46 protein-coding genes, 8 tRNA genes and 1 pseudogene (1 of these 55 running past the window's edge) are annotated in these 57,671 nt (G+C 29.0%); 3 read left to right on the top strand and 52 right to left on the bottom strand.

The features are described 5' to 3' along the window. Nucleotides 1-44 precede the first annotated feature (44 nt). The 22 genes and pseudogenes from B3603_RS22300 to B3603_RS22405 all read right to left on the bottom strand — a co-directional run bounded on the left by B3603_RS22300 (nucleotide 45) and on the right by B3603_RS22405 (nucleotide 30,733). Nucleotides 45-4,290, bottom strand: a pseudogene (locus tag B3603_RS22300) (acyl-CoA dehydratase activase-related protein). Between the two features lie 238 nt (nucleotides 4,291-4,528). Then, nucleotides 4,529-9,955: a diguanylate cyclase gene (locus B3603_RS22305; protein WP_291569053.1), complete on the bottom strand. Its 5,427-nt coding sequence runs from the start codon at nucleotides 9,953-9,955 to the stop codon at nucleotides 4,529-4,531. A gap of 338 nt (nucleotides 9,956-10,293) precedes the next feature. Then, nucleotides 10,294-11,160, bottom strand: a complete 867-nt coding sequence (locus tag B3603_RS22310; protein WP_291569054.1) for a methionyl aminopeptidase — start codon at nucleotides 11,158-11,160, stop codon at nucleotides 10,294-10,296. A 495-nt stretch (nucleotides 11,161-11,655) separates the two neighbouring features. Then, on the bottom strand, nucleotides 11,656-12,312 hold the full coding sequence (locus B3603_RS22315; RefSeq protein WP_291569055.1) for an amidase domain-containing protein: 657 nt from the start codon (nucleotides 12,310-12,312) through the stop codon (nucleotides 11,656-11,658). Between the two features lie 76 nt (nucleotides 12,313-12,388). Next, nucleotides 12,389-13,270: a DegV family protein gene (locus B3603_RS22320; protein WP_291569056.1), complete on the bottom strand. Its 882-nt coding sequence runs from the start codon at nucleotides 13,268-13,270 to the stop codon at nucleotides 12,389-12,391. Between the two features lie 690 nt (nucleotides 13,271-13,960). After that, nucleotides 13,961-14,911 (bottom strand): acetyl-CoA carboxylase carboxyltransferase subunit alpha, encoded by a 951-nt coding sequence (locus B3603_RS22325; RefSeq protein ID WP_291569057.1) that lies wholly within the window; start codon nucleotides 14,909-14,911, stop codon nucleotides 13,961-13,963. 30 nt (nucleotides 14,912-14,941) lie between these two features. Continuing rightward, nucleotides 14,942-15,826 carry an acetyl-CoA carboxylase, carboxyltransferase subunit beta gene (gene accD, locus B3603_RS22330; protein ID WP_291569058.1) on the bottom strand — a complete coding sequence of 295 codons (885 nt, stop codon included), beginning with the start codon at nucleotides 15,824-15,826 and terminating at the stop codon, nucleotides 14,942-14,944. Nucleotides 15,827-15,840: 14 nt separating this feature from the next. Then, nucleotides 15,841-17,190: an acetyl-CoA carboxylase biotin carboxylase subunit gene (locus B3603_RS22335; protein WP_291569059.1), complete on the bottom strand. Its 1,350-nt coding sequence runs from the start codon at nucleotides 17,188-17,190 to the stop codon at nucleotides 15,841-15,843. Between the two features lie 288 nt (nucleotides 17,191-17,478). Continuing rightward, nucleotides 17,479-17,916 carry a 3-hydroxyacyl-ACP dehydratase FabZ gene (fabZ, locus tag B3603_RS22340; protein WP_291569060.1) on the bottom strand — a complete coding sequence of 146 codons (438 nt, stop codon included), beginning with the start codon at nucleotides 17,914-17,916 and terminating at the stop codon, nucleotides 17,479-17,481. 37 nt (nucleotides 17,917-17,953) lie between these two features. Beyond that, a complete protein-coding gene (gene accB, locus B3603_RS22345) occupies nucleotides 17,954-18,448 on the bottom strand; it encodes an acetyl-CoA carboxylase biotin carboxyl carrier protein (protein WP_291569061.1) in 495 nt (164 codons plus the stop codon). A 2-nt stretch (nucleotides 18,449-18,450) separates the two neighbouring features. Next, nucleotides 18,451-19,692: a beta-ketoacyl-ACP synthase II gene (fabF, locus tag B3603_RS22350; protein WP_291569062.1), complete on the bottom strand. Its 1,242-nt coding sequence runs from the start codon at nucleotides 19,690-19,692 to the stop codon at nucleotides 18,451-18,453. A gap of 20 nt (nucleotides 19,693-19,712) precedes the next feature. Then, nucleotides 19,713-20,453, bottom strand: coding sequence for a 3-oxoacyl-[acyl-carrier-protein] reductase (fabG, locus tag B3603_RS22355; RefSeq protein ID WP_291569063.1), 741 nt, complete (start codon nucleotides 20,451-20,453; stop codon nucleotides 19,713-19,715). A gap of 14 nt (nucleotides 20,454-20,467) precedes the next feature. Next, entirely contained in the window at nucleotides 20,468-21,403 is a 936-nt protein-coding gene (gene fabD / locus B3603_RS22360; protein ID WP_291569064.1) for an ACP S-malonyltransferase, read from the bottom strand. A gap of 12 nt (nucleotides 21,404-21,415) precedes the next feature. Continuing rightward, nucleotides 21,416-22,351 carry an enoyl-[acyl-carrier-protein] reductase FabK gene (fabK, locus tag B3603_RS22365; protein ID WP_291569065.1) on the bottom strand — a complete coding sequence of 312 codons (936 nt, stop codon included), beginning with the start codon at nucleotides 22,349-22,351 and terminating at the stop codon, nucleotides 21,416-21,418. Nucleotides 22,352-22,468: 117 nt separating this feature from the next. After that, nucleotides 22,469-22,702 (bottom strand): acyl carrier protein, encoded by a 234-nt coding sequence (gene acpP, locus B3603_RS22370; RefSeq protein ID WP_291569066.1) that lies wholly within the window; start codon nucleotides 22,700-22,702, stop codon nucleotides 22,469-22,471. 23 nt (nucleotides 22,703-22,725) lie between these two features. Beyond that, on the bottom strand, nucleotides 22,726-23,712 hold the full coding sequence (locus tag B3603_RS22375; RefSeq protein WP_291569067.1) for a beta-ketoacyl-ACP synthase III: 987 nt from the start codon (nucleotides 23,710-23,712) through the stop codon (nucleotides 22,726-22,728). Nucleotides 23,713-23,734: 22 nt separating this feature from the next. Beyond that, the gene (locus tag B3603_RS22380; protein WP_291569068.1) at nucleotides 23,735-24,184 is read right to left on the bottom strand and encodes a MarR family winged helix-turn-helix transcriptional regulator; all 450 of its coding nucleotides are present in this window, start codon (nucleotides 24,182-24,184) and stop codon (nucleotides 23,735-23,737) included. A 444-nt stretch (nucleotides 24,185-24,628) separates the two neighbouring features. After that, nucleotides 24,629-25,828: an FprA family A-type flavoprotein gene (locus B3603_RS22385; protein ID WP_291569069.1), complete on the bottom strand. Its 1,200-nt coding sequence runs from the start codon at nucleotides 25,826-25,828 to the stop codon at nucleotides 24,629-24,631. Nucleotides 25,829-25,882: 54 nt separating this feature from the next. Next, nucleotides 25,883-27,790 (bottom strand): acyl-CoA dehydrogenase family protein, encoded by a 1,908-nt coding sequence (locus B3603_RS22390; RefSeq protein WP_291569070.1) that lies wholly within the window; start codon nucleotides 27,788-27,790, stop codon nucleotides 25,883-25,885. A 751-nt stretch (nucleotides 27,791-28,541) separates the two neighbouring features. Continuing rightward, nucleotides 28,542-29,198 (bottom strand): hypothetical protein, encoded by a 657-nt coding sequence (locus tag B3603_RS22395; RefSeq protein WP_291569071.1) that lies wholly within the window; start codon nucleotides 29,196-29,198, stop codon nucleotides 28,542-28,544. Nucleotides 29,199-29,278: 80 nt separating this feature from the next. Further along, nucleotides 29,279-29,497: a hypothetical protein gene (locus B3603_RS22400; protein ID WP_291569072.1), complete on the bottom strand. Its 219-nt coding sequence runs from the start codon at nucleotides 29,495-29,497 to the stop codon at nucleotides 29,279-29,281. A gap of 225 nt (nucleotides 29,498-29,722) precedes the next feature. Continuing rightward, nucleotides 29,723-30,733 carry a M23 family metallopeptidase gene (locus tag B3603_RS22405; protein WP_291569073.1) on the bottom strand — a complete coding sequence of 337 codons (1,011 nt, stop codon included), beginning with the start codon at nucleotides 30,731-30,733 and terminating at the stop codon, nucleotides 29,723-29,725. A 282-nt stretch (nucleotides 30,734-31,015) separates the two neighbouring features. Between B3603_RS22405 and B3603_RS22410 the strand changes: the two genes are divergently transcribed. Both B3603_RS22410 and B3603_RS22415 read left to right on the top strand, forming a co-directional pair. Continuing rightward, complete coding sequence (locus tag B3603_RS22410) at nucleotides 31,016-31,999, top strand: DnaD domain protein (protein WP_291569074.1); 984 nt, start codon at nucleotides 31,016-31,018, stop codon at nucleotides 31,997-31,999. Continuing rightward, complete coding sequence (locus B3603_RS22415) at nucleotides 31,992-32,978, top strand: ATP-binding protein (protein WP_291569075.1); 987 nt, start codon at nucleotides 31,992-31,994, stop codon at nucleotides 32,976-32,978. The genes B3603_RS22410 and B3603_RS22415 overlap by 8 nt, the downstream gene beginning before the upstream one ends. A 203-nt stretch (nucleotides 32,979-33,181) precedes the next feature. Here the strand turns inward: B3603_RS22415 and B3603_RS22420 are convergent, their stop codons facing one another. From B3603_RS22420 to B3603_RS22465, 10 genes are all read right to left on the bottom strand, one after another. Then, complete coding sequence (locus B3603_RS22420; RefSeq protein WP_291569076.1) at nucleotides 33,182-33,943, bottom strand: acyl-CoA dehydratase activase; 762 nt, start codon at nucleotides 33,941-33,943, stop codon at nucleotides 33,182-33,184. Nucleotides 33,944-33,958: 15 nt separating this feature from the next. Then, the gene (locus B3603_RS22425) at nucleotides 33,959-35,104 is read right to left on the bottom strand and encodes a double-cubane-cluster-containing anaerobic reductase (protein WP_291569077.1); all 1,146 of its coding nucleotides are present in this window, start codon (nucleotides 35,102-35,104) and stop codon (nucleotides 33,959-33,961) included. A gap of 760 nt (nucleotides 35,105-35,864) precedes the next feature. Further along, nucleotides 35,865-35,939, bottom strand: a tRNA-Thr gene (locus tag B3603_RS22430). Between the two features lie 5 nt (nucleotides 35,940-35,944). After that, a tRNA-Asp gene (locus tag B3603_RS22435) sits at nucleotides 35,945-36,021 on the bottom strand. Nucleotides 36,022-36,027: 6 nt separating this feature from the next. Next, nucleotides 36,028-36,103 (bottom strand) — tRNA-Val (locus B3603_RS22440). 4 nt (nucleotides 36,104-36,107) lie between these two features. Continuing rightward, a tRNA-Glu gene (locus B3603_RS22445) sits at nucleotides 36,108-36,182 on the bottom strand. Between the two features lie 28 nt (nucleotides 36,183-36,210). After that, nucleotides 36,211-36,285, bottom strand: a tRNA-Thr gene (locus tag B3603_RS22450). Nucleotides 36,286-36,290: 5 nt separating this feature from the next. Beyond that, nucleotides 36,291-36,367: transfer RNA gene (locus B3603_RS22455), tRNA-Asp, on the bottom strand. A 5-nt stretch (nucleotides 36,368-36,372) separates the two neighbouring features. Then, nucleotides 36,373-36,448, bottom strand: a tRNA-Val gene (locus tag B3603_RS22460). A 5-nt stretch (nucleotides 36,449-36,453) separates the two neighbouring features. Further along, nucleotides 36,454-36,528 (bottom strand) — tRNA-Glu (locus B3603_RS22465). Nucleotides 36,529-36,907: 379 nt separating this feature from the next. On the opposite strand from B3603_RS22465, the gene B3603_RS22470 reads away from it, so the two are divergent. Then, nucleotides 36,908-38,155 carry an NAD(P)/FAD-dependent oxidoreductase gene (locus B3603_RS22470; protein WP_291569078.1) on the top strand — a complete coding sequence of 416 codons (1,248 nt, stop codon included), beginning with the start codon at nucleotides 36,908-36,910 and terminating at the stop codon, nucleotides 38,153-38,155. A gap of 112 nt (nucleotides 38,156-38,267) precedes the next feature. On the opposite strand, the gene B3603_RS22475 is transcribed toward B3603_RS22470, so the two are convergent. From B3603_RS22475 to rpsF, 20 genes are all read right to left on the bottom strand, one after another. Beyond that, the gene (locus tag B3603_RS22475; RefSeq protein WP_039634503.1) at nucleotides 38,268-38,453 is read right to left on the bottom strand and encodes a DUF1858 domain-containing protein; all 186 of its coding nucleotides are present in this window, start codon (nucleotides 38,451-38,453) and stop codon (nucleotides 38,268-38,270) included. Nucleotides 38,454-38,687: 234 nt separating this feature from the next. Beyond that, on the bottom strand, nucleotides 38,688-39,467 hold the full coding sequence (locus tag B3603_RS22480) for an ABC transporter permease (RefSeq protein WP_291569079.1): 780 nt from the start codon (nucleotides 39,465-39,467) through the stop codon (nucleotides 38,688-38,690). A gap of 3 nt (nucleotides 39,468-39,470) precedes the next feature. Then, complete coding sequence (locus tag B3603_RS22485; RefSeq protein ID WP_291569080.1) at nucleotides 39,471-40,385, bottom strand: ABC transporter ATP-binding protein; 915 nt, start codon at nucleotides 40,383-40,385, stop codon at nucleotides 39,471-39,473. A gap of 273 nt (nucleotides 40,386-40,658) precedes the next feature. After that, a complete protein-coding gene (locus tag B3603_RS22490) occupies nucleotides 40,659-40,913 on the bottom strand; it encodes a hypothetical protein (protein ID WP_291569081.1) in 255 nt (84 codons plus the stop codon). A 14-nt stretch (nucleotides 40,914-40,927) separates the two neighbouring features. Further along, on the bottom strand, nucleotides 40,928-41,605 hold the full coding sequence (locus tag B3603_RS22495; RefSeq protein ID WP_291569082.1) for a hypothetical protein: 678 nt from the start codon (nucleotides 41,603-41,605) through the stop codon (nucleotides 40,928-40,930). Nucleotides 41,606-41,951: 346 nt separating this feature from the next. Next, entirely contained in the window at nucleotides 41,952-43,238 is a 1,287-nt protein-coding gene (locus B3603_RS22500; protein WP_291569083.1) for an adenylosuccinate synthase, read from the bottom strand. A 276-nt stretch (nucleotides 43,239-43,514) separates the two neighbouring features. Then, a complete protein-coding gene (locus B3603_RS22505) occupies nucleotides 43,515-44,510 on the bottom strand; it encodes a 3'-5' exoribonuclease YhaM family protein (protein WP_291569084.1) in 996 nt (331 codons plus the stop codon). A gap of 210 nt (nucleotides 44,511-44,720) precedes the next feature. Beyond that, nucleotides 44,721-45,824 (bottom strand): hypothetical protein, encoded by a 1,104-nt coding sequence (locus tag B3603_RS22510; protein ID WP_291569085.1) that lies wholly within the window; start codon nucleotides 45,822-45,824, stop codon nucleotides 44,721-44,723. A 16-nt stretch (nucleotides 45,825-45,840) separates the two neighbouring features. Next, entirely contained in the window at nucleotides 45,841-46,971 is a 1,131-nt protein-coding gene (locus B3603_RS22515) for an SPFH domain-containing protein (protein WP_291569086.1), read from the bottom strand. A 536-nt stretch (nucleotides 46,972-47,507) separates the two neighbouring features. Continuing rightward, on the bottom strand, nucleotides 47,508-47,840 hold the full coding sequence (locus B3603_RS22520) for a TM2 domain-containing protein (RefSeq protein ID WP_291569087.1): 333 nt from the start codon (nucleotides 47,838-47,840) through the stop codon (nucleotides 47,508-47,510). A 290-nt stretch (nucleotides 47,841-48,130) separates the two neighbouring features. Next, on the bottom strand, nucleotides 48,131-49,045 hold the full coding sequence (locus tag B3603_RS22525) for a CAP domain-containing protein (RefSeq protein WP_291569088.1): 915 nt from the start codon (nucleotides 49,043-49,045) through the stop codon (nucleotides 48,131-48,133). Between the two features lie 360 nt (nucleotides 49,046-49,405). Continuing rightward, the gene (locus tag B3603_RS22530; RefSeq protein ID WP_291569089.1) at nucleotides 49,406-50,737 is read right to left on the bottom strand and encodes a replicative DNA helicase; all 1,332 of its coding nucleotides are present in this window, start codon (nucleotides 50,735-50,737) and stop codon (nucleotides 49,406-49,408) included. 104 nt (nucleotides 50,738-50,841) lie between these two features. Next, on the bottom strand, nucleotides 50,842-52,698 hold the full coding sequence (gene lonC / locus B3603_RS22535) for a Lon family ATP-dependent protease (RefSeq protein ID WP_291569100.1): 1,857 nt from the start codon (nucleotides 52,696-52,698) through the stop codon (nucleotides 50,842-50,844). 113 nt (nucleotides 52,699-52,811) lie between these two features. Then, nucleotides 52,812-53,255: a 50S ribosomal protein L9 gene (gene rplI / locus B3603_RS22540; protein WP_291569090.1), complete on the bottom strand. Its 444-nt coding sequence runs from the start codon at nucleotides 53,253-53,255 to the stop codon at nucleotides 52,812-52,814. After that, the gene (locus B3603_RS22545) at nucleotides 53,255-55,255 is read right to left on the bottom strand and encodes a DHH family phosphoesterase (protein ID WP_291569091.1); all 2,001 of its coding nucleotides are present in this window, start codon (nucleotides 55,253-55,255) and stop codon (nucleotides 53,255-53,257) included. The genes rplI and B3603_RS22545 overlap by 1 nt, the downstream gene beginning before the upstream one ends. 11 nt (nucleotides 55,256-55,266) lie before the next feature. Continuing rightward, the gene (locus tag B3603_RS22550) at nucleotides 55,267-56,265 is read right to left on the bottom strand and encodes a DUF2232 domain-containing protein (RefSeq protein WP_291569092.1); all 999 of its coding nucleotides are present in this window, start codon (nucleotides 56,263-56,265) and stop codon (nucleotides 55,267-55,269) included. 11 nt (nucleotides 56,266-56,276) lie between these two features. Then, nucleotides 56,277-56,594, bottom strand: coding sequence for a MazG-like family protein (locus B3603_RS22555; protein ID WP_291569093.1), 318 nt, complete (start codon nucleotides 56,592-56,594; stop codon nucleotides 56,277-56,279). Between the two features lie 276 nt (nucleotides 56,595-56,870). Further along, nucleotides 56,871-57,116, bottom strand: a complete 246-nt coding sequence (gene rpsR, locus B3603_RS22560; RefSeq protein ID WP_291569094.1) for a 30S ribosomal protein S18 — start codon at nucleotides 57,114-57,116, stop codon at nucleotides 56,871-56,873. 20 nt (nucleotides 57,117-57,136) lie between these two features. Next, complete coding sequence (locus B3603_RS22565) at nucleotides 57,137-57,571, bottom strand: single-stranded DNA-binding protein (RefSeq protein ID WP_291569095.1); 435 nt, start codon at nucleotides 57,569-57,571, stop codon at nucleotides 57,137-57,139. A gap of 14 nt (nucleotides 57,572-57,585) precedes the next feature. Then, on the bottom strand, nucleotides 57,586-57,671 hold the 3' portion of the coding sequence (gene rpsF, locus B3603_RS22570) for a 30S ribosomal protein S6 (protein ID WP_291569101.1). 202 nt of this gene lie beyond the right edge of the window; only the last 86 of its 288 coding nucleotides appear in the window; its start codon lies beyond the right edge, outside the window — the gene reads right to left on this strand; it ends in the stop codon at nucleotides 57,586-57,588.

The raw sequence follows: 57,671 nt of genomic DNA on the forward strand, positions 1-57,671 counted from the left end.
TAAAGAAGTCATTAAAATTTAAAATTAATTCACTTAATAATATATTAATTTTTTATCTCTGTTTTACTTTTTTCTAATTTTTCTAGATTTTTAGTTGCAGTAGAAAGCATAAGCTTCATTCTATTTAATTGATTTACTTCACTAGCACCAGGATCATAATCTATTAGTGTAATATTTAAATAAGGGTATCTTCTCTTAATTTCTCTAATCATACCTTTTCCTATTACATGATTTGGTAAACAGGCAAAGGGCTGTATACAAACCATATTATTAATTCCAGCTTCTAATAATTTAACAATTTCTGCTGTTAATAACCATCCTTCTCCAGCTTGATTGCCAAGAGATAAAATATCGCCTGTTCCTTTTGCTAATTTTTCAATTGTCTCTGGTGGTGTAAATCTTCTACTGCTGCTAAGAGCTTTTTTCATTTCACTTATATAAAATTCTATATATTTAATAGCTAATTTCCCACCTAATAAGTCTTTTAAACTTCCACCTAACTTCTCATATTTAAACTTCTGATTATAAGCACAATATAATAGAAAATACATTAAATCCGGTATTATTACTTCTGCTCCTTCTTTTTCTAATATTTCTATAATATTATTATTTGCTAAGCTATGATACTTTAAGAAAATTTCCCCAACTACTGCTACCTCTGGCTTAATTGTATTATTAATTTCCAAACTATCAAATTCATTTACCATTTGGCTTATAATATTTTTAAATTCTTTAAAACTTCCACTAATTATGTTGTTTTTACATATGCCTAACCATTTTAAATAAAGTAAGTTGGTTGAATTTTTTATCTTCTCATAAGGCTTTACTCTATTTATCATTTTCATAAACAGATCACCATAGGTTACTGCCATCAAACCTTTATTAACCATTGGTACAGTTATCTTAAATCCTGGGTTATTCTCTATTCCTTGAACACTTAAAGATATAACTGGTACTTTTTCATACCCTGAATCTCTTAGAGCCTTTCTTATAAGACCAATATAGTTAGATGCTCTACAAGTACCTCCTGTTTGAGAANNTGCTATTTAAGTCATAATCTCCAGACTTAAGCGCACTTATAATTTGACCTATTATTACAATAGCAGGATAACAAGTATCATTATTTACATACTTTAATCCTTCTTCTATAGTATGTCTATTAACTGTTGGTAGCACTTTTAAATTGTATCCTGAACTTTTAAAAGCAACTTCCAATAGCTCAAAATGTATTGGAGAAAATTGTGGACAAAGTATTGTATGTCTTTCTCTCATCTCTTTTGTAAATACAGTTTTATCATATGTGTTTATAACTTTTAACTTAGAAATTTGTAATTTATTTCTATTATCTATAGCAGCCTTAAGAGAGCGTATTCTAATCCTAGCTGCACCTAAATTATTGACTTCGTCTATTTTTAGTAATGTATATATTTTCCCAAAACTTTCTAATATCTCTTGTACTTGATCTGTAGCAATTGCATCTAATCCACATCCAAAAGAGTTTAATTGGATTAACTCTAGATTTTCTCTATTACCTACAAAATTTGCAGCCCTATATGCTCTTGAATGGTAAGTCCATTGATCAAGTACTCTTAATGGTCTTGAAGTTTTAGCTAAATCAGCTACAGAATCCTCTGTAAAAACTGCCAACCCTTCTTCTGATATCATATTGGCTATACCATGATTTATTTCTAAATCTAAATGATATGGTCTACCACTTAATACAATGCCCTTTCCACCACTTTTATCTAAGTCTTCTAGAATTTCTAATGCTTTATTTTTTAAATCTTCTTTAACCTTTTTAGCTTCTTCATAAGCTTTATCAATTGCAAGGTTTATTTCTTTTTGGCTTATATCAAAGGCTCTTAATTCGTCATATAAATTTTTCTTCATTGACTTTTTATCATTAAAATTTAAGAATGGACTTTTATATATAATATCTCCACTTCTCAAAAATTCAATATTGTTTTTAATAACTTCTGGATAAGAAATTACTATAGCGCAATTATAGTGATTGTCTGCGGCCTCATCTTCTAGTTTCTCATAAGGAATACATGGATAAAATATAAATTTTAAACCCTTTTTTATAAGATTTACTATATGACCATGAGCAATTTTCGCAGGATAACAAAGAGACTCTGAAGGTATTGTATCAATACCTTCATTATAAATTTTCTTTGTAGAATTTGGAGATAATACTACTCTAAAACCTAGTTCCGTAAAGAAAGTGTACCAAAATGGATAGTTTTCATACATATTTAAAACTCTTGGTATTCCTACTTCTCCTCTTTTTGCCTTCTCTATGGTAAGAGGCTTATATCCAAAAATCCTTTTATATTTATAATCAAATAAATTTGCCGCTTTCTTTTTATTTTTAGCAACTCCTACACACCGCTCACATCTATTACCAGAAATAAATTTTCTACCATCGGAAAATTTATTTATAGTAAGCAAGCAGTTGTTACTACATAATCCACAATGATTAAATTCATTTACTACTTTAAATTTCTCAAGGTCAGATTCTGCTAAAATACTCGAAACTTCATTTTTATTATAATTTTCTTTTGCAATAAGAGCAGCACCAAATGCTCCCATAAGCCCTGCAATATCAGGTCTTATAGCTTCTTTGCCAGAAACTTTCTCAAAGGCTCTTAAAACAGCCTCATTATAAAAAGTTCCTCCTTGAACTATAATTTTTTCTCCAAGTTCCTCAGGATTTTTTATTTTTATAACTTTATAAAGAGCATTTTTAATTACAGAATAAGATAATCCAGCAGATATATCTCCAATATTTGCTCCTTCTTTTTGAACCTGCTTAACTTTAGAGTTCATGAACACGGTGCATCTTGATCCTAAGTCTACTGGACTTTGCGATAATAAACCTTCACTAGAAAACTCTTCAATACTCATATTTAAAGATTGTGAAAACATATCAAGAAAAGAACCACATCCTGATGAGCAAGCTTCGTTTAATTGAATAGAATTTATCACTCCATCCTTTATTTTAATGCACTTCATATCTTGACCTCCTATGTCAAGGATAAAGTCCACACCTTTTAAAAAGTGCTCCGATGCTTTATAATGTGCAATGGTTTCAACTTCTCCAATATCAATATTTAAAGCTGACTTTATAAGGGCTTCTCCATATCCAGTAACAGTGGCTTTAACAATTTTTATTTTCTCATCCATCTTACTATATATATCTCTTAATATGTTTATAGTACTTTCTAAAGGGTTCCCCTTATTACCATCATAAAAAGAATATAATATGGTACCTTCATTATCTATTAATATAGCTTTAGTAGTTGTAGAGCCCGCATCTATTCCTAGGAAAGCTTCACCTTCATATGTAGTTATATCTCTTCTTTTAGCCTTACAGTTATAATGCCTTTCTCTAAAGCTTTGTAATTCTTGTTCATCTTTAAATAATGGCTCTAATGTATATGAAGTAGATACATTGTTATTATCTAAATTTTCAACAGATTTTAATAATTGTTCAAAGGTTATAGCCTTCTCTTTTTTAGATTCAATAGCTGTACCAATAGCTACAAATAGTTGAGAGTTTTGTGGAAATAATATTTCTTTCTGTTTTAATTTTAAAGTCTCAATGAATCTTTTTCTAAGCTCTGATAAAAAGTATAAAGGTCCTCCTAAAAATGCTACATTTCCCTTTATTGGCTTTCCACAAGCAAGACCACTTATGGTTTGATTTACAACAGCTTGAAATATAGATGCAGCTATATCTTCCTTTGTAGCTCCTTCATTTATAAGAGATTGTATATCAGTTTTTGCAAAAACTCCACATCTTGCAGCAATTGGATAAATAATCTTATAATTTTTAGCTAACTCATTTAATCCTTGAGCATCAGTTTCAAGTAATGTAGCCATCTGATCTATAAAAGCTCCTGTACCACCAGCACAAACTCCATTCATACGTTGCTCTAAACAGCCTTCAAAGTATGTTATTTTTGCATCTTCTCCACCTAATTCTATCGCTACATCAGCAGTATCTATAAAAGCTTCAATTGCTTTTGTGCAAGCAATAACCTCTTGAATAAAAGATAATTCTAAAAGCTTTGAAAGTGATAATCCACTAGATCCTGTCATCATTGCTGTAATATTATAATCTTTATATTTATTAAAAGCTTCTTTTATAAGTAAAGCTGTAGTTTCTTTTATATTAGAGTAGTGTCGTTCATATTTACTATAAATAATATTATCTTTCATATCTAATAATACAAGCTTAATAGTAGTTGATCCTACATCCACTCCTAAATGTAATATTTCTTTCATAAACTTCTCGCTCCAGTACTATCATTATTAAGGCATCTTCAAAAAAATAATAGACCATATGTTAGCCTATTTTCCTTCAGATGCCTAATGTCACCTACATCATGAATAATATCCATAATATATGAGCATCATTTTATGATTTTACCCTTTTTCATATATAATATACTTATTTTTTATTCTATATATGAAAATTATAGAGCAGGAATAAAGCCATTTGTTTTACACAAATGGCTTTATTTTATAATTTTGAAAGTAAAGTTTTTCCTAGTATAGTTACAAAATTTACATCATCTAAAGCAAATTCCTTTTTTCTGGCTGAAACAGATAAATATAAAATTGCTCTAACTTTGTCATTTTTCATAATAGGTGAAACAATCACTGATTTCCAATTTGGCATAGAACTTAAAGAATCATATTCATTGATATTATCCCAATCTATAGTACAAATATTATTCTTATTAACTATAACATCTCTTACTAAGCTTTCATTATATTTTTCAGAATTTATCCATTCTTTATCAAATGCTCTTCTTCCATAGATATCTCTTATTTCACTATCACTTAATAGGAATATGATTCCATTATCTGATTCTGTTGATTCTATAATTCTTCCTAATGCATTATAGAGCATTTCTTCTCTTTCTTTACTGGCTCCAACAATTTCAATAAGCTCAATCATGGTGGAAACATTTCTAAAATCTTGATTTATATTACCAGAAATAATTCCTGTAAGCTTGTTTGTTGGATTCAATTTGCCTCTATATTTTTCACTCCAAACTACTGATCTATTCCTACCTGTATTTTTAGCAATATACAGAGCTTGATCTACCTTTTCTATTAATTCTTCATACTGAGTAGCATGTTCTGGAAAAGTAGCTACTCCTAAGCTTATAGTCACATCTCGTTTACCCTTTAATATATTTCTCTTATGGATTTTATCACGAATTTTTTCTGCAACTGTATAAGCTCCATACATATCCGTTTCTGGAAGAATTACTATAAATTCTTCTCCTCCATATCTTCCACATATATCTGTTTCTCTTATATTATCTAGTATAATATCACAAATTTCTTTTAATACTAAATCTCCTGTTCTATGACCAAACCTATCATTTATATCTTTAAATAAATCTATATCAATCATAAGAATAGAAAAATTAGAATTGTATTCATTGCAATATTCTAATTGATTATTAATTGCTTTTTCTAAATACTTTCTAGTAAGAGTAGAAGTTAATTTATCTGTAGTAGAGCTGATTTGAGTATTATACTTATCGAGTATAATGCCTAATATCTTAGTAATTTTTAAACATTCTTTTAAACTATCTTCATTAATATTGTTTAATATTCTCTCAGACTCTAAATAAATATATCCTATAGTATTATCTATATAATATATATCAGAATTCCTTTTTAAAATTTTAATTCCTTTATCACCTTTACCATCCATTATTATTGGAATACACATACTTGATTTAATAGATGAACTAGTTATTTTACAAGATGTAAGAGTAACCCTTTCTATAAAATCATCTTTAATAATAAGTGGTTTTCTCATATCTCTCACTCTATTAAGTATAGTTAAATCTCTAGGTAATTGTTTATTGCTATTACTACTTGCTAAAATTTCAAATTTTCTGTCATTTTCAACTACTACTATTGCTCTACTGGATATAGTTAAATAACATAAGTATTGAACTATTATTTCCATATTCTTTATACTATTTGTTGTTAAATGTTCAAAAACATCTGTTATATTCGTTATTTTTGTAGATAGTGATAAAGAACTTAGTTCTCTTAAAGAATCCATAAAGAAATTATTCTTTATAAATTCATTATAATTTAATAAATTAAATAAATCTTCTACATCATTCTCTGTATTAACTTCAATTTTATTCTTATTAGAATCTATAGTATTTTTTCCATATTTATAGCAATCAACTATACACTTAAATCTTTCAAATGGTAATACCATATTATTGCAAGTAATAAAACCTACTCTAAAATCCTTAGGTACTTGTAATGTTAAATCTATAATTACTCCACAAGCTTCAAAATAATAGATTGCAGCATAAGAATATTCTTTTTTATTATAAAAATAATTTGCTATAGTTAAATAAACTATCCATAGTAAATAACTTTGTTCTTCTTCCTTACAACTGTTCAAAACATCAACTAGGCTTTCTAAATTAACATTATCATATAATACTGTCTTAAGAAAAATCACTCTTGTAATGTTTCTATAGGATTTAACTTCATTTCCTATTGGTTCAATTAAATTTAACAATCTTTTAGCTAATTTAATACTATTGTTTAAATAAAAATTTGTCGCTGAAATACATATTATTGAAGCCGCAGTATCTTTATTAGTAAAATTATTAAATTTTTCTTCTAATTCTTTAAACAATTCTTCTATATCTTCATATTTATTTTGTTCAAGTTTAAAAATTAAGTTTAAAAGCTCAATTTCAAATCTAAATATTACATCAGATTTCTTGTAAGAATCTAAAGCTTTTTTCATATAATTTTCTGCTATACATATCTCTCCACAAATATAATGAATTCTATATCCTAAAAGATAAAATTGTCCTGCATCCCTTTCTGTTACATTGTATTCATCAATATATCTCTTACTCAGTAAATAATATTTATAAGTTTCACTATATCTTCCAAATTTATATAGTATATTTCCTAAATAAGTATTACAATAAAACTCTATAGAAGGATAATCATATTTTTTAGCTTTTTCTGATGCTAAAATATAATTATCATAGGCATCATTATGTTGATTCAAGCTATAATGAACAAAAGCTATATTTATTAATGCTATTATCTCGTCATATACTAAATTCTTTTCCTTACTTAAATTATATACTGTATTAAAGTATTCAAAAGCTTTATCTGTGTCCTCATAATAATCACTATATATAACTCCTATATTATTCAGTATCCTTATTTTTTCTCTATAATTTTCATCATTACACAATGCTAAACATTCAGTAAGCATTTGTAATGCTTCTTTTATTTCATTTGTATATATAAATATGCTGCATATTATACTATAAAATTTAAATTTATATTCTGAGTTTTTTTCATCACATTTTTTTAAGGTCTCTATACAAATATTATAGGATTCTTCATATTTTCTTTCTGCTAAATACATAGAAGCCAATATAAAATTATATGCTATTAAGCCATCTTCATAATTTATTTTACTTAAGACTTCTTTTGCTTTTTCTTCATATACCTTAGCTTCTTTTATATAATTTCTTTCAACATATATCTCTAATATATTAATTAGAGCGTCCACTACTTCCTCATAACAATTCTCTTTTTCCCCTAGTGTCACTGCATCTTTAAAATATTCTAAAGCAGTGCTTTGTTCATCTTCTTGAACATATAAATTTCCTATATTTAGCATCACATTTAATATATACTTACTATTGCTTCCACTACTTTTTAAATGATGTAATATTTTAAGAAAATTACTTATGGCATCTTTTTTATTATTTAGCATTAACATTGTCTCTGCATTTTTATTATAATAGTTTATTAATTTTATTTTGTCTTCTGCTCCTTCTAAATGATAAATAAGCTCCTCTAAATATTCATTTCCTCCTTCTAAATAATATTTTTCTAGCATTTCTGCTGCTAATTTATGTTTACTCTTTTTTTCATATTTATCTATTCTCTCGTTAATATATATTTTTAAAAACTTATTATAGAAATCAAAGACAAAACCTCTATCTTCAATTTTCTTACATAATACTCCTTTAGATATTAAATCATCTATAGATTTTTCAAGTTTATTAATGTCTATATCTACAAATATACTTATCATTTCTAAAGAAGTTGCTTTATCAAATATAGAAATTACTGAAAGGATCTCATAAGTTATTTTATCAAACTCATTTATTTGGCTTTCTAGCGCTTCATGCATATTTTTAGGAAATTGAAGATTTTCAAAATTATATTTTTTATACCATTTTCCACTACTATCATTTATATATATATATTTTCTAAAGAAAATATCTTTTAATAATTCCTCTACAAATAGGGGATTCCCACTGGTATTTTTATAAATTAATTCAGTAAAATTTCCCGGTATATGCTGCATACATAATATATCCTTAATCATAATACCTACTTCATCAATATTAAGTTCTTTAAGTATAATTTCCAGTCTTATATCTTCTTTTACTTTATATATAAATTCCATAAACTTTTTATTTTTTAGGCACTCACCATCACAATAAGTAAATATCAGCATCAATTTATTATTCTTATTACATTTACTAAAATTATAAAGAATAAATTCCAATGTAAAATCATCTGCACAGTGTAAATTATCAATTAATACTATTATAGGCTTATCCCAAAATACCTCTTCAATAAAATTACTGATATTATTTATAACTCTAAATTTTTCTTTAGCTCCTATTAAAGTTTCTATCGGTGTTATCTCTATATTATCAACTATTTCAGGAACAAATTTTACAATATCATATGCATATTTATTTATAGTTTCTTGTTTTGCCTTTGAAACAACTTGTCGTATAAATTCACTAAAAACTTTCTCACTGCTTTTACAATCTATTTTTTTATCTAAGGTACTATAAACATTTGTGTTCTTTAACCTTAATAAATACTCTAAATGCTTTAAAAATTTAGTTTTTCCTATGCCTGTTTCTCCATGTATAGCAACTATTTTGTTTAACATTTCATATTTAATTAAAGAATTATAAATATTTATTATAGATTTTATTTCTTCTTCACGACCTACTAATTTATTATTAAAATTTAATTTTTCAAGTACTTCTTTTTTATATGGCTTATAGTTTGTATTAAATTTATTATTGATATCTATTATAATATCTGTTACACTATCATATCTTTCTTTAGGGTCAAACTTTATCATCTTTTCAATAATACTATAAAACTTTTTATCAAATTTATTTATAACTTCACAATCTTCATAAAGATAATTGTTTATGCTTTTAATAACATCACTAATACTTTTATTGCTTAAGTTGTAGTCATTACTTTGTAAATACAATATTAGTAAAAACACACCTAAAGAATAAATTTGAGATTTTATTGTATATTCTTGTTTATTTAAATTTTCTGGAGCCTTAAATAGATTTTCCTTTGCAAGCTCTTCTGTAAATTCATATTTTGTTAATTCAACAGTAATTAAATCTCTTAATTTTATAATATTATTTTCACTATCATAATAAACACTATCTCCATTTAAATGCTCATAAATATATCCTTGTATATTTAGATAGTTTAAGAGCTGACATAACATAGCAAAAATATCAATTATTTTTTCTTTGGTGTTCCATTGTAAATCAATAAGCTTATCTTCTTTATCCATTAATTCAATAGTATAATAGTACATTTTATTATAAACTTGTTTATTATCGATCATGTCTACTAATCCAAACTCAAATATAGACAGCAATCCTACCTTATTAATACTACCTAAACTTGAACAATTATCTATACAAAAATTAATAAAATTTTTTGGAATGTATTTTGAATTAAGAATGTTAAGTTGTACTATTTTCGAATTATTTAATATATCTACTGCCTTATAAGAAGAATATAGTCTGCTTTGCTTTTTATGTTCAATTACCCTATATCTATTATTTAAAATTTCCACCCTTAATTACACCCCTTTTTCAATGACCCTCACTAAATCATTTACCATAATTATATCAAAATAAAACATTTTTTTAAATATTTACCATTTATATCTAAATAAATTGCTTAAAAATAGAGTAGATACTCTAATATAGATATTATGTTGTAAAATAATCATGATCTACTATACTTCTTCTTAAAACTACTAAATTAAAAAATGAGGAATTTGTAAAATAAGTTTTCAATAAATTCTTCCTTATTCATATCTCTTTTTAATCGTACTAATTAGTAGTGCCTTCATTTAGAAATCAGCATTATTTTAAAACATAATGAAAATATAAGTATCTACTCAAACTTTTATGTTAAGATTTCATATCCATTTTCAGTAACTCTTATAGTATGCTCCCACTGAGAAGATAATGAGTTATCTTCTGTAACTGCAGTCCAATTATCTTCAAGTATCACAATCTCAGGCTTTCCTATATTAATCATAGGTTCAATAGTTAAAGTCATATTTGGGAGTAATATCATACCTTCTCCTGGTCTTCCTATATGGGCTACAAAAGGTTCTTCATGAAACTCTAATCCTACTCCATGACCACCAAAATCGTATACTACAGAATAGCCATGGCTTTCAGCATGCTTTTGAATAGCGTGCCCTATATCTCCAATAGTTTTATAAGGCTTAACTTGCTCTATTCCTATTTCTAAACATTCTTTTGCAACTTTTACAAGGTTTTTAGCTTCTTCTGATGCTTCTCCAATGATATACATTCTACTTGCATCTCCATAATACCCATCTAAAATAGACGTAACATCTACATTAACAATGTCCCCATCTTTTAATATAGTTTTTTCATCTGGAATACCATGGCATACTACATTATTTATAGAAATACAAGTGCTTTTAGGATACCCGTGATATCCTAATGTAGCAGGATATCCACCATGTGAAATTGTGTATTCATGTATCCATGTATTGATCTCTTCTGTACTAATATCTGATTTTATTTTTTCACCTACCATATCTAATACATCCCTAGTAAGCTTACATGCCTTTCTAATTCCCTCTATTTGTTCTTCAGTTTTCATGATATCTCTAGGTATTGTATATCCTACTTCAAGCTCTAATTTTCCTAAAAATTCATCTTGATTCATATGACATTTTTTATATTTTTTCCCACTTCCACACCAACAAATATCATTCCTATTAAATTTGTTCATCTTTTTTTCCTCCTAATTATAGAAAACAAGGTAACTTAACCTTATTATTATAAATCTTATCCATGTTAAATATATTTAAATACAATATAAATATTTGAATTTATAATACATAAATTATATTATAGTTTTAATATTTTATTACTCAACTATACCTAAGTAAGTTATAGGTATATTGTTCCCAAATATTATAATAAATGTAATATAACTTTTTAAACAAAAATTAGTTATTACTATAATAACTTGAAATTTATTTTTTACTTACATGTAAACTTGAAATTAATAAAAAATCAAAATAAATATATTACGATACTTACTAATCTTGAAGTCTAAATAAAGCTAAGGAAATTCCTTAGCCCTACTTTAGATATCATTTTAAAAATAACTAATCAATATACTAAACCAGCATACCACTAATGTAACTACTTATTAGTAAAATCTATTAATCTATATGACACAAAATATTCGTCATATCTTTGACTAATCATTTTATAATATTTACTCAATATGATAGATATATATATACCTAATTTCTTTATTTTGTAATAACTTTAAATAATCGTATAAGGACACATCTTTTCTGTTTACACTATGTTGCGCCATAAATAAATCATTTTGACCAAGAACTAAATTATATTCTTTGGCATGTATAACTTGAGAGTGATAAGGATGATTATAATTTTGAGGATCTCCATATTGAACTATATCCCCTATTTCAAGAAAATCATATAATGAATTAAAGTCATTCAGTGCTTCTAATACTGTCATTTTTTTAAATACCTTAGCAGCATTTTGACCAAATCCATTTTCATTACCCCAGTATCGCTTAAAATATCTTGCACTTCTCCAACTCAAAGAGATTTTTTTTAATTGTTTCTCATCCTTTGTATAACAAAACCAACTTTGATAGCTACCATAATCTTGTCCTCTCATTTCCATACCACCAGCAAATAAAACCTGAGATATAAAATTCGTACAGTCATCCCCCTTAAATAAAGGATATTTATTAGCATTAGGAATTTCTGCATGCATCTCAGCATAAGCTTTTGCAGCCTCTCTATTATACTTTCCAGCTCTCTTGTTGCTTTTTTCATCGTTAAGTAGAGGGTTAATTATGTTTTTCTTAATTTTACGTGCCATATTTCTAAAACTCAAATTACCACCTACTTATTATTCCTATTATTAATTATATACGCAACTATATATAATTTGTTAACTAATATTTTCCTTACTAAATTTTTTCTCTTAATTTTCCCATGAAAAATAATCCAACCATATCTGGTCCTGTATGACTAGTAATTATAGTTCCTTCTTCATTAGTTATTATTTTTTCTACATTATCAAATTTTCTTATTGCTTCTTCTAAAAGCTTTCCATCTTCATAATTATCCCCATAACTTATAGCCACAGTTATTTTTTCATCAGGATTTATATTATCTTTAAATTTTTCAACTAATGTTGCTATTGCCTTTTTCGTTCCTCTTGTCTTTGAATAGCTTACTATTCGTCCCTCATGATTTATATACAGTATAGGCTTAACATTTAAAAGACTTCCTACCACCGCTGCTGAACTTGATATTCTTCCTCCTCTTTTTAAATGTGATAAATCATTTACTGTAAAGAACGCATGAGTTCTTGTTTTTGCTTCTTCTAGAAAATCTACAATTTCATCTTTAGTTTTTCCTTGCTTCATCATTTCATAAGCATAGTATCCTAACAATCCCTCTCCTAAACTAGCAGACATTGAATCTATAACAGATATGTCTACATTAGCATATTCTTCTTTTATATTTTCTACAGCCATTCTAGCACTATCAACAGTACCTGATAACGCTCCACCTAAAGATATGTATATTATAGATTTGCCTTCCTTAACTAAAGGTTTAAAAACTTCCTCAAATCTAAAGCTATTTATTTGAGATGTTGTAGGCATTTCCCCTGATTTTAATGCTTTATAAAATTCCTTACGATTAAATTCTTCGCCAAAGTCATCTATTACATCTTTGCCTTTGTAACTACAATTAATTCCTATACCTATAACATTTTCTTGTTTTATAAAGTCAAGAGTTACAGTACTTGCAGAGTCTATTATTAAAACTATATTTTTATTCATCTTATCATCCCTTCCATAAAGCCTAGCAGCTTTCAATGATTACTATTTAGAAATTTTAGGTGCCTAAAATAAAATAGTTGATTAAAAACTCAACGAATATTTTATATGAGGCAAATTACAACTTCTTTTGAAGTAGTATGGTACAAAATAAATTGTCATACTAATGAATTATTTTTTGAAGATGTCTTATTATAATTTTATCAAAATTTATTAGTTTATTATAATGTAAATTAATAATTATAATCTAAAATTAATAATTATAATCTAAAATTAATAATAATTATTTTTCTAGTTATAATTATTGTTATCATTTGCTATTTTATTATTACAAGCTAGATAGAGTGTCTGGAATAAAACAACTATTCAAAAATAATACAGTACAAAATATACTATCTAGTTATTCTCTTAAGCATATTTAAGTTAAATATAGTAATATGTTATACCTATAATTAGATATTTAACCTAAAAATTCCTCTAAAAATAATAGAAAGCATAAAAATATCTTAAATTTTAAGATATTTTTATGCTTTTAGGGCTCTTAAGAAATAATGAAGCAAGAATATTAGTGTATTTTATATCAAATAAAGCCATAACTTGTTCTCCTATGGTGCTATGCAGGCCTTCTCTAAACGTAGCATAATGTACAATAAATTACTGTGTTAGCTTATTATTTTTAATATGTGTTAGTATTTATTCAATAACTTTTCCTATTTTTCTAAACTTATAATATCTTTGTGTTAATAATGCTTCTATTGGTTCTTTTTTTAATCTAAATATTGTCTCTTCTAAATGTCTATATATGTTACTAGACATTTCTTCTATATCTTTATGTGCACCACCTATTGGCTCTTTAATTATTCTATCTATAATTCCAAAGTTTAATAAATGTTCTGATGTTATTTTCATATCTTCAGCAGCTTCCTTTGCTTTTGAAGCATCCTTATAAAGAATACTTGCAAATCCTTCTGGAGATAGTATTGAATATATAGCATGTTCTAGCATCCACACTTCATCTGCTACTGCCATAGCCAATGCTCCGCCACTTCCACCTTCTCCTATAACTATTGATATTATAGGTACTTTTAGGCTGGACATCTCCATAAGATTTCTCGCAATGGCCTCTCCTTGGCCTCTTTCTTCTGCACCTACACCACAAAAAGCACCAGGTGTATCTATAAAACATATAACAGGTCTTTTAAACTTTTCCGCTTGTTTCATAAGTCTTAATGCTTTCCTGTATCCTTCAGCATTAGGCATTCCAAAGTTTCTCATTATGTTCTCTTTAGTATTTTTTCCTTTTTGAATTCCTATTATTGTAACAGGCGTTCCTTTAAAATCAGCAATTCCACCTACAATAGCAGGATCATCTCCAAAATATCTATCTCCATGAAGCTCTATAAAATCTTTAAATACTCTCTCTATATAATCAAGAGCAGTAGGTCTTTCTACCAATCTTGCTATACTAACCTTATCCCAAGAAGTAAGGTTTTTATAAGCTTCTTTTTGCATTTTATAAAGCTTAATTTCTAATTCTTGTATATCATTATCTAAATTCATATCATTTTCAGCAGCTTGTTTTTTTAATTCCATTATATTATTTTTAAGTTCATATAATCTTTTTTCAAACTCTAATGGTGCCATAAAATTCACTCCTGTTTTATCACTAATTAATTATAAATTGTGATATTTTAAAAGCTTTGATAATGTTTCTTTTAATTCGTTTCTTTTTACTACCTTATCAATAAAACCTTTTTTTAATAAAAATTCAGCTCTTTGAAAATCATCAGGCAATTTTTCTTTAATAGTTTGCTCAATTACCCTTCTTCCTGCAAAACCAATTAATGCATTAGGTTCAGATAGTATTATATCGCCAAGCATGGCAAAACTAGCAGTTACTCCTCCTGTTGTTGGATCTGTAAGTACAGTAATATATAGGTTGCCATCTTCGTTATGTTTTGCTATAGCTGCTGAGGTTTTCGCCATCTGCAAGAGGGAATATATTCCCTCTTGCATTCTAGCACCACCTGAAGCTGTAAATATTATTATAGGCTTTTTAAATTTTGTAGCATTTTCAATAGCTCTTGCAATTTTTTCTCCTACTACAGATCCCATACTTCCCATCATAAATCTGCTATCCATAACTCCAATTACAATATCAATATCATTAATCTTTCCTTCTCCTGTAATTACAGCTTCTTCGATGTTGGTAGACTCTCTAAGTGAACTAATTTTATCTTCATATCCTTTAAAATTAAGAGGATTTGAAGATGTCATATATTTATCATATTCTATGAAAGTGCCATTATCTATAATTTGACAAATTCTCTCTCTTGCACCTATTCTAAAATGATAACCACAACTATCACAAACCATGTGGTTATTTTTTAGATCTCCTTTATAAAGTGCCTTGCCACAATTATTGCACTTTATCCATAAGCCATTAGGTATATTAGGTTTACTTTGATTATCTTCATATTTAGATGAATTGCCATCAATATTATCCATCTTTAATTGAATATATTTATTCTTCTTAAAAAATTTATTAAGCTCAAACATTGAGTTACCCCCTCTTAAGAGTTATAACCTAGTTCACTAGTAACAAAGCTAGTATCAAAGTCTCCACTTAAAAACTTAGGGTTACTTAAAATTTCTAATTGAAATCCTATATTAGTAGTAACTCCATCAATTATAACTTCTCCTAATGCTCTTTCCATCCTGCTTATTGCTTCCTCTCTTGTTCTTCCATGTACAATAAGCTTCGCAATCATAGAATCGTAAGTAGGCGGTATAATATATCCTTGATATACTGAACTATCTATCCTTACCCCTAATCCTCCTGGCAAATGAAGATAATCTATTTGTCCAGGACATGGCATAAAGTTTTTACTTGGATTTTCTGCATTTATTCTACATTCAATAGCATGCCCATTTAACTTTATATCTTCTTGAGTAAATGCTAAACTCTCTCCATAAGCTATTTTTATTTGTTCCTTTATTAAATCTATTCCCGTAATCATTTCTGTTATAGGATGTTCCACCTGTATTCTAGTATTCATCTCCATAAAATAATAATTTCCATGCTTATCTAATAGGAATTCAATAGTACCAGCATTTTTATAACCAATACTTTTAGCTGCTTTTACTGCTACTTCTCCCATTGACATTCTCAATTCCTCAGAAATAGTAGGACCTGGAGCTTCTTCCATAACTTTTTGATTTCTTCTTTGTATTGAACAATCTCTTTCTCCAAGATAGATAGTATTTCCATAATTATCTGCAAGTATCTGTATTTCTATATGCCTTGGTTCCTCAATAAATTTTTCAATATACATAGAATCATCTCCAAAAGCAGTCTTTGCCTCTGCTTTAGCAGTTTCAAAAGAAGATATGAATTCTTCTTCATTTCTTATAATCCTTATTCCTCTTCCTCCACCACCTGCTGATGCCTTTATCATAACAGGGTATCCTATTTTTCTTGATACTTCTAAAGCACTTTGAGGATTTTCTACTATTCCATCAGAACCAGGTACTATAGGAACATTAGCATTAATCATCATTTCTCTAGCCCTTGCTTTGTTTCCCATATTTTCTATATTTTCAAAACTTGGTCCTATAAATGTTATATTACATTCCTCACACATCTTTGCAAATTTACTATTTTCCGATAAAAATCCAAATCCGGGATGAATAGCTTCTGCTCCTGTTAATACTGTAGCACTTAATATATTTTCTTCATTTAAATAACTATCTTTAGATTTAGCAGGTCCTATACAAATTGCTTCATCTGCCAATTGAGTATGAAGTGCATTAACATCTATTTCAGAATAAACTGCTACAGTCTTTATGCCCATTTCTCTGCAAGCTCTAATAATTCTAACAGCTATTTCACCTCTATTTGCTATCAATATTTTTTTAAACATAACTGTACCTTCCCTAGTTTAGGCATGTGAAAAAGCATGCCTAAATAATATTTAAAATTTAACTTTTTATAAAATTAAAATATAAGTTCGATTCATAGTCTATAGATCATAATTTATTATGTTAAATTTAGGCATCTGAAAGAAAATAATATATCAAAGATGTTAGCATATTTTTTATCAGACAAGGCGTCAGGTTCCATTCATAGCGACGCTATGAGAGGGTTCTGACAACGCAGTATGATAGAAGATAGGCTAACCATACTGGTTTATTATTTTTTTGAAGATGCCTTAATCACCTACTGCAAAAGTTAACTCTGCTTCACAAGCTACTTCTTCATTTACTGTTGCTATTGCTTTACCTATACCCATAGGTCCCCTCATTTTTATTATTTCTACCTTTAGCTTTAAGGTATCTCCTGGAACTACTTTCTTTCTAAATCTAGCATTTTTAATTCCGCCAAAATAAGCAGTTTTACCTCTAAAATCATCAGTGTCAAGTAATGCAACTGCACCTACTTGTGCCAATGCTTCAATAATTATCACTCCTGGAAGTACAGGCTCCTTAGGAAAATGTCCTTGAAAAAAGTACTCATTCATAGTTATATTTTTTATTCCTATAGCACTTTTACCTGGAATAACTTCTTCAATTTTATCTATGAATAAAAAGGGATATCTATGAGGTATTATTTCTTGTATTTGTCTTATATCATAACTTTTCTTTTCCAAACTTTTCTCTCCCATATAATAATTTTTTTATTAAATTCTAATCCTTCTTTATCTTAAATAGACATTGGCCATATTCGACCATATCTTCATTTTCTACTAATATCTCTGTAATAATGCCATCTACATCACTTTCAATTTCATTCATAAGCTTCATAGCTTCTATTATACAAAGCACATCTCCCTTTTTAACCTTACTTCCCACCTCTACAAAAACTTTAGAATCAGGACTAGATGATGAGTAAAAGGTCCCTACTATAGGTGAATTTATAGTGCATAGATCTTCACTACAATAAGCCTCTGCTTCAACTCTCTCCGGCGATTTTTCCATAGTTTTTTTACTATTATTTTCTAAATTCAATTGAGTATCTACTGATGTTTCATGCATAACAGAAGATGAATTCTTCTCTAGAATATTAACAACTTCAATTTCTTTTTTCATTTTTATTTTTAGGCCATCTTGCTCTACCTCAAAGGATGTAAGATTTGATTCACTAACAGCTTTTATAAGCTGCTGTAAGCTTTTAAAATCCATAATTACTCCTCCCATTTTTTAAGTAAAATACTAGCATTATGTCCACCAAATCCTAAAGAGTTAGATAGTGCATATTTTAATTTTCTACTTCTTCCCACATTAGGAACATAATCTAAATCACAATCTTCATCTTGAATTTTAAGTCCTATAGTAGGAGGTATAAATCCTTCTTCTAAAGATTTAATACATACTATAGCCTCTACTGCTCCAGCTGCTCCAAGTAAATGTCCTATCATAGACTTAGTTGAACTTATTGGTATTTTATATGCTTCTTCTCCAAATACCGATTTTATCGCTAAGGTTTCAAATTTATCATTATATGGAGTACTGGTTCCATGAGCATTTATATAAGAAACATCACTTGCTTCTATTTGAGCTTCTTCTATAGCCATTTTCATAGCCCTTGCTGCTCCTTCGCCATCTGGTGATGGTTGAGTTATATGAAAAGCATCACCAGTGGCACCATATCCTAACATTTCTCCATATATCCTCGCTTCTCTTGACTTTGCATGATCAAGGGATTCAAGAATAACAATTCCTGCTCCTTCTCCCATAACAAATCCATTACGTTCTTTATCAAAAGGAATTGATGCCCTTAAAGGATCTTCACTTTTTGTCAGTGCTGTTAATGAAGAAAATCCTGCCATTGCTATATCAACTATAGGTGCTTCACATCCTCCTGCAATAATTACATNNTCTGCTCTACCAGATTTTATCATTTCAAAAGCTTCTCCTATTGCATTTGTACCTGTTGCACAAGCAGTAACCACAGTAGAACAAATTCCTTTTGCACCGTATTTTATAGCTACATTTCCAGCTGCTATATTTCCTATTATCATAGGTATCATAAATGGTGAAACTCTATTAGGTCCCTTTTCCATTAATTTTTTATACTCAACTGTTATAGTTTCAAGTCCACCTATGCCTGACCCAATAATTACTCCAAATTTTTCTTTATTTAAAGACTCAATATCCAAATTTGAATTTTTAATAGCTTCTTCAGCAGCTACCATGGCATATTGGCAATACTTATCCATTCTTTTTGCTTCTTTTTTATCCATATAATCTTCTATATTAAAGTCTTTAAGTTCTCCTGCAACTTTTGCTTTGAAATTTGAAACATCAAAAGTTTTTATAAAATCTATTCCACACTTTCCATCTTTAATACCATTCCAAAAAGTTTCTAAATTATTTCCTAGTGGAGTCAATGCTCCCATACCTGTTATAACAACTCTTCTATCCATAAATGCATCCTCCTATAATTCTACATCACCATTCCGCCATCTACATTTATTACTTGACCAGTTATATACTTAGATTGTTCAGAGGCTAAGAAAGCTACTAAATTTGCAATATCCTCACTACTACCTAACTTCTTTAATGGAATGTTATTAAGTAAATTTTCTTTAATATTGTCCTTTAAAACCTCTGTCATATCTGTTTCTATAAATCCTGGTGCTATGGCATTTACATTTATTCCTCTACTACCAAGCTCTTTAGCTACTGACTTAGTAAGTCCTATAACCCCTGCTTTAGAAGCACTATAGTTTGCTTGCCCTGCATTTCCTACTACACCTACCACTGAACTTATATTTATAATCTTTCCACTTCTTTGTTTCATCATAATAGGAGTTGCATGCTTTATGGTGTTAAACGTACCTTTTAAATTTGTATCTATAACCGTATCAAAGTCTTCCTCTTTCATTCTCATAACCAAATTGTCTTTAGTTACTCCAGCATTGTTTACTAGCACATCTACAGACCCAAAAATTTCTTTACAAATCCTAATTAATTCTTCTGCATCTTTTAGTTTAGCAATATCACCTTGAACTGCCTTAGCCTTTACACCTAAAGCTTCTATTTCTTTTACAAGCTCATCAGCTTTATTAATACTATTTTTAAAATTAAAGACTATATTAGCACCTAAAGAAGCTAATTTTAATGCTATTGCTCTACCTATACCTCTACTTGCACCTGTTATTACAACATTCTTTCCCTGTAACATATTCCTCACTCCTATTAGCTCTTTATTTTTTTTACTGTATTTTCTAAAGAAGATATATCTTCCACATTTAGTATCTTTAATTTTCTATCTATTTTCTTAACAAATCCATTTAAAGTCTTACCTGGTCCAATTTCAATAAAAGTATCAACACCATCTCTTATCATAGCTCGTATGGTATCCTCCCACCTAACTGAACTCATAACTTGTAACTTTAAAATATTTTTGATGTTTTCATTTTCATTTATATAATCTCCAGTCACATTAGTTATTACAGGAATCTTCATTGAATTAAATTCTATTTTATCAAGTTCTAGTGATAATTTTTCCGCTGCTGTTTTTAGCATTGATGTATGAAAAGGTGCACTAAGTGGTAATTGTACCACTTTCTTAGCTCCCTTTTCTTTGCATAACTGTGATGCTTTTTCTAAAGCTTTTATCTCTCCTGCTATAACAATTTGACCTGGACAATTTAAGTTGGCAAGTTCTACAATACCTTCATTACTTACTTCATTACAAATTTCTTTTATAATATTTTCTTTTAAACCTAACACAGCTGACATTCCACCAAATCCTACTGGTACTGCTTCTTGCATAAACCTTCCTCTTTTTTTAACTAATCCAACTGCATCTTCAAATTTTATAACATCGCTATAAATAAGTGCTGAATACTCTCCAAGACTTAATCCTGCTGCTATATCAGATTTTATTCCATAATGTTCTAGTGCTTTAAGACAAGCTATGCTCATAGTTAATATAGCTGGCTGAGTATTTTCTGTAATGCTAAGTTCCTCTATAGGTCCTTCAAAACAAAGTTTACTTATTTCAAACCCTAATTTTTCGTTAGCTGTATTAAATATATCCCTACATATCTCTATATTTTCATAAAGTTCTTTTCCCATTCCTACATACTGAGAACCTTGCCCAGGAAATATAAAAGCTATTTTACCCATAGTTTCCTCCTATTAATAATGGCTAAAGTTAAGCATCACCTTATATGTTTCTTCAAAAATTTCCTTTATTATTTCTTCACAGCTTTGTTCTTTGCTTACAAGTCCTGCTATTTGTCCTGCCATTACAGAACCCATATCAATATCTCCCTCTATAACAGCTTTTGGCAATGCACCTCTTCCTAATTGATCTAATTGTTCTGGAGATACATTTTCTTTTTCAAGCCTTTGAAATTCTCTAGCCAATTTATTTTTTAGCACTCTAACAGGATGCCCTGTACTTCTACCTGTTACTGTTGAATCTATATCTTTTGCAGATATAACTTTTTCTTTGTAATTTTTATGTGCGTTACATTCATGTGCAACTAGAAATCTAGTACCTAATTGTACTCCTTTAGCTCCTAACATGAATGCAGCTGCTACACCTCTACCATCACCTATACCACCAGCGGCTATAACAGGTATATTTACTCCATCTGCAACCTGTGGAATTAATGCCATAGTTGTAAGCTCTCCTATGTGTCCACCAGCTTCACATCCTTCTGCTACTACAGCGTCTGCTCCATAACGTTCCATTCTCTTTGCTAATCCAACAGAAGGTACTACTGGTATAATTTTTATGCCATGAGCTTTCCACATTGCAATATATTTACCAGGATTTCCGGCACCAGTTGTAACTACTTTTACTCTTTCTTCACAAACTAATTTAGCTATATCTTCTGCATGAGGACTAAGCATCATAACATTTACCCCGAAAGGCTTATCTGTTAGCTGTTTTGCCTTTCTTATTTCTTCTCTTACATGCTCTGCTGGAGCATTTCCTGCCGCTATAACCCCAAGACCTCCAGCATTTGAAACTGCTGCTGCTAGTGAACTATCCGCAATCCAAGCCATCGCTCCTTGAATTATAGGATATTTTATATTTAGCATTTCACAAATTGTAGAACTCATATCTATTCCTCCTATAAAAATAAAATTGTGGTTTTGCCACAATTTTTAATGCACAATTTACAGTTTAAAATGTACAATTGTGGAAGCTTCTCAGTTATGACTGAGAAGCTATACATATTAATTATTTATCTTTTTTTCAATATAATCAACAATACCTTTAACATCTTTTATGTCTTCTATTTCTTCATTAGGAATTTCTATATTAAATTCTTCCTCTAATGAAATAATTACTTCAAATAGTTCTAATGAATCTACTCCTAAATCATCACTAAAAGTTGAATTTAATGTCACCTCAGCCTCTTCTAGTCCTAATTGATCTGCTATTATTTTTTTAACTTTTTCAAATACCATTTTCATTCCTCCATATAATCTTTTTATTTAGATACCTTATTCCAATTTATTAATGCACTACCATAGGTAAGGCCTCCACCAAATCCTATGATAATAATTTTACTTCCTTTTTTAAGTAAATTTTTTTTATTTAATTCATCAAGTGCTAATATAATACTTGCACTTGAAGTATTGCCATACTTACTTAAATTCATATAAAATTTATTAATATCATAATTTTTTCTTTTAGATACTGCTTCAATTATCCTAAAATTAGCTTGATGAGGTACAATATAGTCTATATCATCAATATTAAGATTGTTTTCTACTAAAATTCTTTCTATGGATTTTTCTAATACAGCTACAGCAAACTTAAATATATCTTTGCCATTCATTACAACTTTATCGTGAAAATCTTTAGTGCCAGCATTATATATATTCTTTAAATCTACAGCAGAACAAGTTAGTGATTCTCCTTTGCTACCATCAGCCTTACATTGAACAGAAGTTATGCCAACTTCATCACCTATAGCAATTACTGCTGCGCCAGCACCATCTCCAAAAAGCACACAAGTACTTCTATCATTCCAATCAATTATTTTTGATAATACTTCTGCACCTATAACTAAAGCTTTTTTGTAAGTACCATTTTTTATAAATTGACTTGCAATATCTATACCATATATAAAACCACTACAAGCTGAAGATATATCAAATGCCATAGCATTCTTAGCACCTATTGCCGCTTGAACATTACAAGCTGTTGATGGTGTTAATGTATCTTGTGTTATTGTAGCAACTATAATTAACTCTATTTCCTCTGCTGTTGTATTGCTATCTTGTAAAGCCAATTTAGCTGCATTTATAGCAAGCTCTGTTGTAGTTTCATCTTTAGATATATATCTAGTTTTAATTCCAGTTCTACTAACTATCCATTCATCACTAGTTTCTACATATTGAGACAACATATCATTAGTTACTATATTGCTAGGTACATAGCTTCCTGTACCTAAAATTTGAACGTTTTTCATTATTAACCCCCGTTCATAAAGTTTAATATTTAGACTTGAAAAATTCATTAAGCTTTTCTAGGGATCTAATTAAAACATCTTCTTCTTCCTGTGAAAGTCCTTCAACGGTAGCTTTTATCATCTCATGATGAAATTTTTCATGTATTCTATAAGCAAGCTTACCTTTTCTAGTTAGTTTTATCTTTACAGATCTTCTATCTTCTTCACATCTATTTCTTTCAACATATCCCTTTTTTACAAGCTTATTTATTGCTGTAGTTAAAGTTCCTACAGTGATTTTTAAACTTTGTGCAACTTCACTCATAGTTTTAACTTCATACATACCTATAGCTTCAATGGTATGTGTTTCAGTTATAGATAAATCCTTTAAAACACTTTCTGCTAATGCTTTTTGTTCTATTTTCAAAATGTCATTAAAAGTTTGAACTAATAATTCATTTAATACTTGGTTCTTTAAAGAAGATTGTTTCATATTTTTCTACTTCCTTTATTTTGATATTCAAATATTTTGATAATCAAAGTATAAACTTATAATTATTCTATGTCAATATTTTTTTAATATAACGATTATGTAATATGTAATATATATTTAAATATTTACAAATTAAGTATAAAATATACATTGCAGATTTATAACCTTCTTTATGAAAGTAGAAATTAAACATCTTTGCTACTTCAGAATTTAAGAAATCTGTATAATTATTGAAAAATAGCTTTTATATTAAGCAAGGATAACACTTTTACAACGCTCTATCAAAATAATAATTGTTTTTTAGATAGTTCTATCCTGTAAATTTTATAAACTCTTTTAAATTTTTTAAGAGTTATAATAATTAATCTTATAATTATGATGATATAAAAAGATCAACTCATGAATTTTGTTCATAAGTTGATCCTAAATTTATATTTTTAAAAATTATTTCATTGATTCAATAATGCTATCAACAATGGCATCCATTGAATCTCCGTCATCTTCTTTCATACTAGAATTTACTGTCATATCGCTGTCTAAAATAGTCATTTCTTTCATCTCATCTAAAAGTTCACGCATTAACTTTCCAGATTGAGGTGCCCATGAACCATTTTCAATAAGAGCAAATGTACGTTTTTGAAGATTTAATGCCTTCATGTCCATTATATAATTTAGCATTGGTGGATAAATATTTAAATTATAAGTTACTGAAGCAAGGACTACGTGACTATATTTAAATGTTTCAGAAATCAAATAAGAAACATGAGTTTTTGAAACATCATACATAACTACATTAGTTATTCCTTTTTTCACTAATCTTGTTGCTAAGTCATTAGCAGCTGCCTCTGTATTTCCGTACATTGTTCCGTAAACAATCATTACACCCTTTTCCTCAGGTTCATAACGACTCCATTTATCATATTTACCTAGTAAATATTCAAAATCATTACGCCATACTGGTCCATGTAATGGACATATAATTTTTATATCTATAGTACTTGCTTTCTTTAAAAGAGCTTGAACATGAGGACCGTATTTACCTACGATATTTGTATAATATCTTCTTGCATCATCAATCCAATCACGATCAAAGTTTACTTCATCATTAAATAATTTGCCATCTAATGCTCCAAAAGAACCAAAAGCATCAGCTGAGAATAATACGCCGTTAGTAGTATCATATGTTACCATAGCCTCTGGCCAGTGTATCATTGGAGCAGACACAAATACAACATTATGTTTTCCAAATGACATAGTATCTCCTTCTTTGACTTCTATCAATTTTCCATCAACTTGGAAACCAAATTGACGCATAAATAAAGAAGCTTTTTCAGTACATACAATTTGTACATTTGGATAACGAAGAATAATTTCTTCAATGCAAGCAGCATGATCTGGCTCCATATGATTTATTACCATATAATCTAAAGTTCTCTCCCCAAGAAGCCCTTTAACATTTTCAAGTAATTGACGGCAAATTGACCAGTCAACTGTATCAAATAGCACTGTTTTCTCATCTAAAAGTAAATAAGAGTTATATGAAACCCCTTTTTGAATAGGGTGAATATTTTCGAAAAGAGCAAGACGACGGTCATTGCCTCCAACCCAATAAAGATCCTCAGTTATATTTCTAACACAATACATAGATTAAATCCTCCTTACCTAGAAACCTTTTATTATGCTTAATTATTATAGAAACTAAACTTCTATAAACATATCTTTCTCTTCACCACAAGCAGGGCAGGTCCATTCTTCAGGTAATTTCTCGAAAAGTGTACCTGGATTTATTTCTCCTTCAGAATCACCTACAGCTGGATCGTATTCATAACCACACCCGTTACATACATGATATTTCCAGCTTGGAGCAACTTTCTTTGGAACAGCTCTCTTAATTTTCTTCATTGGTGGAGCTTCTTTCTTCGGTTCTCCATTATCTAAAGCTTCAGCAAGTATTGGTAGTATCTCCATTAAATCCCCAACAATACCATAGTCTGCGTTTTTAAATATTTTAGCATTTGTATCAATATTTATAGCAACAATAGTAGAAGCATCTTTTATACCCTTTAAGTGTTGACCTGCACCTGAAATACCGCAAGCAATATAAAGATTTCCTTTGAATTTTTGACCTGACATACCAACATAACGATTTATTGGTACATATTTAAGTGTTTCAGCTACTGGACGTGATGAACCTATAGCTGCACCAACTTGAACTGCCAAGTCTTCTATAAGTTTCATATTTTTTCTTTCACCTATACCTTGACCTACACTTACCACTCTTTCAGCTTTAGCTATAGGAGTGTCTATAGGAATTCCTACTGTAAAGTCGTATCCATCTGCTTTAAGTGCTTCCACAAGTGCATCAACTTTTTCTTTAGGAGTTCCATCTTTGAAGATAACTTTCTTACGATAACCTGTAGCAGGTCCCCTTTTAGTAGTTTTGCCTGCACTTTCTGTCTTTGGCATTTTACCAATTATGTTAGCAGCAATAACTATACGTTGAATTTCATTAGTTCCTTCATATATTGTACAAATTTTAGCATCTCTATAAGCACGTTCAACTTCCATACCTTTTAGATATCCACTTCCACCAAAGATTTGAAGTGCATCATTTACAATCTCAAGACAAACGTCAGAAGCGTATTGTTTAGCCATAGCAGCTTCCATACCATAATGTTCATGATTTTCTTTTAATTCTGCTGCACTATAAATAAGTAATCTAGCTGCTCTAAGCTTTGTTGCCATATCAGCTAATTTAAAAGAAATAGCTTGTTGTTGGCATATAGGTTTACCAAATTGAATTCTTTCTTTTGAATATTCTAACGCATTTTCATAAGCACCTTGCGCTATACCAAGAGCCTGTGCTGCTATACCAATACGTCCGCCATCTAAGGTTGACATAGCAATTTTAAAACCTTCGCCATCTTTACCTAATAAATTTTCCTTAGGAACTTTCACATTATTGAAAACAAGTTCTGCAGTTGCGGAAGAACGAATACCCATTTTGTTGTAATGTTGTCCAAAAGTAAATCCTTCCCATCCTTTTTCCACAATAAATGCACTAATACCACGAGTACCTATATCTGGTGTAGTAACTGCAAAAACAATATAAATATCAGCCTCACCACCATTAGTAATGAAGATTTTTTCACCATTTAAAATATAATAATCGCCTTCTAGTACAGCAGTAGTCTCAGTACCACCGGCGTCACTTCCAGCATTCTCCTCAGTTAAACCAAATGCTCCAATTTTTTCTCCTTTTGCTAATGGAACTAAATATTTTTGTTTTTGTTCTTCTGTTCCATAACCAGCAATTGGATATGCGCCTAAAGATGTATGAGCAGAAAGAATTACACCTGTACCACCATCCACTCTTGATAATTCTTCAACAGCGATTGCATAGCTTATTACATCTAATCCTGCTCCACCATATTCTTTTGGATATGGAATCCCCATCATACCCATATCAGCTAGTTCTTTAATTTCTTCTGAAGGAAACTTATTTTCCTCATCCAACATAAATGCAATAGGCTTAATTTTCTCTTCAGCAAACTTTCTGATTCTCATTCTTAAATTTTCATGATCTTCTGTAGTTTTAAAAAACATAACTGCACCTCCCCTTTAATTAACACGGTTCATAACTATCATTCTGTATTGATTTTATCGACTTATCCAGTTATCTTTTATTTGTGAAAATTATCTATTTAAATGTACTACTTAAAAGTATACTTAAACCGTATAACTTTATTGTATACCTAAAAAGTATACATTTCAATCCTAATTTTAACTTTTTTATAAATCCCCCCCATAAAACCCTATTATTTATTCTAAGGTTATAAGATTTTTGTCCACATACTCTATGTATATATAATCCTATTACTAAATATTACAATTAAAACTAAGCCCATAGTTATATAGATATACCAGCTCTAAAATTAATATATATGTCAAAATAATTGGTGTTTCTTAGTATTATAATTGAAACTATTGAATTCACAATTCGCAATTGTGGATATTTCTCAGCAAAAGCTAAGAAATTTAGAATTGATTACCCGTAGCGGCGAACAGTGTTCGCCATATATTATTGAATAAATATTAAACTATAAGACGTATTAAAAAGAAGTGATGAACACTGTTCGCCGCTACAATAAAACACTAGCAATTATATTGCTAGTTAAAAAATCCATTAAAAAATTCTTTTAATCAAAAATAATTTCCACCTTAATTCTTCATTTTTCATTCATTATGAAAAATTTCTCTTATGGAAATTAAAATATCGTATAAATTAAATTTTCATTGTGGAATCCTATATTTATAAAAAAACTAAACACATTAATAAAATAGTAAAAGTTATGGATTAACCCATAACTTTTACTATTTTATATATAACTTTGTTTACATCATTCTCATATTCAAATTTATATGCACTATTTACATATTTTACAAATGAAGCTAACCAATGAAATCTTAGTCTATAAAATACTTCCACATTTCCACCTATCTTATCATAATTGCTTTTATGAATACATCTTGAATTATACCACTCAACAATATCATCTTCTTTAGTTACAACGGATTGTACCCTATCACAAGGCATACCTTCTAATAAATAGTTATTCATAGCATCAAATATATCTATTACATTATTAGGATGTTCTTTTTCCTTTGACATAAGTCCACATTTAACCCCATTGTCTCTATAAAACTTAGCTGCTATGTCCTCAACCTCTTCTCCATAAATTTCTTTAAGCTTAGTTATTATGAAAGCTTGGCGGGTTTCCGCATTAACTATTTTATTTTGAAGCCATCCATGAATATTGGTTAAATCTATAATCTCCTCTAATTGTTTGTCTGTATCTATCATTTCACCATAAACTTTAGATTCATTTATTATAGTTTCTGCTTTTTCACCATACTTTTCTATATAAGCTTTAATAAAAGCTTTTTCTATATCCTCAAATAAAACAATTTTATTAAATAACCATGTATGTATTGGAGCCAAAAATGCACTCATACTTATTCCTCCTGTATTACCAAATTTGTTTATATATTACCACGTTATCATAAAAATAACCGTAACATAGGTTACGGAGATTATTTTATAGGTAAAACTTCAAATATTAATGTGGCTATACATAGTATGCTGACCAATACCCATAATATTAAAAACATTATACAGATATATTCTGCTAACGTTCTTAACAGTTTAAAAGGTAACGCTATACAAATTAATGATGTACATATAGCTACTATGCTTCCATATAATATAATATTGAAAATCTCTCCTATTAAAATTATTAAGCTATAATTCATATTATAAAACCTCACTCTATAAATATAGCTAAAATAGCTTTATATAATATATAGTAGAGTAAAATTTTATATGTGTTCTTAATAACTAGTCAATATGCTAGTCTATTTGAGTTATACTCCCCGTTATAACTTGCTTAAGTGCAACTATCATTAGAATCTTTGCCTTGATATAACACAAAATATTCATGGCATTTTGACTAGTTATTTTATTCCAGATATCTGAAATTATTTTTCCATTATATATTTTAATGGATCTACAGCTTCTCCATTTACCCTTATCTCAAAATGAAGATGAGGCCCTGTACTGTTTCCTGTATTTCCTACATCCGCTATATGTTGTCCCTTGGAAATACTCTCCCCCTCATTTGCATAAAGCTTATTGCAATGTGCATACAAGGTTTCTACATTATTATCATGTAATAAAATAATTACATTACCATAGCCATTTAAAACTCCTGAAAATGTCACCTTTCCATTAAAAGCAGCTTTTATTGGAGTATTTTCATTTGCAGCAATATCTAATCCCTTATGTATAGTACCCCATCGTTCTCCAAAATATGAGGTAATAACCCCATTGGCAGGCACATAAAGCTGTTTTTCTAAAAATGCAACTGAGGAATCTTCATAATCTAAATTAATAACTGGTTTTGCTTTTTCTATTTTAGTTATGGTAAAAGTTATTAGTTTTTCCTCGTTATTATTATGGTATATAATATTATTTGCTATCTGTTCACTATTCATTACTGAACTTAAATTACATTTTACTTTTTCATAAGAAATATTATTATTTGTATCTATATTTTCTATATCTTCAAGCTTTGCTGTATCTATATATTTGTCTTTTACCTTTTTTAAAGCATCTTCTCCTACCTTATCACTTTCTACAAATCCAATCAGTTTTTCATCGGATTTCATTGCATAGGCATCAACAATTATGTAGTTTGAAAGCATATTTTTTAATTGTTCTTCTGTAAAAAATTTGTCTATATTAATTTTACCTTTTTCAAATCTAAAGTACTCTTCTAATTGAATTTCCTTAAAAGCTGCTTTTTCTTTTAAACTATTATAAGCATCATTTATGCAAAATTTATCTTTTACATAAGCCACAGCTTTATCTTCACTATATACCACATACCCATTGTAATCTAAACTATTAAGAAGTAACATATAGCTTACAGCAATTATAGTGACTGCAACTACTATAATCTCCTTAATATGTTTTTTAATTTTTTTCAAGCTATACCTCCTTTCTATTAGGATAATATTCCCCTATAGATAATTTTTAAACATAATATAATATAAGTATTTAGGTAATTTTCATAATTTAAATTTAACTATGTGGTATACTAAGTATGAGAAAAAAATATATGTTGTTTTAAAATAATATTAAAATCTGCATAATTGACAATCGTTCTCTATCAATTGTCAATTGATTAAGCCGATAATAAAATGAATAATATTTTAAAACAATGCAAATAATTATGTTGGTATTTTTATACTAAAAGTGAGGGATGGTACATGAGTACTTTCATGTTTAAGAATAAAGATTTTGGATACACGCCTGTAAGCAATATCTTTATAGATAAATATATGGCTACAGCTAGAGGAGAATATGTAAAAGTATATCTACTAGGACTTAAATATTGTATAAGTGGAGAGCTAGGCGCTAACTCTGCAGTAATTGCAAATACTTTATCTCTGTTAGAAACTGACGTATTAAATGCGTGGAATTATTGGAGTGAAGTAGGAGTTATAAAGATGGCTGCTATAGATAATATGAGTAACTATACTATAGAATTTTTAGATTTAACTAATAACCTTGAAGCTAGCAATAAAAAAATTGATATTCTTAAGGAATTAAATAACAATTCAATTAAGGATATGCTTCAAGATATAGAAAAACTTATAGGAAGAACCTTATCACCTAAAGAGATTGAAATATATTTAGGATGGCAAAAGGATTTTAACTTTTCACCTGAATTGATACTTCTTTTAATACAATACTGCGTATCTAAAGGTAAGGTTGATTATAGATACTTTGAAAAAATTGCTATGGCATGGCATGATGATAAAATTCAGACTGTTGAAGATGCCCAAAGTTTCATCACAAAGCATGAAGATAAATGGATTAATATAAGAAAAATTTTAAAATATTTAGGTATTAATACACCAGATATTATGAAGCCTCAAGAAGAAATACTTACTAAATGGCTAACAGTCTATAAATTTCCTCTAGATGTTATATATAAATCCTGTGATATCTGTTTTGAAAGACTTAATAGAGCAGACTTTAAATATATAGATGGAATATTAAACAGTTGGTTTAGAGATGGAATTTCAACTTTGGAAGATATCGAAAAGAAGGATAGAAAAAAACTGACTCATAAGCCTATAGTTAACAATAATTTATCAAATAAAGGCACCTTCAACAATTATGAACAAAGATCCTATAACTTTGAAGAATTAGAGAAACAATTACTAGGATGGGATAATAATGATTAAACAACATCATTCTGAAATAATGAAAATTTATGAAGATATTCGCAAATCTGAAGAAGATGCTTTAAAGTTAAGAAAAGAAGAAATTGAGCAAAAACTACCTATGGTTATAGAAATAGAGGACGAAATTAAAAAACTTTCTTTAAAATTATCCTTAGCAGCAATCAAATCTATGGATAACAAAGAAACCTTCATAGACTCTATAAAAGAAAAAATTATAGATCTTAGAATGAAAAAAGGTGAACTATTGGCTTCTAATGGATATGACGTTAATTACTTAACTTTAAAGTATAGATGTAATAAATGTAAGGACACAGGATATATCTATATAGAAAAGTGTAATTGCTATAAACAATATTTAGTTCAACTTTATTACAATAACTCAGATTTAAAGCATTTACTTAATAAAAATAACTTTAATAACTTTAACATAAATTATTTTACTAATAAGCTAAATAATAATGAAAAGGTAAGTTCTAGAATAAATATGGAACGTAACTATGAAAGAGCTCTAGAATTTATAAAAAGCTTTAACGATGTTGAAGATAATTTGCTTTTCTACGGTAATTCAGGAACCGGGAAAACTTTTTTATCTCATTGTATTGCTAAAGAGCTTATTGAAAATGGATATTTTGTAGTTTACAAAACCTCTGATGATTTAATTTCTGCTTTAAAAGAAGTTAAATTTAATAACAACAGTAATATGGAAGATTGTCTTATAAATTGTGATCTGCTTATAATTGATGACTTAGGCACAGAACAAATCTCAGACTTCTCTAAAAAAGAACTTTTTAATTTACTTAATACAAAGCTTTTAAAGCAAAAGAAAATGCTTATTTCCACCAATTATGCATTAAGCGAACTATCAGATGTTTATTCTGAAAGATTTACTTCGAGATTATTCGGTAATTTTAGTCTTTTTAAATTTTATGGAAATGACATTAGAATACTAAAAAAATCTAAAGTAAAGAAGGTAACATAAATTTTTATGTTACCTTTTCTCTATTCTACAAGATTTTCTTCATCTCTTCTTAATTCATTAATTATTATAGTAGTACAAGAAGCTATTAATATTCCATCTATTGTATCCATACTTCATTTTTTAGTATAACTTTTATATATGTTTTAAATAATACTATACCAATAAAAATAGTTAAGAGGTTGCCTAAAGTGGCAACCTCTTAACTATTTTTTTATTTTTTTAGCTAATATTGCTGCACCAATTGCGCCAGCATATCTAGCTAGTTTATCTGATTTTACTTCACTATTTAATTTACTACCAAGACTTTCTATAATATAGTCACATTCACATAGACCACCAGTTAAAAAATATTTTTCTCCTTCATCATGTTTTTTACACAATGAAGATACCTTTGTAACTACTGAGTCAATAATTGCAAATGCTATATCCTCTCTTTTTTTCCCACTTCCTATAAGACTTATGACTTCTGACTCTGCAAAAACAGTACACATTGAACTTATTGTAGTATTTCCTCCCTTGGAAGCTAAATTACATAATTCTTCTATATCTACTGATAATATATTAGACATAATTTCAATAAATCTTCCTGTACCTGCAGAACATTTATCATTCATTATAAAGTTTGTAACCATATCATCTTTAACAGTTATGATTTTAGTATCTTGTCCACCTATATCAATTACAGTACAATCTTCCCCTAAAAGATATGAAGCTCCCTTACCATGACAGGTTATTTCCGTTACTGATTTATGTGCATAAGGGACAGAAACTCTTCCATATCCAGTTGCTACTACTTTTCTATTTTCTTCATATATACACATAGACTTTAATTTTTCGTCTATAGTTTTTGAAGTTTCAATACTGCTCCATCCTGTAGGCATAACAAAAGTGTCTTTTAAACTATCATCTTCAAATATAGCTACTTTAGCAGCAGTAGATCCTATGTCTATTCCTATATAGTACACACCTATCTTCTCCTTTTAAAGCATTTCTATAAATGCAGCCATACGAGTTTTAAGTTGTCCAATATCTGATGTAGAATAATCTGTTTCTATACTCATGTATGGTATTTTCTTTTCTTCATTTACAAATTTCTTAATTCTATGGGTCTCAACATTATAAGTATGACAAGCTTGTAATGTTATATCTATAACACCATCAACTGAGAACTCGTCAACTAATTGGCTAATTAAATCTAATCTACCATCATTTGGTGCCATAACTGAGCATGGAATACTTAAATATTTTTCTGCTAATGCATCAATTGGATCTTTTGTTTCATCAACTAATCTAATTTTTTCTTTAATTCCAGAACAGTTCTCAAAACAAACTGCTACTCCACCACTTTCTTCAATGGCAGTTAAAACTTTGTCTGCTACTCCACCTATCGGACAACCAGTAATTAATATTCTTGGTCCATTTTTATAAGTATCCTTTTTTGCATCATAATTAGCTTTTATATCTTCTATTGTTTCTTTTAACATTCTATTTTGTTCTTTTTTATCAAAAGTATAGTGAGTTGCATCTATTATTTTATGAAGTTGTAATCCACTTATTGGTGCTGGATTTAATTTTCCCAATGAATAAAGCTCTTTTAACACAGTTCTTTCTTCATTACGAGTTTTAATTGCTTCTTTAAGTGCTTCTTCTGTTACTTTAACATTAAATTGGTTTTCAAGCTTTTCTATAAAATATTTGATTTCTTCTTTCCATACTTTAAGAGCATGTTCTCTATTAGTATTTTGAGGTAATTGCATAACATGTAGTGGTTTTATTTCTTCTAGATATTCATACATTTTCTTTTTTCCATCACAAGTAGTTTCTCCCACTATTAAATCTGAAAAATATGTATATGGACACTTGTCTGTTAATGCAAATCCATAGCTTGCTTTTATAAGTGGACATAAGTTTTTAGGTAAATGTTTTTCTGCATCTGGAATAGTTTCTTCACTAACAGCGCAAAGGCTTATTGGATATGCACCTGCCGCATATATAGCCTCTACTGGTGCAAAAGTACAAAATGTACCTACTACCTTTTGTCCTTTATCCTTTAACTCTTTAACTTTAATAAATCCGTTTCTTCTTGTTTCATTAAACTCTTCAAAGTTTTTTGGTAAATTATTCATTACAAACCCTCCAAATATATAATATGTGAGTAAAATATTATCTAGCCTTTATAAACACTTGAACTTTAATATCTTTTAGTTTTAATAATTCTATTCTTCAAAATACTTTAATTAAATCTTTCAAGCAGTCAATTCATTATCTTGTCCAATTTTATTGCTTTTTTATAAAATAAAATTATTAATATTAGATCTTTTACCAGTTGTTTTTGATTACAGTTTAAAAGCTCAACTATATGTAGTTGAGCTTTTAAATACAAAAGGAAAATTTTAATTAAAGGATAAACGACTATAACCAACTTCGTCTTGAGTTAATGTTAACATATATTTTGACAATTGTGAATTTTTGTTTTTCAATGATTATGTACCTATCTATAGATATATTAAATATAGGGTTCCCTAATGAAAATTTAACTTATGGATGATTTTAATTTCCATAACAAAAATTCTTTTCTATGAATGAAAAATTAAGAATGAAAGATACGAATTATGGTTAAAACTTCACGGTTAAGACCTTTGAAGTTTTTTGAGAATAAATTTTTTTAAGAAATTTACTAAGTGTGAATTTCATCCTAAATTTTTCATTCTTAATTATTAATCCTTAATTTTTAAGGGATTAAACTGTTTTTATAGAAAGCTTACTTTCCAGAGTATATATTAAGTTTTCAGATTGTATCCCTATACTCTTAGGATTATAAATAATTATTTTTATAGTATTTCTTCATAACGAAAAAAACTTGAATGTTTCCATTCAAGTTTTTCATGGAGCTGGCAATAGGAATTGAACCTACAACCTGCTGATTACAAGTCAGCTGCTCTACCGTTGAGCCATGCCAGCAATTATGGCGACCCAGAAGGGACTCGAACCCTCGACCTCCGGCGTGACAGGCCGGCACTCTAACCAACTGAGCCACTGGGCCATATTATGGTGGTCGCAACAGGGATCGAACCTGTGACCCTCTGCTTGTAAGGCAGATGCTCTCCCAGCTGAGCTATGCGACCATAATGGTGACTCCTAGGGGAATCGAACCCCTGTTACCACCGTGAAAGGGTGGTGTCTTAACCGCTTGACCAAGGAGCCAATGACGACTTTTTTATTTTTTATAAAATGGAGCTGGCAATAGGAATCGAACCTACAACCTGCTGATTACAAGTCAGCTGCTCTACCGTTGAGCCATGCCAGCTTATGTGGCGACCCAGAAGGGACTCGAACCCTCGACCTCCGGCGTGACAGGCCGGCACTCTAACCAACTGAGCCACTGGGCCATATGTGGTGGTCGCAACAGGGATCGAACCTGTGACCCTCTGCTTGTAAGGCAGATGCTCTCCCAGCTGAGCTATGCGACCACTAATGGTGACTCCTAGGGGAATCGAACCCCTGTTACCACCGTGAAAGGGTGGTGTCTTAACCGCTTGACCAAGGAGCCATATGTCATTTTACTTTTGTTAGGTCGGCGCTTTCCGCACACCCGACAAGTAATATAATACCTAAAATTCTTAACAATGTCAACAATTTTTCAAAAAAAATTTCACTTTTTATCATAAAAGCTCATTTCATATTATAAACCTAGATAAATCAACAACTTTACTGGCACTTTTCTATAAGAAAAAAGTCATAATTTGAAACTTATTATAAAATTTTAAAATAAACTTATATATTTCCTCACGATATATATTCTATTCTGAATTAAATAATTTATGACTAATATGTGATAAATTATTTATTGATGATTACTTGATGGTTTTATTAGTAATACTTATAATAAGTTTAACATTATTTTTTCTTTTTAGAAAGGAGATTTTATTTTGAAACATGACCTTATTATAGTTGGTGGCGGTGCTTCAGGAATTATGGCTGCTATTATGGCAAAAGACCTAGGCATAGATGTAGCTATACTAGAAAGTAATGATAGGATAGGTAAGAAAATTCTTACCACAGGAAATGGAAGGTGTAATATAACCAATAAAAATATAAATATTTTAAGGTACCATAGTGAAAATAAAACTTTTTTTAATAAGGTCTTTGAAAACTTTACATTAAAAAATACCGTAGAATTTTTTAATTCAATTGGTTTATATTTAGTTACCTTAGATAGTGACAAAATGTATCCTATGTCCTTACAATCTTCTTCTGTACTGGATGTTTTTAGATTTGCTCTAGAGGAAAGGGAAGTTCCTATTTATTTAAATCATAAAGTAAAAGAAATAAATTATAAGAACAAATTCATTATAGATTGTAATAATGAAAAAAACTTTATTTGCAACAAGCTTTTACTTTGTGCAGGAGGAAAAAGTGCACCTAAAACCGGTTCTGATGGTTCTGGTTTCACCTTGGCTAAAAAGCTAGGACATAATATAATAAATCCTATTCCAGCTCTTGTGCAGCTTAAATTAAATCATAATAAGTTAAAAGCACTATCTGGTGTTAAATTTGATGGAAATGCACATATATATGTAAATGATAAATTAAGAAGAAGTGAATTTGGAGAGGTATTGTTTACAGATTACGGTATTTCTGGTCCTCCTATTCTTCAACTTAGTAGAATTGCTTCTTATAATTTATCTAAAGGAAAAGATGTATCTTTAAAAATTGATATGATGAGTAATTTTTCAAAAGATGAATTAAAGAGATTTTTAGAAAATCATTTTGGAACATATTCATATAGATCTGTACATGATGCTCTTATAGGTATACTTAATAAGAAAATTATTCCTATAATACTTAAAGAAGCTAATATTGATAATATACATAAGCCTTGTTGGTCATTAGAGTGGGAAGAAAAAGAAATGTTATTATCCTTATTAAAAGAATGGACCTTTAAAGTAAATGGTACTAACTCCTTTGATAATGCGCAAGTTACAGCTGGTGGTATAGACACAAAAGAAGTAGATGAGAACACCTTACAATCAAAATTAGTTCCTAATCTATATTTTGCTGGGGAGATATTGGATGTAGATGGAGACTGTGGCGGTTTTAATCTTCAATGGGCATGGAGTTCTGCTTCAGTGGCAATCAAAAGCCTCAAGATGTTAGAACATCATAATAATAAATAGTAATCATTGTACCAAATTAAAGATTAATAATTAGTACTATAAAAAATAATAGTATTATTAAAAATAAATTTTAAAGTAAAAAAGCTAGTCTTATAGACTAGCTTATTTATATTTACTTGTTTAAAGCTTCTAATAATTTTTCTAGATCTAATCCATGAACTGTAGCTGCTTCTTCTAAAGTTTCTGCTTGTGCTGATGGACATCCTACACAACCCATTCCAAAGCTCATTAATACATCTACAGAATTTGCATGTTGTCTTACAACCTCACCTATTGTCATATCTTTAGTAATTTTCATAAATAACACCTCTTCCATTAATTATATATTAGGCATCTTTAACTAGTTATTTTAGATACCTTATTATTATCTTCTTATATGTTTTTTTTATCCTTATTGATTAACTTTATTATACAACACAACTTCAAAAAAAAGTGTAACTTTTGTTACACTTTTGTATTTTAAATAAAAATTTATATACCTACTAATTTTTATGATAAAATAACATCCTATTTTAGGATGCTATTCTACTATTTAAATAACGTCTTTTTTTATAAAGATTAAATTACTTATAATTAATAATGCTGCTACATATGCAATTATTATAGCTAATGAAAAACCTAAAGTTGAACCTTCAACAGGAGGAAGTCCAGCACCACTTATTAACGTATTTGAGTCATAAGCCGCAAGATTTAAATGACCAAATATAATGTATTTAGACCACCAATAGTTTTTAGTCAACATCATTATTGGCACACCTATTGAACTTGCTATAATTGATGTACTTAGAGCTATTCCAATCCCTTTAAAGATTGTAGCTAAACTAAAGGCTAAAGTTATATAAAATATATCTTTTGGTATTGAATATAGTACTGTCTTTATCAATATAGGCAAAGTATATCCACCTGCTGCTTTTGTCCCAAAGAAAGCTATACCTACTATTGATGATGAAATAAATATAACAACATAACTAATTAATAAGAATAATATTACAGTTACATATTTTGAAAATAATATAGCAGTTCTATTCCATGGACGTATTAAAAGTTGCTTTATAGTTCCGTCCTTCCATTCATCGGTAAATATTTGTGCTCCTAATATCATCGCAAACATACCTATAACAGAACTACCCCACATAATTGAGATTTGTATAAAACTTATATAGTCCATATTTATGCCCTTACTAGGACTTATAAATTTAATTACAATTGCTGATGCTATAACTATGACACTCATAAATATATAAAAATATGGTGCTGTTCGTTTTGTGTTTACCTTCATAATTTCATTTCTAATAAGTTGAATAAAACCCATAGTCTATTTCCCCTCCTTAGTCATACTTAAGAATACTTCTTCTAAGGATTGAGTAATTTGTTTCACTTCGTAAATTTTCAATCCACCATCAATTAATCTATTTATAATTAATGGAATTTCATCTCTTCTTAAATTAATTACAATTCTATTTTTTTCTACTTTTACAACACCAACAGAATTTATTAATTTTTTAGCTAAATCTATATTATCAACTTCAATTTCTACATCTAATTTTTCTTCTAAACTATTATTTTCATTTTTAATAGTACGTTCTCCTATTAATTTACCTTCTTGAATAACTATTATATTATCGCAAATAAGTTCTACTTCTGATAATAAATGACTTGAAATTATTATAGATATATTTTCTTTTTTAGCTAAGTATCTTAAATATTCACGAAGCTCATGTATTCCTTCAGGGTCAAGTCCATTAGTTGGTTCATCTAATATAAGAATTGATGGTTTATGTAAAAGTGCCTGTGCTACTCCTAATCTTTGCTTCATTCCTAGAGAATAAGTTTTTACTTTTTTATTTATTGCATCTTCTAACTTAACAAGTTTAACAATTTCGTTTATTCTCTCTTGGGATACTGGAGTTTTACTCATTCTTGCAAAGTGAATCAAGTTTTGCATTCCACTCATATATTTATATAATTCAGGGTTTTCAATAATTGCACCTACATGCTCTAAGGCTTTAATTTTATCTTTTCTAACATCATATCCTTCAATAAAAATATCACCTTTATCTATCCCTATAAGTCCAACCATCATACGGATTGTTGTTGTTTTTCCTGAGCCATTAGGTCCTAAAAATCCATAAATTTCGCCTCTATCAACAGAAAAGGAAAGGTCTTTAATTATTTTTTTCTTTCCAAAAGACTTATAGACATTTTTAACCTCAACTACCTTATCTGACATATTGTCTCACATCCATTTCTTTGTTTTGTAAAAAACTATTTGTCTTAAAATTTATAACTAGATGTCTAAAATAAAATAAGCTAGAATACTAGCTAGTTATTTTCTAAGACACCCTACGCTTTAAGTCTATATTTATTCTATAACTTTTATTTAATACATACCATTAATATAAAATTACAATATTATTAAATTATTTTAATATAAGTCTATATGCTATAAAAACAATTCACACAAATAAAAATAGTTCCTAACCTAAGTTAAGAACTACCTTTTTTATATATTAACAAGTTTAAATAAACTTATTCCAACAAATAAAATTCCCAGAATAAATAAAATTATTAAAAACCAATCTTTATTTTTAACTGCTAATAATGCTAATACTATTAAAGAAATCACAAGAATAATGTGACTCGGTATTGATAACTTAAGACTTCCTAATTGTATAGAGTCTAAAATAATTTTACTAAAAAAAATTAAACATAAGATTTTAAACAGTGAAATTATTATATTTTTATAGTTCGACTTCATATTTGTTCCTCCATTTAGAAAGGCTTACTACCAAACCACCATGAACCTTGAGAAAGAAGTTGAACATTCATATATTTGTTCATAACTTCACCAATAGCTCTAATATCCTCATATCTATATGCAATTTGATTACTACCATATCCAGTACTTACTGGCTCTTTTGTTTTATATAAATCATATTGTAAATAGCCATCAAATAAGAAACCAGCCGCTAATGAACCAAGACCTACTACAGATGCCCAGTTTGCAATTTTTGTTGCGATAACAGAACTTGCAATTGAAACTCCAACTAACGCCGCAGCGGCAATTAACCCACCTATAATTGTACAAATAGCACCAATTGTTGTTACCGTTCTGCTTACATTTAATTTGTTGGTAGCTACATAAATAGGGTCATATGAACTTAAACTTCGAATAGTTGGCTCTGCTAAGTTTTCATTAAACGTTTCAATTTTTTCTATTGGTATCTCTTCTCCGTTCATAACCATGTAATCATCATTTTTGTTGTATGTTAATCTATAACTTTCTCCCTCACTGGTTGTAGTTATAACTTCAACATTATCTTCGTCTATTTTTGTAATACTCATATCTATGGTTAAGCCTTGTTCTTTCGCTACTAAAGTAAATGAAGTATCATTTTCACTATACTCAATATTCGTAGCTATAATCCCTTGATTTTCATTTATAGCCATAGCCTGTTAAGTCGGTGATACGAGTACGCTAAAAGTAAATACACTTACTATATACATAGCGATTTTTTTTAATTTAGATTTCATTATTTATTCCCCCTTAAACTTTGATATACCAAAATCATACTATATTATCATTTAAATGTAAATAAAGTAATAATATGTTTATATGATGCAATTATCATATTATAAATAATGTTTATATAAAATGTTATATTTTGCATAAACATTTTATGTAAAACTACTATGTAGACTATATGTTTTCCTACTTCACGGAGTTATCCACAGATTTGACTTTATTATAATTTCCTATAAATAAAAAAAGCACATGAAAATCATGTGCTTTTTATTATAATCCATTTACAACCATTGTTTGATCTCTTCTTGGTCCTACAGATACTATTGATGTTCTAACACCAGTAAATTCTTCTACTCTCTTTAAATATACTTTTGCATTCTCTGGTAATTCTTGATAAGTCCTAGCATCTGCAATACTATCATCCCAGCCATCAAACTCTTCGTATATTGGCTCACACTTAGCGAGATCTTCTAAGCTTGCTGGGAAATAGTCTATAATTTTATCCTCAAATTTATATCCAACACAAATCTTTAATTTTTCAAGTCCTGCTAATGTGTCTATTTTAGTTACTGCAAAGCTTGTAAGTCCTGACACTCTTGCTGCTGTTTTTAATATTACAAGGTCTAACCAACCACATCTTCTGCTTCTTCCTGTTGTTGTTCCATACTCATGACCTTTTTCTCTTATCCAATCGCCAACTTTATCATTTAATTCTGTTGGAAATGGTCCTTTGCCAACTCTTGTAGTATATGCCTTAACTACACCAACTGCACTATTTATCATTGTTGGTCCAATTCCTGTACCAACACATACCCCTCCAGCAGTAGTATTCGATGAAGTTACATATGGATATGAACCAAAATCTATATCAAGTAATGTACCTTGAGCTCCTTCAAATAAAACTTTTTTATTCTCTTTTATAGCATCAAATATTCTAACTGATGTATCTTGCACATAGGGTTTTAACCTTTTACCATAATCTAAATATTTAGCATAAACTTCTTCTAATTTTAAAGCTTCTCCACCATAAAGCTTAGTTATAGCTTTATTCTTATTCGGTAAATATTCTTCTAATTTAGTTTTTAAAACTTCAGGCTTTACAAGATCACAAACTCTTATTCCATTCCTATCAACTTTATCACTATAGCAAGGTCCTATTCCCTTACGAGTAGTCCCTATATCATTTTTACCCCTAGCTTCTTCTTTTAATTTATCTAATACCTTATGATATGGCATTATAACTTGTGCTCTATCACTTACTATTAATTTATTTGGAGTTATGTTCTCTCCTAGTCCTTCTAAGTATTCTATCTCTTTAAATAATGCTTCAGGATCTACAACTACTCCATTACCAATTATATTTAATTTTTCTTTATATAATATTCCTGAAGGAATTAAATGAAGTTTATATTGCTTATCTCCTACCTCAACAGTATGACCTGCGTTGTTTCCTCCTTGGAATCTAACAACTACATCTGCTTTTTCTGCAAGGTAGTCTGTGATTTTACCTTTACCTTCATCTCCCCATTGGGCTCCTAAAACTACAAATGATGACATTCTAATTCCTCTCTTTCGTAAATTTATTTTTTATCATAATTTCCATTGATATATTTAAAAATACTCCTTTTCACTCTAGTTGGTGTATTATATTAAAAGGCTAAATGTCAATCTTTAGTAGGCCCAACTATAAAATATTATCTAAATTCTCCGTACTATTTATCTATGATTTATATTGTCAAAATGATAAGATACGGCTAATATAATTGTGAATATTTCCTTTATATTTTAAATTAATTTTCCTAATATATTAGTAAAAATTACTTACATTGAAACCTATTGTTGCGAATTACTTATAAAACTTTTATATATATTAAGATTATCTAAACTCCATATTCGCTCAGAAAAACTACCTACTTCAGTATCTTTTAATGCTTTATTCATGTCATACATTCTAGCATCGATTATATCTAAATGATGTAAAAGTTCAGCCTCTGGTATCATAGGCTTTTTAGGACTTCCATATTCAGGTTCATAGTGATGTGTTAAAATCATATGTTGTAAAAGCATTACTACCTCTTTATCAGCCTTTACTTCTATACCAGCTTTTTCTACTAAATTGATACCCAGTATAATATGCCCTAAAAGCTGTCCTTCTATTGTATACTGAGACACTATTCCTAAATTACTAGCACTCATTTCATGGATCTTAGCAATATCATGAAGTATTACGCCTGCATATAATAAATCCTTATTCAAGTGAGTATATATTTCTAATAATTTTTCACCTGCTTTTAACATTGTAGTAATGTGATATAAAAGTCCACCTTTTACTGCATGATGATTAGATTTTGCAGCAGGATAATGAAATAACTTATCGCCGCAATCATCTATAATTTTCTCTGTTATATTTCTGAGATCTTTATTTTCTATTTTACAAATATAATCTAAAACAATTTCATACATGTCTTCAGATTTATGTGGTGCAGTAGGAACAAATTCCTCTATATTAATATCATCACTATCATTTATTGTTCTTATCTTATCTATTTTTAACTGAAGCTTACCTCTATATTCATTTACTATACCTCTAACCTTCACTAACATATTTTCACTAAATAATGTTTCAATCTCAGGTGAAACTTCCCAAAGCTTTGCATTTATTTCCCCTGTGCTGTCAGTTAAATTAACATCTAAGTATTTATTTGTGGTGCTATTATTAGTTAGTTTACATTCTACGGATTTTATTAAATAATAATTCTCTATTTTATCGCTCTTTTCAAATTCGCTTATTTTCTTAATCATAAAGTCTCCATTTCTTTTACATTCCATACTGTATCTCCTTAAAATTAATCAATAATAATTATTTACTTCTATCATTAATATTATAATATATTATATAGCCTTCTACATAAAAATATATTATAATGAACTATTTTAAATTCTTTATTCTACTTATCTAAATTAAATCACAATTTCACATACTTAAAAAGACATTTTATTTTTAGATGTTTCTTCTAAAAAATAAAATGCCTAGATTAATTATTTTATAAACTGATATATTATAAATATTATTGCTACTATTGATGCCATTATAAAGAATATCTTCCATCCACTTACAGGAGTTTCCCCTTGTATTTCTCCTGTTTGACCATTTATATAATACTTATAAACTTTATTTTTAAAACTATAACTTGAAATCCATATAGGAAGTAATATATGTTTAAACTTCACATCTTCAAAGGAAGTTTTTATATTTACATCTCTAACTTCATCAGCATTTATTTTATCAATTACATCTGAATGTATTATTTTATTTATATGTTCTTTAGCACTATTAAATCCAGTAACATGGTTTATTCCATAACGTTCAGCATAAAAACCAGATATAAACTCAGGATTATAATGAACTAATTCTTTCAAATCATATGGTTTAATTCTATTCATCAAATTCCCATCAAGTTGAGTAGAAGCATTTATAAGTACATCATCAAAGAATTTGCTATAATTTCCACTAGTCTGTCTCCATCTGGTCCTTCTCTCCTGCCTTGTTTTAGCAACTTGTTTACCATTTTCATTTTCATAATAAGTTACTGTAACATAATAATATGTTCCAGCTTCTGCTGTGTATGTAGAGTATGTTTCTGTATCATATGTCCAAAATGGAATATAGATTCCTTTAAGCTTATCACTTTGATGTCCATGTTTTAATGCTCTAGGGGCAAAAAAATGCTTTCCTATCCATTGAGTAAACTTTTTTTTAGCTTCTTTATCTCCTATTTTAAACGGTATAAGTGATTCTGGTACTATATTGCTCTCTTCTCTTTTAACTATATGTGATGATCCACAAAAAGCACAAAATTGAGCAGTATTATTTTTTTCTAAAATAGTTTCTGCACCACAGCTATCACAATGTATAACCCTAGTTTCCGTTCCCCAATCAGTATTTTGTTTATTGAGAGTGCTATAAAAATCATGCTCCTCTATATTTCCACCTTCAGCTTCAATCTTTTTATTATTTGAACAATAAGGGCATGATAACATCTTTATATTAGGATCGTAAATCATGTTTGCACCACAACCACTACAAGTAAATCTATCAGTGCCTTTTTTTGATTTTACTTCTTCATCAATTTTACTATTCATAATCTCCCCCTAATAACTAAGATTTAGCACCACATTCTGGACAAAACTTAGCATTTAAATCAAGCTCTGAACTACAATTTGAACATAATTTTTTTGTATTTTGAGGTGAGCCACATTCAGGACAGAATTTAACTCCATCTTGTATTTCAGCATTACATTTTATACATTTAATTTTTAAGTTTATGGTTTCTCCACACTCAGGACAGAACTTAGAGTTTTTATCAATTTCTGTACTGCATTTTTTACACTTTACTGTCTCTCTAGTACTCGCAGCTTGATTAGAATTTACAGTGTTAAGAGCGTTATTCATCATAGTTCCTATAGCAGAGCCTGCTCCTAATCCTGCACCCATTCCTGCAAATCCATTACCTTGATTTTGTGCTGCATCTCTTATTGCTTCAGATGCTTGATATTTGGCATATTGATCAATATTTCCTATAACTCCCATAGAAGTTCTCTTATCCATAACTTTTTCAACTTCTTCTGGAAGAGATATATTTTCTATAATAATATTTGTAAGACTAAGTCCCATAGCTTCAAAACGAGACTTTAATTTAATGGTGGATTGTTCTCCAAGCTCATCATAATATCTAGCAAGATCTAGCGCTGCTATATTGGTTTCTGCAAGTAAATCTGACATTCCAGAAACAATTAGTCTTTTTAACTGTCCATTTATATGCTCTGTATCAAAAATTTCACTAGTACCAAATATTTCTTTCATAAATATTACTGGATCTAAAACTTTAAAAGAATAAATTCCAAAAGCTCTAAGTCTAAGCATTCCAAATTCAGGATCTCTCATCATCACTGGATTTGTAGTACCCCATTTTTGATCCGTAAATTGCCTAGTATTTACAAAGTATACTTCTGCTTTAAAAGGAGAATTAAAACCATATTTCCATGATTTTAGTTTTGTTAATATAGGTAAATTCTGTGTAGTAAGCTCATATAATCCGGGAGTAAATACATCTGCAATCTGTCCTTCATTTATAAATATAGCTACTTGCGATTCCCTAACTGTTAACTTTGCACCCATTTTTATTTCTTTGTTCATTACTGGAAATCGATATACAATAGTATCTAAATTACTATTTGTCCATTCTATTACCTCTATAAATTGGCCTTTTAAAAAATTAAATAATCCCATAATAAATCCTCCTTCTAACTATAGTTGTCAATGTTTAATTATAAGCTAAAAACTTACATTAAAGTTTAAAATCTATATAATTGATTTAATTTTATCATATGATTTTCCTGTTATCTATATAAGTAAAATAATTCTTCAAAAGTCATTATATTATGAAATAAAAATACATAGCATTCTAGCTATGTGTTTTTATAAAATTAATATATATGTAAAAATAATTGATGTTTTTTAGTATTGTGATTATATCTATCCAATTCACAATTGTGGATATTTCTCAGCAAAAGCTGAGAAATTTAAAATTATTTATTTTTCAAGTGATGTAACCACTTCTTATAAAGAACTAGCAATTGTATTGCTAGTTAAAAAAATTAGTTTAAGAAATTAATTCGTAAAGAATTAATTTCAACCATAATTGTGAATTTTGCATTGTGAATTATTTAAAGTTGTGAATTGAAGTGTTTAGATAAACATTTGCATTTGGCTATGGATTAAGCTTTGAAGTAATATATCTATATATTTATTTCTTAGGAAATTATTTAAATGTTTTCTTCTTTATCACTAGCTACTAATTCTAATTCAGCATGTCTAACTAATCTTTTATTATCCTCATCTTTGAACTCCTCAAGTATGAGTGTAACAATATCAACTAATATCCAAATACCAAATCCACCTAAAGTTAAAAACATAATTATAGCCGTTCCTGCTTTTCCTACATAAAATCTATGGACACCTAAAAATCCAAATAAAATACATAGTACTAAAGTAATGTACCAACTTTTAATACTAACTTCTTCATATAAAATTTGTCCACAGTTTTTACATCTACTTAAATTTTCTTCATTACTGTAATTGCACTTTGAACATACCATAAAACTATCTCCTCTATATAAGCTTCATTAATATAATTTATGATATGTTCATAATGTATATAACTGAAAATGCTTAAAATTTATCTAATAAAAACTTAAAAGTAACTATAATTCTTTCATAAAAAGGTAGACCTACTTAAAGGCCTACCTTATATTTATCTTAGTCTCATTTTGAAAATAAGTATTTTCGTCATACTGTGTCGTCAAAATTTTATGATATCTAGAATCTATCCACTGTCTGATAGAAAATATACCACTGATTTTTGACTAGTTATTTTCTTTCATATGGTCTAGTTAGAAAATAGTTGAGTTTCATATGCCTTTAAATCTGAATCTCTAAATACTATACCTACACCTATTTTCTTAAATTCTTTATTTAATATATTAGCTCTGTGACCAGGTGAATTCATCCACTGTCCAACTATGTAACTAGCTGTAACACTAGCTTTATCTCTACCTTGACTCATTTGAATATTTTCACCAGAGGCTGTCCAATTTGTATAACCATTAATTTTCATCAAATTAGAAGGACTTCCAGAGATAGGAGAATTGTGATCAAAGAAGTTATTCTCTAACATTTCAGCAGATTTAATTCTAGCTATTCCTCTTAGTTTTTCTTCCATAACAAGTGGGGCTAGTCCCTGTTTTTCTCTCTCTATATTACATAATCTTAAAACTTCATCTTCAACTGCGTTTAGATATTCATAGTTACCTGATTTTACAGTATTATTTGTAGTTTCCGTTTTCGGTTTAGAAGCTGGCTTTGAAGTTTGCTTTGGAGTTGATTTAGGAGTTGATTTAACATTCGATTTAGCGGCATTTTTATTTGAACTTACAGTCTCTTTTTTCACTGGTGAAGCTGCCGGCTTTTTGCTTTCTTCAACTTTTTTATTATCTGTTACTGGCTTGCTTTGTTCTACAGTTTTATTAACAGCTACTGTATACTCTTGTACTTCACTAGTTGAGTTTTTATTATCATCTACTTTATTAGATTCAACCTTATTATCTGATACTTGTTTACTTAAAGTTTTATTATTAACCTCTTTTTTATCATCACTTTTTATTTTACTTTCTGCAATTTTTGATTCTTGTTGAATCTCATCCTTAATAGATGTCTCCGTATCTTGTTTAGCATTACTGCACCCACCTAATACAGTAGCTAAAGCTATAAGTATTACTACTACATTATTTTTTCTTCTTAGCATAAAAATTTCCCCCCTATGTATTTTTTATAAAGAAATTTAATGTTTGGTTTTAAGTATAATTGTATTTATCTTAAAATTCATTATTAAATCCTTTCCTATATAACCAAACATAACCAGAATAAATACATAAATCAGAATATAAGAACAAATTTTACAATTTTTATATAAAAATCCATGCATTTAAGAATAATAGTGTAACCCCTCATTTCTCCCTGATATGGAGTTTCAAATTTTCATTTATGTAATAATATTTATCCAATAATAATCTTAATTTCCATAAACTTCTTGGCATTATTTTTTTAAATTGTTCATAAGTCTAGCCTTTTTATGATTTTAGGCATATAAAAAGGAAGTAGTTTCCTACTCCCTATGGATTATATCTAATGATCCAAACTTACTATATTGTCCAAGCCATGCTAATTTTACTGTACCTACAGGGCCGTTTCTTTGTTTAGCAATTATACATTCAGCTACGTTTTTATCTTCACTTTCTTTGTCATAATACTCATCTCTGTATAAGAACATAACAAGGTCAGCATCCTGCTCAATAGAGCCTGATTCTCTAAGGTCTGAAAGCATAGGTCTATGGTCAGCACGTTGTTCAGGTGCACGAGAAAGCTGTGATAATGCTATTACTGGACACTTCAGCTCCTTAGCAATAGCTTTTATACTTCTTGATATTTCTGAAACTTCCTGTTGTCTACTTTCTCCACCACTTCCACTCATAAGCTGAAGATAGTCTATTAAAATCATATCTATTCCATGCTCCATCTTTAATCTTCTACATTTAGATCGCATCTCCATTATAGATACACCTGCTGTATCATCTATAAATATTTTTGCATCCGCCAGTGGTCCAGAAGCCCTTGCGATATTTTCCCAATCTCTTTCATCAAGATTTCCCGTTCTTAACTTAAGCATATCTACATTTGCTTCAGCACATAAAAGTTTATAGGCCAATTGCTCTTTGCTCATCTCTAAAGAAAATATAGCAACACTTTTGCCTGCTCTAAGCGCAGCATGTTGAGCTAAGTTTAATGCAAAAGTAGTTTTTCCCATAGAAGGTCTAGCTGCTATAAGAACCATATCACCACTTTGAAATCCTGATGTCTTTTCATCTAAATCTTTAAATCCAGATGGTACACCTGTAGTTTCTCCTTTATTGTTATAAATTCTTTCTATTTCTTCAAAGCCTCTTTCAAGTACAGTGCTCATAGGCTCAAAATCACTTGTATTTTTCTTTTCTGATATATTAAATACATTTTTTTCTGCTAAATCTACTACTGCATCAACATCATCTTGCTTATTGTAGCTTGTTTCTATAATCTCTGTTGCACTTCTAATAAGCCTTCTTAAAGTTGACTTGTCTTCAACAATCTGTATGTAAGAGGTAAGATTGGCAGTAGAAGGTACAGAACCACTTATTTCTGTAATATAAGATATTCCTCCTGCCTCATCTAGCTTTTCTGTGGATCTTAAATGCTCTATCAAAGTTATCATATCTACAGGTATATCCTTTTGATATAACTCCTTTATAGATTTAAATATAATTTTATGTGAATCTCTATAAAAATCTTCACCTTCTAAAGTCTCAGCAGCTGCAGCAATGGCAGCTTTATCTATAAGCATTGACCCTAGAACGGATTGTTCTGCTTCAAGATTATGAGGCATACTTCTAAGAGGTGCGTTCATGACATCATCTCCTTAAACACTCTTATATTAATTATAACCCTGCTAATAAAAGTTATAGCAGGGTTATAATTAATTTTTTAATTTAAATTATATTCGAATATATATTAAAATACAATCTCTAATAGTTCTTCTATAGTTGATACAGCTATAACTTGTATATCTGAAAGTCCTAGAGGTACTTCATTTATATTATCCTTAGGAATGATAACTGTTTTGATGCCTTTTCTTCTAGCACCATATACTTTTTCAAATATTCCCCCTACTGGCTTAACCTTTCCTCTCAGTGATATCTCTCCTGTAATTGCTATATCCTGCCTTAATGGTTTATCTAGTAACGCACTTATAATACATACAGTTATAGCTACTCCGGCTGAAGGGCCATCTATATTTCCTCCTCCAACTACGTTAACATGTATGTCATAATCCTTAATATCTTTATTTGTAATTTTTCTTATTACTGATGCTGCATTAAACACTGAATCTTTTGCCATGCTTCCAGCGGTTTCATTAAACCTAACTACTCCTGCCCCCTTAGTTTTAGCTTCAAAAACTGAAGCTTCAATTTCTAAGGTTGAACCTAAATATCCAGCTACTCCTAAACCATAAATTTGACCTATTTCCTTATCATTAGTAAGCACTACTTCTTCGTAAGGTTTTAATCTACTAATAGATATAACCTCCTGTAAAGCTTTCATGGTTATTGTAGTTCTATAACTACTATCATCATCATTATTATATAATACATAACCATAAACATCAGCTAATATATTTACAGCTTTTCTTCCTTCAATAGTATATCTGCTAATTTCTTTAGCTACATTTTCTTCAAGGTTAACATTAAGCTTATTAGCAGCATTTTTAACTATATTCTCTATATCTCTTGGCGATAATGGTTCAAAATACACTTCAGTACATCTTGATCTTAATGCTGGATTTATCTCACTAGGTTCTCTAGTAGTGGCCCCTATAAGTACAAAATCTGCTGGTGCACCATTATCAAATAAATATTTTATATACTTTGGAGTTTGTTCATCATCAGGATCATAATAAGAAGATGAAAATTCAACTCTCTTATCTTCTAAAACCTTTAATAATTTATTTTGAAGAATACTGTCTAATTCTCCAATTTCATCAATAAATAATACTCCACCATGAGCATCTGTAACTAAGCCTGGCTTTGGTTCAGGAATTCCCACTTCTGCTAAATCTCTTTTACTTCCTTGATAGATTGGATCATGGACAGAACCTAAAAGAGGATTTGCAATTTCTCTAGGGTCCCATCTTAATGTTGTTCCGTCTACTTCAACAAATTTAACATCTTCATTATAGGGAGTATGCTTAAGCTTTTTAGCTTCTTCTAAGGCTAATCTTGCAGCAGTAGTTTTTCCTACTCCAGGCGGTCCATATAGTATAATATGCTGAGGATATGGAGAAGCCATTTTTGATATCAATGATTTTATTGCTCTTTCTTGTCCGATGATTTCTGAAAAACTTTCAGGTCTTAGCATAGACATTATATTTTTAGTAAGTTTTTTAGAGTCTAAAATCTCAAGCTCTGCATACTTTCTAAGGGTTTTTGCATTTTCAGGACCCTTTTGTTTTTTAATTATTGAAAGTCTTACCTCATCTACATACTTATCTTGTTTCTCTATTAAATATTGCTCAACATCTTTTTCTATTTTATTTTGAACATATCTTTTAGCAACTATATCTGCTAACAGTTTGCTTGTCTCTTCTAACACCTCTGACATATTAGCGCTATTAGGAACAATATCTATGCCCTTTCCATTACTTATAATCTTATTTGCTGCATATAATCTTCTATTAACATCATGACTATCTATGTGTTTTTGAAGCTTAAATTTAACTATTCTTGACTTTATAGTGCCTTCTTCTATCACCTTATACATCAATTCGTATAATACATCTACCTGCATATCAAGTGGTAATATCTTATCCATATCGTTACTGTACAGGTCATTAACTGATAATATATTCAAATTTAATCCGCTTTAGTAAGTGTACCAAGCACTACACCTACTAAAGCGTTTCCTCCCTTCAGTTTATAAAATTACTACTGTTCACTAACAACAACCTTAATTTTAGTAGATACTTCAGGATATAGTTTTACTTCTATCTCAAAAGCTCCCATAGTTTTTATTGTATCTGTTACTATTTTCTTTTTATCAATATCTACATTATATTGTTTATTTAAGGCTGTAGCTATATCCTTGCTTGTTATAGCTCCAAATAATCTTCCATTATCTCCAGATTTAGCTGTTATTTTAACTTCCTTATCTTTAAGATCTGCTGCTAATTTTTGAGCCGCCTCTATTTCAGCTAACTTTTTCTTTCTTTCAGCTTCGTTCTTTTTATTTAAAACATGCATATTGGCATCATTTGCCTCTTGAGCTAATTTTTTAGGGAATAAAAAGTTTCTTGCATATCCATCTGATGCATTTACTACATCCCCTTTTTTCCCTACTCCCTTAACATCTTGTAATAATATAACTTTCATTATTTTTCACCTTCCCTTAAGTATTTATCTATAGCTTCTTTTAGCATTTCCTCAGCTTCGTCTAAAGTTACAGATTTTATCCTGGCACCAGCCATCATTAAGTGACCACCACCACCTAAGGACTCAAGTATAACTTGCACATTTATATCCCCAAGAGATCTTGCACTAATATATGCATCTAATCCCATTTTAACAATAACAAAGGATGCTTGGATACCTGTAATATTTAGCAGTTCATCCGCTGCTTGTGCAGTTAATACAGTATTTTCTATATCTGGTGGACACTGTGCAATTGCTAATCCATTATCAATTTTAGCATTTTTCATTATCTCTGTTCTTAAAATATAATGATTTAAATCCTCACTAAAAATCTTTTTAACCTCAGTAGTATCAGCACCTAACCTTCTTAAAAAAGCTGCTGCTTCAAAGGTTCTAACTCCAGTCTTAAAATGAAAATTTTTAGTATCTAAGCAAATTCCTGCAAGTAAGCTTACTGCTTCCACTGGTTTTAATGATGGCTTTTCAACCATATATTGTAGAATTTCTGTAACTAATTCGGAAGTTGAAGATGCATAAGTTTCTATATAGCTTAGTAAAGTATTTTGAATATAATCTTTAGCCTTCCTATGATGGTCTATAATTACTACTCTTTCAAAATTATTTACTATATCCATTGATAGTACATGACTTTCGTTATGAACGTCAACTAGAATCAATATACTTTTATCATCCTTATAATCTAAGCATTGTTCAACACTAACAAAAGTTTCTTTGTAATCGTCATCTTTTTCTAGTCTCACCAATAACTCTTTAATTGAATTATTATGTTCATCTAATACAATATTACATTCTTTTCCTATAGATTTTACAGTACTGTATAGTCCTACAGCAGCTCCTATAGAATCAAGATCAGGGTTTTTATGTCCCATAATATAAACATTACTACTTTCGTTTATAAGTTCAAGTAGTGCATGAGCTATTACTCTAGCTCTTACTTTAGTCCTCTTCTCTATCTCTTTAGTTTTTCCTCCATAGAAAGATAATTTTTCAAAACTTTTTACAACTGCTTGATCTCCACCACGACCTAATGCTAAATCTTTTGCAGCTTCTGCAAATTCTAGATTTTGGGCTGGAGTACTTCCTCCTCTACCAATACCCATACTTAATGTTACTGCTAATTTATTTCCAACATTTATTTCTCTAACATTATCTAAAATATCAAATTTTTTTTCTAATTCTTTTTCAATATACTTGTCTTGGACCGTAAGTACATATTTATTAGATTGATATTTCTTAATCATAGCATTAAGATTTTGACCATAGCTATTTATTGTTCTTTCAATATCTGCTTTAAGCTGAGGAGCACTATCTTCTACTGTATTTTTTATCACATCATCTAAATTATCTACCTCAATTAATATGACACTTTCTTTATTATCACTAATATCTTTTATTAACTTAATTTTTTCAGTTACATCATAAAAGTATAAAAGTACTATTTTATCATTTTCACTTTGAGAAATTTCAGTATCTACTACATTAGTATAAATATCATAATAATCATCTGCAATATTTACTGCCTTATAAGAATTTTTCTTACCTTCTAATATCTGCTTTACGTTAAATTCTTTTACAACTTCTTTTATACTTTCACCTATTATTTGTTTTCCATCAAGTTTTACAGAAATATTTTGGTTATACCAAAGTATATTTCCTTTTCCACTTATCATTATTAATGGAAATGGTAGGTTTGAAAGTGTACTTGTAGTAGCTACATCCATCTTAGAAGATATGTTTTCTATAAACTTTTTCCACTCATAGTTTTTAACCTTTGAATTCTTTACATTGTATACAACTAATATTAAATAAAACACTAATGAAATTAACGCTATTTCATAATGTTTTAACCAAAACAATAGTAGTATAAACAAAGCTATTACAACCATATAAAGCTTATTATTATTAGTAAAATAACTGTAATTTTCTTCTTTAATTTTCATATAAAGCTCCTTTACCTTCTTAATATTCTATATGGATCTAGCTTCCTAAAATCTAGAATCATTTCTCCTATTCCTACTAAAATATATATATTTGTTAGTTTTAAGAAAAAAGTAAATATTATTATAATAAAGGTTAAAGTCTTGGAAAATTTCTTTTTATGAATTAAATAATAGCTAATTGTTGCTACACCATTTATTGCAAAGGTCATTATAGCAAATCCAGATGTTGCTATAAGTATATAATTACCATTTATTATGCCCTTAGATTGAAGAATAATTGATAAGCAAACTAAAGCTATTAACAATGCTCCAAATAAATTAGTTATATAAAAATGCGTAAAAGAAAGAACATTAACTGATTTTTCTTTTAATCTGCTTAAAACTACCCTACTAATAGTCATATTAATATAGGCAGAAATAAAGTTGTAAAATGCTATACCTATGGGAATATATCCTATAAGAACATCCTTAGTTAAAAACTTTTCCATTTGATCCATAAATATAAGACGTTCTTCAGAAATCCCCATATCTAAATAAGCTTTTTTAGTAAGTTCTAAAGATTCCTTCATATATTGCGATGTAGTTATGAAAAAATTATTCAAGAAATCCATTATGCTTTTCTTTTCAACTAGCCATATTGTAAATAATAAAGTTAGTACAGTAGATAAAATTCCTGATAAAATTAACGCTATTAGAGTAAAATATGAACTTTTTTCTGACTTAATACAATATCCTAAAGTTAAACCTACAATAGCGTAATCTAAGGCAGCTGTAATTGCTGTTATAGGATTTATTACAAAGCAGGTTAAAATAATACTAACTACAATACAACTAATAGTAGTCTTAAAGTCTTGTCTTAAATAAAGTACGGTAATTGGTATTGGAAGAAGTGCTGTTCCTACTATAGACAATACTGGAACATATGCTGTCATAATAATTAGAATAATTATAAATACTGACATAAATGCTGCTTCCATTATAGATTTAGTGCTATATTTTTGATCTTTCATTCTTTCCTCCGTTAGTTTCTCTCTTTTAAATGATTGTAAAGCTTGCTTAAATCTTTACCTTCTCTTTCTAAGTTATCTTCTTCAACTATTCCTAATTTAAGCTTTCTTTTCATACTCTCATCTACTGCTAAATGAGAATATCCTAGCCTTTCCGCTAACATATACAATATTATTATTGCACCTGAAATGCAATCTAAAATAGCATCTTGAGCTACATTGCTACCTTTACTTAGCAATTTAAAAAAATCTCCTATAACACATAACAGCTCAGCTTTTAAATTTTCAATAATCTTTACACTAGACATGATATTAAAATCTTCTTTTCTCATATCCCCAATCCTTTCCTAAGCTATAAATCTATTTTAGTTTTTTTTCAATATTTATGCAATAAGATATTGACATTAGGAGCATTTTATTATAATTTATAAAGTTACATAAATATATTTATAAATTAATTAATGTATTATAGCCATTTACATATTATGGTTTATATTATACTATAAAATTCAAATTAAACCTACAACTCTATATTTAACATTTATTTAAAATCAATTTCTATATAAAACAAAAGCAGCTTCCTTTCGGTTGCTGCTTTACTTTATTTACTATTCTGTTGTGAATGGTAATAAAGCTATGTTTCTAGCTCTCTTGATAGATACAGTTAACATTCTTTGGTGCTTAGCACAGTTTCCAGAAATTCTTCTTGGTAATATTTTACCTCTTTCTGTAACGTACTTTCTTAATTTATTTATATCTTTATAGTCAATAGCTGTAGCTTTATCTATACAGAATGAGCAAACTTTTCTTTTAGCTCTTTTTCTATTTCCGCCTTTTTTACGATCCATTGCCATTACGCTCTCCTCCTTACCTATTAAAATGGAATGTCCTCGCCATCATCCATAGGAGTTATATCAGTTGATACAAGATCATCCTGTGGGAATCCGCCGTGGTCATAATTGTTAGTTCTTGTATTCATATCTGATGATTTTTCTCCCCATTCAAGGAAATGAACTTCATCAGCAACAACTTCAGTTACATATCTTCTTGTACCGTCTTTTGCTTCATAAGAACGAGTTTCTATTCTACCAGCTACACTTATAAGTTTACCCTTACTCATATAGTTAGCAGTGCTCTCAGCTTGCTTTCCCCAAACCACTACTGGAATGAAGTCTGCTTCTGGTTGCCCTTCTTTCTTAAATCTTCTGTTAACGGCAACAGTAAAAGTGGTTACAGCTGTTCCTGTACCTGGAGTAAATTTTAACTCTGGGTCTTTTGTTAATCTTCCGATTAAAACAACTTTATTCATAAAAACACCACCTACTAGTTTTCTGGATTGATTATGATATGTCTTATAACAGTGTCATTGATTCTGAATACTCTATCTAACTCTTTAGGTAAGTCAGCTT

This window comes from Clostridium sp. UBA2485, from assembly GCF_002341865.1.
In the GTDB taxonomy this organism is placed as follows: domain Bacteria; phylum Bacillota; class Clostridia; order Clostridiales; family Clostridiaceae; genus Clostridium_J.

What these genes read in the sequence shown, in the direction of transcription:
- B3603_RS22310 (WP_291569054.1), bottom strand. Translation starts at nt 11,160, where the DNA reads ATGAACAAATTTAATAGGAATGATATTTGTTGGTGTGGAAGTGGGAAA.
- B3603_RS22320 (WP_291569056.1), bottom strand. Translation starts at nt 13,270, where the DNA reads ATGAATAAAAATATAGTTTTAATAATAGACTCTGCAAGTACTGTAACT.
- B3603_RS22325 (WP_291569057.1), bottom strand. Translation starts at nt 14,911, where the DNA reads ATGGCACCATTAGAGTTTGAAAAAAGATTATATGAACTTAAAAATAAT.
- accD (WP_291569058.1), bottom strand. Translation starts at nt 15,826, where the DNA reads ATGTTTGAGCTTAATAAATTTTTTAAGAAGAATAAATATATTCAATTA.
- B3603_RS22335 (WP_291569059.1), bottom strand. Translation starts at nt 17,190, where the DNA reads ATGTTTAAAAAAATATTGATAGCAAATAGAGGTGAAATAGCTGTTAGA.
- accB (WP_291569061.1), bottom strand. Translation starts at nt 18,448, where the DNA reads ATGGATTTTAAAAGCTTACAGCAGCTTATAAAAGCTGTTAGTGAATCA.
- fabG (WP_291569063.1), bottom strand. Translation starts at nt 20,453, where the DNA reads ATGTTACAGGGAAAGAATGTTGTAATAACAGGTGCAAGTAGAGGTATA.
- fabD (WP_291569064.1), bottom strand. Translation starts at nt 21,403, where the DNA reads ATGGGTAAAATAGCTTTTATATTTCCTGGGCAAGGTTCTCAGTATGTA.
- fabK (WP_291569065.1), bottom strand. Translation starts at nt 22,351, where the DNA reads ATGAGTTCTACAATTTGTGAAATGCTAAATATAAAATATCCTATAATT.
- acpP (WP_291569066.1), bottom strand. Translation starts at nt 22,702, where the DNA reads ATGGTATTTGAAAAAGTTAAAAAAATAATAGCAGATCAATTAGGACTA.
- B3603_RS22375 (WP_291569067.1), bottom strand. Translation starts at nt 23,712, where the DNA reads ATGAAAAACGTTCAAATTTTAGGTACAGGAAGCTATGTACCTAGCAAT.
- B3603_RS22380 (WP_291569068.1), bottom strand. Translation starts at nt 24,184, where the DNA reads ATGAAACAATCTTCTTTAAAGAACCAAGTATTAAATGAATTATTAGTT.
- B3603_RS22385 (WP_291569069.1), bottom strand. Translation starts at nt 25,828, where the DNA reads ATGTATTGTGTTAGAAATATAACTGAGGATCTTTATTGGGTTGGAGGC.
- B3603_RS22390 (WP_291569070.1), bottom strand. Translation starts at nt 27,790, where the DNA reads ATGTTTTTTAAAACTACAGAAGATCATGAAAATTTAAGAATGAGAATC.
- B3603_RS22395 (WP_291569071.1), bottom strand. Translation starts at nt 29,198, where the DNA reads ATGAGTGCATTTTTGGCTCCAATACATACATGGTTATTTAATAAAATT.
- B3603_RS22400 (WP_291569072.1), bottom strand. Translation starts at nt 29,497, where the DNA reads ATGAATTATAGCTTAATAATTTTAATAGGAGAGATTTTCAATATTATA.
- B3603_RS22410 (WP_291569074.1), top strand. Translation starts at nt 31,016, where the DNA reads ATGAGTACTTTCATGTTTAAGAATAAAGATTTTGGATACACGCCTGTA.
- B3603_RS22415 (WP_291569075.1), top strand. Translation starts at nt 31,992, where the DNA reads ATGATTAAACAACATCATTCTGAAATAATGAAAATTTATGAAGATATT.
- B3603_RS22425 (WP_291569077.1), bottom strand. Translation starts at nt 35,104, where the DNA reads ATGAATAATTTACCAAAAAACTTTGAAGAGTTTAATGAAACAAGAAGA.
- B3603_RS22475 (WP_039634503.1), bottom strand. Translation starts at nt 38,453, where the DNA reads ATGAAAATTACTAAAGATATGACAATAGGTGAGGTTGTAAGACAACAT.
- B3603_RS22480 (WP_291569079.1), bottom strand. Translation starts at nt 39,467, where the DNA reads ATGGGTTTTATTCAACTTATTAGAAATGAAATTATGAAGGTAAACACA.
- B3603_RS22485 (WP_291569080.1), bottom strand. Translation starts at nt 40,385, where the DNA reads ATGTCAGATAAGGTAGTTGAGGTTAAAAATGTCTATAAGTCTTTTGGA.
- B3603_RS22490 (WP_291569081.1), bottom strand. Translation starts at nt 40,913, where the DNA reads ATGAAGTCGAACTATAAAAATATAATAATTTCACTGTTTAAAATCTTA.
- B3603_RS22495 (WP_291569082.1), bottom strand. Translation starts at nt 41,605, where the DNA reads ATGGCTATAAATGAAAATCAAGGGATTATAGCTACGAATATTGAGTAT.
- B3603_RS22500 (WP_291569083.1), bottom strand. Translation starts at nt 43,238, where the DNA reads ATGTCATCATTTGTAGTTTTAGGAGCCCAATGGGGAGATGAAGGTAAA.
- B3603_RS22505 (WP_291569084.1), bottom strand. Translation starts at nt 44,510, where the DNA reads ATGGAATGTAAAAGAAATGGAGACTTTATGATTAAGAAAATAAGCGAA.
- B3603_RS22510 (WP_291569085.1), bottom strand. Translation starts at nt 45,824, where the DNA reads ATGAATAGTAAAATTGATGAAGAAGTAAAATCAAAAAAAGGCACTGAT.
- B3603_RS22515 (WP_291569086.1), bottom strand. Translation starts at nt 46,971, where the DNA reads ATGGGATTATTTAATTTTTTAAAAGGCCAATTTATAGAGGTAATAGAA.
- B3603_RS22520 (WP_291569087.1), bottom strand. Translation starts at nt 47,840, where the DNA reads ATGGTATGTTCAAAGTGCAATTACAGTAATGAAGAAAATTTAAGTAGA.
- B3603_RS22525 (WP_291569088.1), bottom strand. Translation starts at nt 49,045, where the DNA reads ATGCTAAGAAGAAAAAATAATGTAGTAGTAATACTTATAGCTTTAGCT.
- B3603_RS22530 (WP_291569089.1), bottom strand. Translation starts at nt 50,737, where the DNA reads ATGAACGCACCTCTTAGAAGTATGCCTCATAATCTTGAAGCAGAACAA.
- lonC (WP_291569100.1), bottom strand. Translation starts at nt 52,698, where the DNA reads ATGGATAAGATATTACCACTTGATATGCAGGTAGATGTATTATACGAA.
- rplI (WP_291569090.1), bottom strand. Translation starts at nt 53,255, where the DNA reads ATGAAAGTTATATTATTACAAGATGTTAAGGGAGTAGGGAAAAAAGGG.
- B3603_RS22545 (WP_291569091.1), bottom strand. Translation starts at nt 55,255, where the DNA reads ATGAAAATTAAAGAAGAAAATTACAGTTATTTTACTAATAATAATAAG.
- B3603_RS22550 (WP_291569092.1), bottom strand. Translation starts at nt 56,265, where the DNA reads ATGAAAGATCAAAAATATAGCACTAAATCTATAATGGAAGCAGCATTT.
- B3603_RS22555 (WP_291569093.1), bottom strand. Translation starts at nt 56,594, where the DNA reads ATGAGAAAAGAAGATTTTAATATCATGTCTAGTGTAAAGATTATTGAA.
- rpsR (WP_291569094.1), bottom strand. Translation starts at nt 57,116, where the DNA reads ATGGCAATGGATCGTAAAAAAGGCGGAAATAGAAAAAGAGCTAAAAGA.
- B3603_RS22565 (WP_291569095.1), bottom strand. Translation starts at nt 57,571, where the DNA reads ATGAATAAAGTTGTTTTAATCGGAAGATTAACAAAAGACCCAGAGTTA.